33 protein-coding genes and 1 pseudogene (1 of these 34 cut by a window edge) are annotated in these 41,997 nt (G+C 42.6%); 19 read left to right on the plus strand and 15 right to left on the minus strand.

Going from position 1 to position 41,997, the window contains the following annotated elements:
- A protein-coding gene (sppA, locus tag E0E16_RS05615) for a signal peptide peptidase SppA (protein ID WP_130829493.1) crosses the window boundary here: on the minus strand, positions 1-1,016 show its 5' portion. It extends 754 nt beyond the left edge of the window; 1,016 of the gene's 1,770 nt are visible here — the first part of the coding sequence; it begins with the start codon at positions 1,014-1,016; its stop codon lies beyond the left edge, outside the window.
- Between the two features lie 675 nt (positions 1,017-1,691).
- Between sppA and E0E16_RS05620 the strand changes: the two genes are divergently transcribed.
- The 7 genes from E0E16_RS05620 to guaA all read left to right on the plus strand — a co-directional run bounded on the left by E0E16_RS05620 (position 1,692) and on the right by guaA (position 9,642).
- Entirely contained in the window at positions 1,692-2,765 is a 1,074-nt protein-coding gene (locus E0E16_RS05620; RefSeq protein ID WP_130829494.1) for a glycerate kinase family protein, read from the plus strand.
- 350 nt (positions 2,766-3,115) lie between these two features.
- A complete protein-coding gene (locus tag E0E16_RS05625; RefSeq protein WP_130829495.1) occupies positions 3,116-3,385 on the plus strand; it encodes a co-chaperone GroES in 270 nt (89 codons plus the stop codon).
- An 84-nt stretch (positions 3,386-3,469) separates the two neighbouring features.
- Positions 3,470-5,095, plus strand: a complete 1,626-nt coding sequence (groL, locus tag E0E16_RS05630; RefSeq protein WP_130829496.1) for a chaperonin GroEL — start codon at positions 3,470-3,472, stop codon at positions 5,093-5,095.
- A gap of 183 nt (positions 5,096-5,278) precedes the next feature.
- Positions 5,279-5,500, plus strand: a complete 222-nt coding sequence (locus E0E16_RS05635; RefSeq protein WP_130829497.1) for a hypothetical protein — start codon at positions 5,279-5,281, stop codon at positions 5,498-5,500.
- A gap of 12 nt (positions 5,501-5,512) precedes the next feature.
- On the plus strand, positions 5,513-7,063 hold the full coding sequence (locus E0E16_RS05640; protein WP_130829498.1) for a RapZ C-terminal domain-containing protein: 1,551 nt from the start codon (positions 5,513-5,515) through the stop codon (positions 7,061-7,063).
- Positions 7,064-7,210: 147 nt separating this feature from the next.
- A complete protein-coding gene (locus tag E0E16_RS05645; protein WP_130829499.1) occupies positions 7,211-8,023 on the plus strand; it encodes a sugar phosphate nucleotidyltransferase in 813 nt (270 codons plus the stop codon).
- Positions 8,024-8,100: 77 nt separating this feature from the next.
- Complete coding sequence (guaA, locus tag E0E16_RS05650) at positions 8,101-9,642, plus strand: glutamine-hydrolyzing GMP synthase (RefSeq protein WP_130829500.1); 1,542 nt, start codon at positions 8,101-8,103, stop codon at positions 9,640-9,642.
- An 867-nt stretch (positions 9,643-10,509) separates the two neighbouring features.
- On the opposite strand, the gene E0E16_RS05655 is transcribed toward guaA, so the two are convergent.
- A complete protein-coding gene (locus E0E16_RS05655) occupies positions 10,510-11,697 on the minus strand; it encodes an IS256 family transposase (protein ID WP_130829501.1) in 1,188 nt (395 codons plus the stop codon).
- 72 nt (positions 11,698-11,769) lie between these two features.
- On the opposite strand from E0E16_RS05655, the pseudogene E0E16_RS05660 reads away from it, so the two are divergent.
- A pseudogene (locus E0E16_RS05660) lies at positions 11,770-12,915 on the plus strand (IS4 family transposase); the annotation flags it as partial.
- Positions 12,916-13,143: 228 nt separating this feature from the next.
- Here E0E16_RS05660 and mscL read toward each other — a convergent pair.
- Entirely contained in the window at positions 13,144-13,524 is a 381-nt protein-coding gene (gene mscL, locus E0E16_RS05665) for a large-conductance mechanosensitive channel protein MscL (protein WP_130829503.1), read from the minus strand.
- 236 nt (positions 13,525-13,760) lie between these two features.
- Between mscL and gap the strand changes: the two genes are divergently transcribed.
- From gap to E0E16_RS05695, 6 genes are all read left to right on the plus strand, one after another.
- On the plus strand, positions 13,761-14,780 hold the full coding sequence (gap, locus tag E0E16_RS05670; RefSeq protein WP_130829504.1) for a type I glyceraldehyde-3-phosphate dehydrogenase: 1,020 nt from the start codon (positions 13,761-13,763) through the stop codon (positions 14,778-14,780).
- Positions 14,781-14,860: 80 nt separating this feature from the next.
- Complete coding sequence (miaA, locus tag E0E16_RS05675; protein WP_130829505.1) at positions 14,861-15,787, plus strand: tRNA (adenosine(37)-N6)-dimethylallyltransferase MiaA; 927 nt, start codon at positions 14,861-14,863, stop codon at positions 15,785-15,787.
- Positions 15,788-15,856: 69 nt separating this feature from the next.
- Complete coding sequence (locus E0E16_RS05680) at positions 15,857-16,795, plus strand: diacylglycerol/lipid kinase family protein (RefSeq protein WP_130829506.1); 939 nt, start codon at positions 15,857-15,859, stop codon at positions 16,793-16,795.
- 375 nt (positions 16,796-17,170) lie between these two features.
- Complete coding sequence (locus E0E16_RS05685) at positions 17,171-19,114, plus strand: amylo-alpha-1,6-glucosidase (RefSeq protein ID WP_130829507.1); 1,944 nt, start codon at positions 17,171-17,173, stop codon at positions 19,112-19,114.
- Positions 19,115-19,131: 17 nt separating this feature from the next.
- A complete protein-coding gene (locus tag E0E16_RS05690) occupies positions 19,132-20,400 on the plus strand; it encodes a glycosyltransferase family 4 protein (protein WP_130829508.1) in 1,269 nt (422 codons plus the stop codon).
- Positions 20,401-20,439: 39 nt separating this feature from the next.
- Positions 20,440-21,783 (plus strand): glycoside hydrolase family 57 protein, encoded by a 1,344-nt coding sequence (locus tag E0E16_RS05695; RefSeq protein ID WP_130829509.1) that lies wholly within the window; start codon positions 20,440-20,442, stop codon positions 21,781-21,783.
- Positions 21,784-21,877: 94 nt separating this feature from the next.
- Here E0E16_RS05695 and E0E16_RS05700 read toward each other — a convergent pair whose 3' ends face one another.
- The 7 genes from E0E16_RS05700 to E0E16_RS05730 form a co-directional block, all read right to left on the minus strand.
- Positions 21,878-22,510, minus strand: coding sequence for a hypothetical protein (locus E0E16_RS05700; protein WP_130829510.1), 633 nt, complete (start codon positions 22,508-22,510; stop codon positions 21,878-21,880).
- Positions 22,511-23,221: 711 nt separating this feature from the next.
- The gene (gene nadC / locus E0E16_RS05705) at positions 23,222-24,097 is read right to left on the minus strand and encodes a carboxylating nicotinate-nucleotide diphosphorylase (protein WP_130829511.1); all 876 of its coding nucleotides are present in this window, start codon (positions 24,095-24,097) and stop codon (positions 23,222-23,224) included.
- A gap of 2 nt (positions 24,098-24,099) precedes the next feature.
- On the minus strand, positions 24,100-25,092 hold the full coding sequence (nadA, locus tag E0E16_RS05710) for a quinolinate synthase NadA (RefSeq protein ID WP_130829512.1): 993 nt from the start codon (positions 25,090-25,092) through the stop codon (positions 24,100-24,102).
- Between the two features lie 3 nt (positions 25,093-25,095).
- Positions 25,096-26,733, minus strand: coding sequence for an L-aspartate oxidase (nadB, locus tag E0E16_RS05715; RefSeq protein ID WP_130829513.1), 1,638 nt, complete (start codon positions 26,731-26,733; stop codon positions 25,096-25,098).
- Between the two features lie 277 nt (positions 26,734-27,010).
- Positions 27,011-27,370 carry a DUF2023 family protein gene (locus E0E16_RS05720; protein ID WP_181951330.1) on the minus strand — a complete coding sequence of 120 codons (360 nt, stop codon included), beginning with the start codon at positions 27,368-27,370 and terminating at the stop codon, positions 27,011-27,013.
- A 39-nt stretch (positions 27,371-27,409) separates the two neighbouring features.
- Positions 27,410-27,898, minus strand: coding sequence for a flavodoxin FldA (fldA, locus tag E0E16_RS05725; RefSeq protein ID WP_130829514.1), 489 nt, complete (start codon positions 27,896-27,898; stop codon positions 27,410-27,412).
- A gap of 210 nt (positions 27,899-28,108) precedes the next feature.
- Positions 28,109-28,558 (minus strand): type I restriction enzyme HsdR N-terminal domain-containing protein, encoded by a 450-nt coding sequence (locus tag E0E16_RS05730; RefSeq protein ID WP_130829515.1) that lies wholly within the window; start codon positions 28,556-28,558, stop codon positions 28,109-28,111.
- A gap of 180 nt (positions 28,559-28,738) precedes the next feature.
- On the opposite strand from E0E16_RS05730, the gene holA reads away from it, so the two are divergent.
- The 4 genes from holA (at position 28,739) to E0E16_RS05750 (ending at position 33,498) form a co-directional block, all read left to right on the plus strand.
- Positions 28,739-29,764, plus strand: coding sequence for a DNA polymerase III subunit delta (gene holA / locus E0E16_RS05735; RefSeq protein WP_130829754.1), 1,026 nt, complete (start codon positions 28,739-28,741; stop codon positions 29,762-29,764).
- 816 nt (positions 29,765-30,580) lie between these two features.
- Complete coding sequence (locus tag E0E16_RS05740; RefSeq protein ID WP_130829516.1) at positions 30,581-31,042, plus strand: helix-turn-helix domain-containing protein; 462 nt, start codon at positions 30,581-30,583, stop codon at positions 31,040-31,042.
- 709 nt (positions 31,043-31,751) lie between these two features.
- The gene (locus E0E16_RS05745; RefSeq protein WP_130829517.1) at positions 31,752-32,522 is read left to right on the plus strand and encodes a dihydroorotate dehydrogenase electron transfer subunit; all 771 of its coding nucleotides are present in this window, start codon (positions 31,752-31,754) and stop codon (positions 32,520-32,522) included.
- A 67-nt stretch (positions 32,523-32,589) separates the two neighbouring features.
- Positions 32,590-33,498, plus strand: a complete 909-nt coding sequence (locus tag E0E16_RS05750) for a dihydroorotate dehydrogenase (RefSeq protein ID WP_130829518.1) — start codon at positions 32,590-32,592, stop codon at positions 33,496-33,498.
- Positions 33,499-33,686: 188 nt separating this feature from the next.
- On the opposite strand, the gene aroC is transcribed toward E0E16_RS05750, so the two are convergent.
- Both aroC and E0E16_RS05760 read right to left on the minus strand, forming a co-directional pair.
- Positions 33,687-34,784: a chorismate synthase gene (gene aroC, locus E0E16_RS05755; protein WP_130829519.1), complete on the minus strand. Its 1,098-nt coding sequence runs from the start codon at positions 34,782-34,784 to the stop codon at positions 33,687-33,689.
- A gap of 12 nt (positions 34,785-34,796) precedes the next feature.
- Entirely contained in the window at positions 34,797-35,399 is a 603-nt protein-coding gene (locus E0E16_RS05760) for an FKBP-type peptidyl-prolyl cis-trans isomerase (protein ID WP_130829520.1), read from the minus strand.
- Positions 35,400-35,578: 179 nt separating this feature from the next.
- Between E0E16_RS05760 and E0E16_RS05765 the strand changes: the two genes are divergently transcribed.
- Positions 35,579-37,678, plus strand: a complete 2,100-nt coding sequence (locus E0E16_RS05765; protein WP_130829521.1) for a S8 family serine peptidase — start codon at positions 35,579-35,581, stop codon at positions 37,676-37,678.
- A gap of 816 nt (positions 37,679-38,494) precedes the next feature.
- Here E0E16_RS05765 and E0E16_RS05770 read toward each other — a convergent pair.
- From E0E16_RS05770 to E0E16_RS05780, 3 genes are all read right to left on the minus strand, one after another.
- Positions 38,495-39,106, minus strand: a complete 612-nt coding sequence (locus E0E16_RS05770; protein ID WP_165444198.1) for an RNA-directed DNA polymerase — start codon at positions 39,104-39,106, stop codon at positions 38,495-38,497.
- A 499-nt stretch (positions 39,107-39,605) separates the two neighbouring features.
- Positions 39,606-41,279, minus strand: a complete 1,674-nt coding sequence (locus E0E16_RS05775) for a hypothetical protein (RefSeq protein ID WP_130829523.1) — start codon at positions 41,277-41,279, stop codon at positions 39,606-39,608.
- Between the two features lie 169 nt (positions 41,280-41,448).
- Positions 41,449-41,997: ISAon1 family transposase (locus E0E16_RS05780; protein ID WP_130829755.1), on the minus strand; the 549-nt coding region annotated here is incomplete at its 5' end.

The raw sequence follows: 41,997 nt of genomic DNA on the forward strand, positions 1-41,997 counted from the left end.
AAGTTCTCAATATCTTTACAAACCACTTGAGCATCTATCAAATGACCTTCTGTTGTGAGTCCTCCCGCAGCTCCATCAACGATATTTCCAAACGCATAATAAACTGCTATTTCCTCTCCATCAGTATCATCATCGACTGCTTTCAAATCTGCCAACGAAACCTGTTTGATGCGTTTTTCATCCTTAATCTTCAACAACTTTTTCACTTCCTTCTTTACTTGATCTGTATAGAGCAGATCATCAACCATCTTCATGGTTTTATATTTTTCCGGAGAAGCGAAAGTCACTAAGCTGTCGGCATAGCGATTTAAGTTGGCAACAGAAATCTTTCTGCTTGCCCCCACTTCCTTAGTTATGTTGCGCCAAATAGTATTTAGATATGCCGTTGTTTGAGCACGATCCGCATCGCTCATTTTATCTCCCGTAAACTGTTCGGTCGCGCTCTTGTATGTCCCCACTTTCGCAACCTGAATCTTTACTCCTACCTTTGCCAATAAATCTTTAAGATATACGGGCTGGGCAGCAAGTCCGTGCCAGTCGATTTGTCCTTGCGGATTTAAATAAACCTTATCCGCTACCGATGCCAAATAATAAGCCCCCTGTGTGTAAATATCTCCATAAGCCACTATCCACTTGCCACTCTTCTTAAAATCAAGCAAGGCATTGCGAGCAGCTTGCAAAGAAGCATAAGAGTCGGTTGAAAAGGCACCTGTTTCAAGATAAACACCTTTTATCTTATCATTTTCTTTGGCTTTTTTCACCCCCGAGACAAAATCCTCAAGACTGATGTCATTGGCAACCTGACCTGTTATTTTCGAAATGATGCCGTCTTCCGAACGTTCTGTCATTTTTCCGGAAAGATTTATCGAAAGCACGGAATTATCCTTTATATCCGCAGCGGTTTCACTTGAAACTATCATTCCAACCAGACTGATAACTCCGAAAATAACAAATATGACGCCGACAAGGAAAACCCCTACCATCGTCGCAAATACATTCTTAAAAAAATCTTTCATATAGGTTGTTTTTACGGTTTGTTATTTTAAGGGAGATAATGGCATTCCACAGCAGACAACACACGCTTACTATCTTTTACACCTTATCTATATAGTTGCAAAGATAAGCATAAAACGATAAATCTCAAAACTTTTTGAGATTTCTTTAGAAAACACCTGACAAAAAGTCGCTGACGTAACTTCGTCAACAGCTCGAAACACTGCAAAGGAAATGTGGTTTGGCAATACTCATAAAGCTATGTTTTCTTGTTAAAACTTATAAGTCAATATTCGGTTAATTCCAATGTAATCGTTTAAAAATGAGAGAGAAAGAATTAACTATATGCAACTAATAAAAATTGATTAAATATCTGATTATCAGTGAATTTATATTTTTCCATTCTGCAAAACCCACATGAGGCATGAAGCCGATGTGTTTATTGAGGTTCAAAACCAACCCGGCCTCGAACCAACGTTGCACTCTTTCAACGAATAGTCGGTGTTCTTTGAGTTGTAGTGAATAGTTCATCTGCCAATAATATTTTTTGTTAAAATGTTGAAATCAATTAAAACTTTTACCGACAGTATGGGCTTTTTTGCGTGGTTTCCCTACCCTTCCTCTCAAATCTCGTGGAAAACCACTATATTTGCATACAAATTATTTATTTAAGTCTCTTAATGTAACGAGTAGTAGAAATGAAAATAATACTCGCCTTCGACAGCTTCAAAGGTTGTTTGTCCTCTATGAAAGCGGCTTCTATTGCCGAAACAGCTATTCGCTCCCTTCCTTACCCCATTGACGTGGTTAAAATTCCCGTTACTGATGGTGGAGATGGGATGCTGTCGGTGTATAATGCCCTTTTCAACTGTAAATCTGTTGCTGCCGAGTGCCACGACGCGCTAATGCGACCTATCAAAACAACTTTCTTGGTAAGAGAAGATGGTGTCTGTGTAATTGAAACAGCAGCAGCTTGCGGTATTAATTTATTGAAAAAGGAAGAGCTTAACCCACTGCGAGCCACCACTTATGGAGTTGGTGAACTGATGATAGCCGCCATCAAGCAGGGCTGTAAAGAGTTCATCATTGGTTTGGGTGGCTCTGCCACAAGCGACTGCGGATTAGGAATGCTCTTGGCATTAAAGGAAGAATATGGGGAAGATTGGTTTCAGCATCGACAACTCTCCGCGCTGAAAATCCGGTTGGCATCAGACGTAAATATCCCTCTGTACGGTTCCATGGGGGCTGCCAATGTGTTTGGTCCGCAAAAAGGAGCGACTGACAAAGACATCGTGTTATTGGATCGGAGAGCGAAAACTTTCGCGACAATGTCGGCAAGAAAAACCGGAAGAGACCATGCACAACAACCCGGAGCGGGAGCTGCCGGCGGTTTGGGCTACGCATTTCTTCAGTTCTTTAATGCCACCATGATTTCGGGAGCGGACTTGTTGCTTTCCGAAGTACAATTTGAGAAAAAGATAAGTGGTGCAGACTTCATTATTACCGGTGAAGGAAGTGCAGACAAGCAAACCTTAATGGGAAAAATTCCTTTTAAACTATTGCAGTATGGGCAAAACGCCAACATTCCCGTTCATCTCTTGGCGGGAAGAATAGCCGACAAAGAGCAATTGCTTTCTGCCGGTTTCGCCTCCGCGCGGTTCATAACGCCTCCCAACACTCCCTTGGAAGAAGCCGTTCAGCCGGCATACGCCAAAAAAAACCTGACCGAAGAAGTAACTCGACTTGTGAATTATCTTTACAACGACAAATAAAAATAAGCATTTACAAACTGCTTATAATCAAGACCTTACAAATCCATTTCAAAAGCATAGCTTTTGATGTGCAAAAGCTATGCTTTTGTGAGCCATTTCCTTAGCTTTTGGAACGCAAAAGCTAAGGAAATGAAAAACGAACATTGAAAAAACAGGACAATAGAGCTTTCCCACAGCATAATTAATGAGCTGAAATCCGAAACATAAAACAACTGACAACAATGTCAGAATTGTCATGCCAGCCGTGTCAGTGTAAAAAGTTGGCACGGTTTTCGTAATAGTATTGGCGAAGACACTAAAAGCAGTTCTTCACCGCAATTGAAAGATTTAAACTAAAAACATATAGAATTATGACAATTAAACCATTAGCAGACAGAGTGCTTGTTCTACCCATCGAGGCAGAACAGAAAGTAGGTGGAATCATTATTCCGGACACAGCCAAAGAAAAGCCACAGCGTGGCAAAGTAATAGCAGTAGGCAACGGTACCAAAGATGAAGATATGATCTTAAAGCCCGGCGATGAAGTTTTCTATGGAAAATACGCCGGAACGGAAATTGAGAACGAGGGCGAGAAATATCTCATGATGCGCCAGAGCGACGTGCTCGCCGTGGTGGAGTAATTTCCGAAAATGAAAATACAATAACGTTCATAATTTCACAACTAACAATCGTTTGAACGATTGAAACAAAATACAAACAATAAAATGGCAAAAGATATTAAATTCGATAAAGAAGCACGCGAGTTGCTTAAGAGTGGTGTAGATCAGTTGGCTGACGCCGTAAAGGTAACGTTAGGACCTAAGGGTCGCAATGTGGTCATCGGTAAAAAGTTTGGTGCGCCTCAGATTACGAAAGACGGTGTTACCGTGGCAAAGGAAATAGAGTTAGAGGATAATTTTGAGAACGCAGGCGCACAACTCGTAAAGAGCGTGGCAAGCAAGACCGGAGACGATGCAGGTGATGGTACGACAACTGCCACCATCCTTACTCAGGCGATTGTTACCGAAGGCTTGAAAAACGTTGCCGCTGGCGCGAACCCAATGGATTTGAAGCGCGGTATTGACAAAGCAGTAAACAAGATTGTGGACTACATAAAGGACAATGCCGAGATCGTTGGCGACAACTATGATAAAATCGAGCAAGTTGCAACAGTAAGCGCAAATAATGACCCTGAAATCGGTAAGTTGCTTGCCGATGCCATGCGCAAAGTGTCAAAAGATGGCGTGATCACAATCGAAGAAAGCAAGACCCGCGACACCACGATTGATGTTGTGGAAGGCATGCAATTCGATCGAGGCTATCTGTCAAGCTACTTCGTTACCGATACCGACAAGATGGAAGCCTTAATGGAAAATCCGTACATCCTCATCTACGACAAGAAAATCTCCAACGTTAAAGACTTCTTGCCCATCCTTCAACCGGCAGCAGAAAGCGGTCGCCCGTTGCTGGTTATCGCAGAAGATGTTGACTCGGAAGCTTTGACAACATTAGTAGTAAACCGTCTCCGTGGCGGACTGAAGATTTGCGCCGTGAAAGCACCGGGCTTTGGCGACCGTCGCAAAGCCATGCTCGAAGACATCGCCGTACTGACAGGTGGCGTAGTGATTAGCGAAGATAAAGGTCTGACACTCGACAAGGCCACTCTTGAAATGCTTGGCTCTGCCAAGAAAGTTACTGTTTCCAAAGATTTCACCACTATCGTTGATGGTGCGGGATCGAAACAGAACATCGCCGACCGCGTAAATCTTATTAAGAGCGAAATTGCCAACACAAAAAGTACATATGACAAGGAAAAACTTCAAGAGCGACTTGCCAAACTTTCCGGTGGTGTTGCCGTACTCTACGTCGGAGCAAACTCTGAAGTGGAAATGAAAGAGAAGAAAGACCGTGTTGATGACGCACTCTGTGCTACACGCGCGGCAACGGAAGAAGGTGTTGTAGTTGGTGGTGGCACCACTTACATCCGCGCTCAAGAGGCTTTGAAAGATTTGAAGGGCGAAAACGCAGATGAGCAGACAGGTATCAACATTATTTGCCGTGCCATTGAAGAGCCCTTGCGCCAGATTGTTGCCAACGCAGGTGATGAAGGTGCTGTGGTAGTAAATAAAGTTCGCGAGGGTAAAGGCGATTTCGGTTACAACGCTCGGAACGACCGCTATGAAGACTTGCGCACAGCAGGTGTGATCGACCCTGCAAAAGTAGCACGTGTGGCACTCGAGAATGCAGCTTCCATCGCTGGAATGTTCCTCACAACTGAATGTCTCATCGTAGATCAACCAGAGGAGACACCGGCAATGCCCGCTAACCCAGCAATGGGTGGAATGATGTAACAACCAATTATCAAGCATAAAAAAGGGGAGTCTGTACGACTCCCCTTTTTGTGCTCCTCCACTCAATATAAGACGAAACAACTGCCCCGGTAAGGACTGTCCTCAAACAATTATTTAAGCTCAAGGAAAGAGGTTTCCGTGTTTTTATTTTCCTCATCTAATCGTTTTTTGTATCTTTGCCAAATGAAGGCTAAGTTAAATTGGAAAATGTTCCTATTGTTCTTCATCGTTATTGGAGGACTCTATTACATTACGCGAAACATCTTGATAACGGCAGGTATCATGATGCTTCTTCTTTTAGTTGATGGGTTGCTACGCCAATACGAATTAAAAAAGAAAGGGGAACGGCAATCAAAAGAGATATTAAAACATCTGAAAGAAAATAATGAGGAAGAGCAACCTTGATAATCGAAAGGAATGGAAAAACTTTTAGAACTATATAAGAATTGGGCAGGTGCAAATCCAAAGAACATCGAGAAGATTCCCGGAGCAGGTAGCAACAGAGAGTACTATCGGTTTTTTAATGATGTCGGAGATACTGTCATCGGAGTAATCGGCACGAGCAGAGATGAGAACCATGCTTTCATCTATCTTGCCAATCATTTCACAAAACGCCGACTGCCCGTTCCACGAATTATAGCAATTTCGGATGATGAGACACGATACCTACAATCCGACTTGGGTAATCGCTCGTTGTTCAATGCCATTGCGGGAGGTCGCGAGGCAGGCGGAAGATATAATCTCGCAGAACAAAACCTATTGCGCAAAACCATTCGACAGCTACCCAATATTCAGCTGAGAGGTGCTCGGGAACTCGACTTTAATCAGTGCTATCCACAGCCGGAATTCAACGAAGAAGGGGTGTTGTTCGATTTGAACTACTTTAAGTATTGCTTCCTGAAAGCAACCGAATTGGACTTTCACGAGCTGAAGCTCCAAGCCGACTTCCATATAATGGCAAAAGACTTGACATCGGAGCCAATGAATTCTTTTCTTTATCGGGACTTTCAGGCACGCAACATCATGCTGGACGCGCAGAACAATCCCTATTTCATTGATTTCCAAGGTGGGAGGAAAGGACCTTTTTATTACGACCTCGCGTCATTCCTATGGCAGGCAAGTGCACAATACTCATTCAAATTGCGAAGAGAGCTTGTCTTCGAGTATTATCAGAGCTTAAAAAACTATACCGAAGTGCCCTCCAAACGCCATTTCGTGAACCGCCTTTCACTATTCGTATTGTTTCGGTTGCTTCAGGTTTTGGGTGCATACGGTTTTCGGGGCTATTTCGAACGAAAAAAACATTTCTTAGATTCGATACCACCTGCCATCCAAAACATCAGAGACCTTTTAACTTTAGACGAAAGTCTATTCCCCTATCCATATCTGATGGAAATTCTCAAGCAGCTGACGCAACTTCCGAGATTTGCTCGAATAGAACAACCTGCCGCCAATCGTACTGATGGATATAAGACGGCGGAAAAAGATATCTATCAAGCCAACCCTCTTGATGGTCCGGCAACTTTCTCGAAATATGATGGAAAAGGTCCATTGATAGTGCGTATCTATAGCTTCTCGTTCAAGAAAGGCATTCCGGAAGATACGTCCGGAAATGGCGGAGGATATGTCTTTGATTGCAGGAGCACACACAATCCGGGACGTTACGAGCCTTACAAGAAGATAAATGGTCTTGATGATTCTGTCATTAGGTTTCTTGAAGACGACGGAGAAATTCTCGACTTCTTAAAACCCATTTACAAGTTGGCAGACCATCATGTGGAACGGTACATCCAACGCGGATTTACCGACTTAATGTTCTGTTTCGGATGCACGGGCGGACAACATCGTTCCGTATATTGCGCTCAACACTTGGGGGAACACTTAAATCAGAAATACGGCATTGAGGTGCATATCGTTCATAGGGAACAAGATATCAGTCAGGTTTTGGCTTCAACCAAGAAACAATGATAGCGAAAAACGCAGATTGTATTTCTTGAAAAAATATTCCATTCAATGAGTATGCCGAACGGATTGAGCAGAAAAAGGCTTTTAGCTTGTTTTCTTTCGGTATCTGAAATATAATTAGTAAATTTGCACGCGTTAAAACAGTAGCTGATGCAGTCGATGATTTTTGCAGCCGGTCTCGGCACTCGCCTTAAACCGCTTACGGACAGAATGCCGAAAGCGTTGGTAAAGGTAGGGGGTAAGCCACTTATTGAACATACGATAGAAACCTTAAAGGCAGCAGGCAGCGAAACCATTGTTGTAAACGTACACCATTTCTCCAACCAGATTATTGATTATCTGCAATCAAAAGATTTCAGTATTGACATTCGCATTTCCGATGAGACAATGCAACTTCTTGACACCGGTGGAGGAATTAAAAAGGCTGCTTCATTTTTTAATCCCTTTCTGCCCATTCTTATTCACAATGTAGATATTCTCAGCAACGCGGATTTACGATCGTTGTATCATCACGCAATCAGACTGAACAAGAAAAGTGGAGTTGACGCTTTGTTGTTGGTGAGCCAGAGAGACACCAAGCGATACCTGATTTTCAACGAAGCCATGAGATTGATGGGGTGGACTAATGTAGAAACGGGAGAGGTGAAGTCGCCTTTTGAGGATATTGTTCATTTGAAATTCGAGCCACCATACAAAGATAAGCAACCAAACACACAACACGGCTACAGGTTGCTCGCATTTTCAGGCATCCATACCGTGAGCCCCACTATATTTCAAGCTATGAGAAACTATCCGGAGAAGTTTCCGATTATGGATTTTTACCTGAAGAATGCTAAGAAAATGAACTTCATGGGGTACATCAAAGAAGACTTGAAGCTTATGGATGTGGGGAAACTTGATAAGCTTTGCGAAGCAGAGGACTTTATAAGAAATGGGTATAATCTTCCATCCTCAAACCCATAAGCAAGGAAGATTCCAAAAGCATACAACGAATAATAAATTAAGATTAATTCCCAAACACATATAAACAACATTAGAATATGCAAAAGATAATCATCCTGGATTTCGGATCTCAAACAACCCAACTCATCGGAAGACGTGTACGCGAGTTGGATACATTTTGTGAGATTCTTCCCTACAACAAATTTCCCAACAATGATCCATCCGTGATTGGTGTCATCCTGTCCGGGTCGCCCTATTCCGTTCATGACAAAGAGGCCTTTCAGGTGGACCTGAAACAGTTTGTGGGTAAAATTCCGGTACTGGGAATATGCTATGGCGCACAATATATCTCACACAAGAACGGAGGAAAGGTGGAACAAACGGGAACGCGAGAATATGGGCGTGCCAACCTTTCCACAATTGATCTCAACAATTCGCTATTCAAGGGATTTCATGAGAACTCGCAAGTATGGATGAGCCACGGAGATACCATAACCGCCATACCCGGGAATTGCAAAACGATAGCTTCCACATCCGACGTGAAATATGCCGCTTACGCCTCAGAAGAGAATAGGTTGTGGGCAGTGCAATTCCATCCGGAAGTATATCATTCTCTGGAAGGCAAAACCTTGCTGAAGAACTTTGTTGTTGATATTTGTGGCAGCAAGCAGGAATGGAGCGCAGCCTCATACGTTGAAACCACCGTTCGGCAATTGCGCGAACGAATAGGTAACGACAGGGTTATTCTCGGACTTTCGGGGGGTGTAGATTCTTCGGTTTGTGCCACGTTGTTGAACAAAGCCATCGGAAAGAATCTGACTTGTATCTTTGTAGATCACGGCATGCTCAGAAAAAACGAATTTTCCAAAGTCATGAAGGCATACGAAGGGTTAGGGTTGAACGTTATCGGTGTAGATGCATCCGAAAAATTCTTCCAAGACTTAAAAGGTGTTACCGACCCGGAAAAGAAACGGAAGATTATCGGTCGCGACTTCGTGGAAGTGTTCAACGCCGAGGCAAAGAAGATTACCGATGCCAAATGGTTGGCACAAGGCACCATCTATCCCGATCGCATTGAGAGTTTGAGCATTACAGGCATGGTAATAAAGAGCCACCACAATGTGGGAGGATTGCCCAAGGATATGCCCCTTCAGTTGTGCGAACCATTAAAATGGCTGTTCAAGGACGAAGTTCGACGCGTGGGCTATGAATTGGGTATGCCGGAGCGTCTCATCAAGCGACATCCGTTCCCGGGTCCCGGACTGGCAGTTCGCATCTTGGGAGACATCACTCGCGAAAAAGTACGTATCCTTCAAGAAGCCGATGACATATATATTGAGAATATGCACAACTATGTTTGTGAAGACGGCAAAGTGCTTTATGATAAAGTGTGGCAAGCGGGAACCGTTCTCCTTTCCACGATACGCAGCGTTGGAGTGATGGGCGATGAACGCACCTATGAACATCCCGTGGCACTTCGCGCCGTTACAAGCACTGATGCCATGACAGCAGATTGGGCACATCTCCCCTATGATTTCTTGGCAAAGGTTTCAAATGAAATTATCAATAAGGTAAAAGGTGTAAATCGAGTTTGTTACGACATATCTTCCAAGCCACCATCGACTATTGAGTGGGAATAGTATGGCTATGTTTTCATCCCTCTTCACACTTCAACAGAACGATAATCATGAGAATAGGAAAGAAGCGAACAAAGATTTTATCTTTTCTTAAGACAAACAGAATGGCGCGACAATTATGCCGCGCCATTTCGTTTGAATCCCTATCGCCCATTAGAAACATTCAATTATATATGTTTGTTATTCAGCAATTTAGTAACCAAAAGCCATACGCTATAAACTCATTTCAACACCTGCGCCTGTCCGGGCAAGACAAAAACAAACATATTCTTTATTTAGATGGGGTGTTGAAAACGAGAAAATCCTTACCTCCGATATGGGAAAAGTTCAATAATGTCCTAAATATTCTTCACTCATCTATCCAAAGCTTAGCTTTCACTTTCCAAAAGCTTAGCTTTTGCAATGCAAAAGGTCATGAATTGGAATGCAAAAGCTAAGCTTTTAAATCGCAATTAATATCACTCTGATTATCAATAGATTACAAAACGTTCCTCAGATATGGTTTTTGTAATATAATTTCATGGTGCCGGTCGGGTCGAATCTTCGCTATCAAGCATCTGTTTGCCATCACCTGAATACGAATTGGGGACATGAGTGGATATGTGCTATTCAGCATTGGAACAAAACACGTCAAGTATTATTATTTAATTATTACTGTCCGCTAAACATCCCACATTTTTTATGAATTAGGGCTGACACTTCTCACGAGGTATCAGCCCTTTTTGTTATCTTTGCTTTTGTTTCCAAACTCAGATAACATGGGCAAAAGTACACATTTCTTCGGACAGCCGGTATATGGTCAGCTGATAAAATCTCTCGACCATGATAAAATAGTTGAAATAAGCGGTAGTGTCCTTAAAAGTGTGTAATTCATCTTTCCTTTCTCTGTACTTCCACTGTTATTTTATTCTTTTCTTTCCAGTTCTTGAATTGATATATTCTCCTTTCATATGTCGTCTTTGTTTCCTCCATCGCCACGGCCGCCAGGAGGAAGATGACGGACTTCTCTGATGGCATGGATGTTCTCATTTGGATGGTTCTCCTGTACTTCCTGTTGAGCCTTTCAATCCAGTTGGTCGTATATATGCACCTCTGCACTTGGGCCGGGAAGTCCATATACGTGAAGTAGGCACAGTTGCGTTCGGTCTTGTACTTTCTTAGTGCAGGATATTTCCTTTCCCATTTCTCGACAAAGGTAATGAATTGTTCGTATCCCTGCAAGGAATTCATCTCGTTGTTCTCCAATTGGAACACCTCACTGAGCTGCTGCGCCATTACTGGTTTGTCTTTATGTGATGCGCCGCTGAGTATCTGTCGCTTGACGTGTGCCACGCAGAACTGGTGTGCGGCACCTGGAAAGGCTGCACAGACGGCATTCTCTATTCCTTGCAATGCATCGGAAACGACTAAGTCTATCTGTTCGACGCCTCTTTGCTTCAAGGCCTCAAGCTCGTCTTTCCAGCACAGAGCCCCTTCTGTGGGATGATTGACAACCGTGAGCACCTCCCTGCTGCCGTCTTCCAATACCCCCAGAATGGTATAGTAGGCCTCCTTGGACACCTGTCTGTCCCTACGGGTGGAAATAAAGGTGGCGTCGATATAGACGGCTAAATAGTGGGAGGAAAGGCTACGGCAAAGCCACCGTTCGACGTCCTCACGGCAGCTACCGGCAAGATGCGATACCTGCTGCTTGCTGTAGGAACGACCATAGACGCAATTGGAAATCTCGCCTATCTGCTCCGTGGTAAGACCTTTGGTGTAGAGGAGGTTGAACAATTTGGCACGTTCCTCGCTTTCGCTGCGTATCAACCCTAAGAGAATGGGATAGAAGTTCCCGCTGCGACTGCGCGGAATACGGAGCGAGAACTCAAAGCCGTGACTGTACCAACGGCGAGAACGGAAGCCATTGCATTGCTCATGGGCATTTTCGCTGACGAACAACTCTCGTTCATGATACATCAGGGAGTTCATGATTAATGACTGAAGGGTAACAAAACCCTCGCTGCTGCTTGTGTAATTCGAAAGAATTTCCGAAATTTGCGAATGTGTAAGTTTCATTTTTTTCTTTTTTAAAGTTATCAAATACAAAGATAAGAAAAAAGAAGCTTACACACTTTTATAGGACAGTACCAAATAAGCCGTCGGAACGGCGGTGAGCGGTATGTGAAGACCTTTGATGGCTTCACCCATCTTCTTACGATGCTGTATGCAGTCATCATGCGCTTCGACTCCCTGCGCGAGATAGAGGCGGCAATGACGGCTGAGGTGCGCAAGCTTCACCACATAGGCATTGACAGGGTTCCTAAGCGCAGTACCCTGTCAGATGCGAACGCCAGACGCTCGGAGAAGTTCTTTGAGGACGTGTATCACGACCTTTACGAGTCCAATAAGGACAAACTTTCTTCGGACAGCCGACGCAATGGTACGGAGGAATGGATAAAACGTCTGAGAATCATCGATTCCACCACGATAACCCTGTTCTCTAACGTCATCTTCAAGGGTGTGGGACGTCATCCTAAGACGGGAAAGAAGAAGGGTGGCATAAAAGTGCATTCCGTCATTCATGCAAACGAGGGAGTTCACTGTGACGTGAAGTTCACCTCTGCCGCTACCAACGATTCCTTCATGCTCGCCCCCAGCCATTTCAAGCATGATGAAATCGTTGCCCTGGATCGTGCATATATCAACTATGAAAAGTTTGAGGAACTGACCGAGAGGAACGTTGTCTATGTCACCAAGATGAAGAAAAATCTCAAATACGAGGTGTTGGTAGACTGCATGGATATGAACGAGGATGGGCTGATGGAATATCGTGAGCAGGTGGTGGTGTTCAGGAAGGGCGGTATCAACCATATAGCGCGTATCATCACCTATGTGGATATCAAGAAAGGAAAGATGCCAAAGTTGGTGTCCTTGCTTACCAACGACTTTGACATGTCCATGGAGACTATCGTAGCCATCTACCGCAGGAGGTGGCAGATAGAGACTCTTTTCAAGCAGATAAAACAGAACTTCCCGCTTAGATACTTCTATGGGGAGAGTGCCAACGCCATCAAGATACAGATTTGGGTTACACTCATTGCCAATCTATTACTGTCACTGCTGCAAAGCTCATTGCAGAGGCGGTGGAGTTTCTCAGGGCTGGCTACTATGGTGCGCATTGTACTTATGGAATACCTCAACATGAATAATTTCTTCAACATGCCGGATGCCGACATGAAACTCATGCTTGAAGCAGCGGCTGAATCGCCACCCGAGGTAACAGAAAATGAATAAGGGGGCTTGTCACTAACATGCTGTCATCCGAACTATTGTGTCTCAATGAGTTGGAATGAGGATTTCTATGTTTAGCGGACAGTAATATTATTTAATGCAACCTTGCATGAGAAAGAGGGCACAAAACCATTTAGAATCCCATTGGGAAAAGATAAAGGATTTCTCACTGCCATACAACACTGAGAAATCCCAATACCCGATTTGGGCTGAATAGAAAGAAAATATCTGTTATCTGTTTTTCAACAAATCGCGTATTTCGGTAAGTAGCTTTTCTTCGATTCCGGGCTCTGCCGGAGCTGCCGGTTCCTCTTTTTGTTTCTTCGCGATACTGTTCATTGCCCTAATCATGGAGAAGATACAGAGCGCGATGATAAAGAAGTCAATAACATTCTGCAAGAACATTCCATATTTCACTTCCGCATCACCTATCATGCAACTCAACCTTGAGAAGTCCACTCCTCCGGTGGCTATCCCAATGAGAGGCATGAGAATATCATCCACAAGGGAAGAAACTATCTTACCAAAAGCACCACCTATGATTACACCGACTGCCATGTCCATTACATTGCCACGGATGGCAAACTCTTTAAATTCTTTAAGAAAACTCATAACCACTAAATTTAAAATTATATGTTCATAAATTGCCAAAAATCTTGTCCTCTGCTCGCAACCGTGAGCTGAACGGAGGATATATTAAACTCTATTCTATTTAATAATGTTTAATACTATTTGCAATTGCAAATATAAGAATAATTTTGTATCTTTGCAGATGAAAGTATGAAAAAGTTTCATTCTTTCTTAAAGATTTTGGTTATCACATTATTCACTTTATAATAAAAAGTCAAATGATTAAAATTGGTATTAACGGATTTGGCCGCATCGGTCGTTTCGTGTTCCGCGCAAGCCTTGAAGAAGCAAACGCAAAAGACGTTGTTGTAGTAGGTATTAACGACCTCTGCCCAGTAGATTACCTCGCTTATATGTTGAAGTATGATACCATGCACGGTCAGTTCAATGGTACAATTGAAGCCAATGTAGAAAAATCTCAACTGATTGTCAATGGTAACGTTATCCGCGTAACCTCAGAACGCAATCCTGCCGATTTGAAATGGGATGAGATAGGCGCAGAATACGTTGTTGAATCAACCGGTCTGTTCCTAACTAAGGAAAAGTCACAAGCTCACATCGACGCCGGCGCCAAATACGTTGTCATGTCAGCTCCCTCAAAAGATGACACTCCAATGTTCGTATGCGGAGTAAATCATGACAAATATGAAAAGGGTACGAAATTCGTTTCTAACGCCTCTTGTACCACCAACTGTCTTGCTCCCATCGCTAAAGTGCTGAACGACAAATTCGGTATTGCCGATGGTTTGATGACCACCGTACACTCAACCACCGCAACACAAAAGACCGTTGACGGTCCATCCATGAAGGATTGGCGTGGCGGTCGCGCTGCTTCCGGGAATATCATTCCATCGTCCACAGGTGCAGCCAAAGCAGTGGGCAAAGTGATTCCCGAACTGAATGGAAAGCTCACAGGTATGTCCATGCGTGTTCCCACATTGGACGTATCAGTTGTTGACTTGACAGTGAACTTGAAGAAACCGGCTAAATACGAGGAAATCTGCGCAGCAATGAAAGCAGCTTCCGAAGGTGAACTGAAAGGTATCCTCGGATATACGGAAGAAGCAGTCGTTTCATCTGACTTCTTAGGCGATGCACGCACTTCTATCTTCGATGCGAAGGCCGGTATTGCACTCACCGACACATTCGTAAAGGTGGTATCTTGGTACGATAACGAAATCGGTTACTCTCACAAAGTGATTGACCTCATCAAGCACATGGCGAAAGTAAACGGCTGATTAAGTTAAGAATAAAACCTTATTAAAAAGTCATTCGGATGTTTGCCGAATGGCTTTTTTTTATTATATTTGTGCGGTAAATGGATAAGATATTAACCATAATAGGACCAACGGCAAGCGGTAAGACCTCATTTGCAGCGGCATTTGCAGCGGAAACAAACGCAGAAATTATTAGTGCCGACAGCCGACAAGTCTATAGAAGAATGGACATCGGAACAGGGAAGGATCTCAACGATTACATTGTGGATGGAAAGCAAATTCCTTATCACCTAATTGATATCGCGGAACCGGGAACAAAGTATAATCTGTTTCAATATCAACAGGACTTCCATGACGTCTATACCAAACTAATGAACGAAAATCGCCGAGCGATACTCTGTGGTGGAACAGGTTTGTATGTGGAAGCGATATTAAAAGGGTACGCCTTATCTCCCGTTCCTCAAAACCCCACCTTGAGAACGGAACTTGACAAAAAGCCCTTGGAAGAATTAGAACAAATCCTAAGAGAGTTAAAACGCAAGAACCACTCCACCATGCACAACCGCACGGATGTTGATACCACAAAAAGAGCCATCCGGGCAATAGAAATAGAAACTTACATGTTGGAACATCCCGTTGCCAATCGACAAGTCCCGGGAGTGAACAGCACCATCATAGGATTACAAATCAACCGCGACGAGCGACGAAGAAAGATAACCGAAAGATTAAAACAGCGACTGAACAATGGCATGATAGAAGAAATCAACGCCTTATTGAACTCCGGCATCCCAGCGGAAAATCTGATTTATTACGGTTTAGAATATAAATACGTAACTCGATATATCTTGGGAGAAATGAGTTACAACGATATGTTCTCTTCGCTGGAAACAGCCATCCATCAGTTTGCCAAACGACAAATGACATGGTTTCGGGGAATGGAACGACGAGGATTTACCATTCATTGGCTGGATGCTCTCTTGCCGATGCATGAGAAAATAAAAATCGCAAGGATGTTGCTAAACGATTAACACTTATACACCGCCTGTGCCTACAAGCGAAGTGCCTTTGGCAACATTCTTCCATAAATATAAAAGAAAATGGTAGATGAAAAGAAATGGGGCATCGTTTATTGTCCCAAAAACGGATTCTTCGGAGAATATCGCAAACGCAGGGAACATGTGGAGCGATGTCTCAAAGCCCACGAAATAGATTACGATATGGTGCAAAGCGAAAACACCCGGAGCGTGGACCGTCTCATCGGTATGTTCATTAATAATGGTTATAAGACTATTATCATTTTCGGGGGCGACTCGGCATTGAACGATGCCGTGAATTGTTTGATGCAACAAGATGTAACAATTCGTGAGAACATTGTCTTCGGACTTATTCCCAATGGCGTGATGAACGACTTTGCTCATTTCTGGGGATTTCGTGAGGATGACATTGATCAAACCATTGAATGGCTACAAAAAAGAAGGATTAGAAAGATTGATTTGGGGCACATCCGCTATAAAAATAGAAAAGGCGAACGATGCCATCGATATTTTCTTAATTGCATTAATATCGGACTGATAGCCACCATCATGAACCTTCGCCGACGCACTCGGCACATCCTCGGCTCGCGAAGCCTATCGTTTATTTTCTCTTTCATATTGCTGATTTTCCAACGCATGGACTATCGGATGCACATAAAAATCAACACAGATACAATTAAGCGAAAAATAACCACCGTTTGTATAGGCAACGCTTTGGGCTACGGACAGACGCCCAACGCTGTTCCCTACAACGGATTGCTTGACGTGTCAGTGGTTTATCACCCGGAGATGACTCAACTCTTTGAGGGGATTTACCTCTTCCTTAAAGGTAAGTTCTTAAATTACAAGAGTGTACATCCTTATAGAACTCAAGAAATGGAAATCCATGTTGAGCCACACACGATGGTAGGAATCGATGGCAGACTGATGGCAAATACTCCTGTAGGTCCTTTCATAATAACGGTGGAAAAAGAGGTGCTGAATTTCATCATACCGGATTAAACCGAGATAGAAAAAAATAAAAATAACATTAATATCGGAAAGCATCCTTTCTCTTTCATACTTATCAAACTATGCACAGAGACGAAAAGCATGGAAGAGAAATTGCTTAACCAATAAAAACTCTTCTCGCCACAAAAAATATAAGGAATCACCTATCAGTCTGCTTTGTTTTGCCAAAACATTGCGTTTCCAAAAGAATTAAAGCATACTTCTCATGCAATATGTATGACATACATGTTAAAAAAATATCAAGTGGACTATTTTCGGATAATTTTTCGTAACTTTGGAGTGTTGATGTAGATGATTAATATCTTGGTTTTAGCTCGCATAACTCTCCTGTTAGCATTCTAAGAATAATTAAACCTTAAAAGTAATATGGGGTACCTTAAATTTAACAAACCTCTGATGACCAATTTGCAGGACTCTCTTCCTCGCGAACTACTGAGAACCAACCGTTCAGGTGCTTATTCCTGTTCCACGATTGTTGATTGCAATACACGTAAGTATCATGGCTTGCTTGTTGTTCCCATTCCGGAACTTGACAATGAGAACCACGTATTGCTCAGCTCACTCGACCCAACTGTTATCCAACATGGAGCAGCTTTCAACCTCGGGCTACACCAATATCAAGGTGGTGGTTTCAGTCCCAAGGGACACAAATATATCCGGGAATTCAACTGCGACACCGTTCCCACCACTATCTATCGTGTAGGTGGGGTTTTGCTGAAAAAAGAAGTAGTATTTCAACACTATGAGGATCGCATCTTGATACGTTACACGCTCGAAGACTCGCACTCCCCCACTACTCTGCAATTCCGACCTTTTCTTGCGTTCAGAAGTGTAAGGGAATTCACCCATGAGAACGAAGTGGCAAATCGCGACTATCAGAACATAGACAATGGCATAGCAACTTGTATGTATGCAGGTTATCCATCACTCTACTTGCAATTTTCCAAAAAGAACGATTTTCATTTCGATCCCTATTGGTATCGCGGATTGAAATATTATAAAGAAGAGGAAAGAGGATATGCGTCAAACGAGGATTTATATATTCCCGGATATTTTGAAATGAGCATCCGAAAGGGAGAAAGCATCGTTTTTTCAGCTTCCACATCAAAGATAAAACCACTTACACTCAAAAGACTTTTCGACACAGAAGTGAAGTCGCGCAATCCGCGCGATAATTTCTTTCATTGTCTCGTAAATGCCGCTCACCAGTTCCATAACAGGAAAAAGAACGATGACCGCTACATTCTCGCAGGATACCCATGGTTTAAGTGCAGAGCACGCGATCAGTTCATCGCTCTTCCGGGGCTGACCTTGAGCATTGACGAGAGAAAATATTTTGAATTGGTCATGAAGCCGGCAGAACGCGGCCTACGAGAGTTTATGGAGGGAAAGTCCATATCTGTCTGCATCAGTGAAATTGAAAAGCCCGATGTACCGCTTTGGTGTATTTGGGCTATACAACAATATGCGAAAGAAGTTGGGAAAGAACGCTGCTTGAAACTCTATTTCAACCTCTTGAAAGATATTATAAAATTTATAGAAGAGGGGAAACATCCCAACTTGCGCCTCGATGAAAACGGATTGCTTTATGCCGATGGAAAAACGGAAGCCATAACATGGATGAACTCCACCGTAGAGGGTCGCCCGGTAACACCACGCTCAGGCTATATCGTGGAGTTTAACGCTTTATGGTATAACGACTTGATGTTTCTTTCCGCCATGGCGGATGAAAACAATAATCCGGAATTAGCTACACATTACAAAGAGCTTGCGATGAAGTCCGGACAGTCATTCGTACAAATCTTTCTAAATGACTATGGCTATCTTTATGATTATGTAGATGGGAATATGATGGATTGGAGTGTTCGTCCGAACATGATTTTAGCAGTAGCATTGGACTATTCTCCATTGGAACGAGAACAAAAAAAGAGCGTCTTGGACATATGCACACGCGAGTTGCTTACGCCAAAAGGATTGCGGACACTTTCCCCCAAAAGCGTAGGCTACAATCCCATGTACACCGGCACACAAACACAACGAGATTACGCTTATCATCAAGGCACTGTTTGGCCGTGGTTGGGAGGTTTTTATCTGGAGGCTTGTTTAAAGCTGCACAAACGCACACGCCTCAGCTTTGTGGAACGACAAATGGTAGGTTATGAGGACGAGGTGTTCCATCATTGTTTGGGTACGTTGCCCGAGCTGTTCGATGGCAACCCACCCTACCGTGGGCGTGGTGCCGTATCGTTTGCAGTGAATGTGGCAGAAGTACTGCGCACATTGGAGCTTCTTGAGAAGTACAAATATTAAAAGTAGGAGAAATCTGCATGAAAGTATTAATGTTCGGTTGGGAATATCCACCACATGTATATGGAGGGCTTGCTACCGCTAACTTCGGAATTTCACAAGGACTTCATGCGCAAGGTGACATTGAGACCATTCTCTGCCTGCCTCATCCCTTTGGTGATGAAGAACGAGACTATGCCAACATTGTCGCGATGAATTGTGTACCAATAGCCTATCGAGACTTACCCTACGATTATGTTCGAGAACGTGTGGGTAACATCATGCCTCCCGAACTCTATTATAAGCTGCGGGATAGCATCTATGACGATTTCAACTACATGAATGTCAACGATCTCGGAGCACTGGAATTTGCCGGTGGCTATCCGACTAATCTCCATGAGGAAATCAACAACTACTCAATTATCTCGGGAGTTGTGGCACGAGCCTTTGATTTCGACATTATTCACGCACACGACTGGCTGACTTACCCCGCGGGAATCCACGCAAAAAAAATATCCGGAAAGCCATTGTGTATCCACGTACACGCAACCGACTTCGATCGCTCACGCGGCAAGGTGAACCCCACCGTCTATGGGATAGAGAAGGATGGTATGGACAATGCCGATTGTATCATGTGTGTATCGGAATTGACACGTCAAACTGTCATCCACCAATATCATCAAGATCCAAGGAAAGTATTTACAGTGCACAATGCCGTCTATCCCCTACGGAGAGAAGTGGCAGAAATACCACGTCCATCCCACAAGGAGAGAGAAAAAGTTATAACCTTCCTTGGCAGACTGACCATGCAGAAAGGTCCGGAATATTTCGTTGAAGCTGCCAATTTGGTTTTGCATCGCACCGGCAACGTCCGTTTCTGCATGGCCGGATCCGGCGACATGATGGACCAAATGATTTATCTTGCTGCCGAGCGTGGCATTGCCGATCGTTTACATTTTCCCGGATTCATGCGTGGCAATCAGGTATATGAATGTTTAAAAGCCTCTGATGTTTACGTCATGCCATCGGTGAGCGAACCTTTCGGCATCTCTCCGCTCGAAGCCATGCAGTGTGGCACGCCAACGATCATCTCAAAACAAAGTGGTTGTGCCGAAATACTTCACAACTGCATCAAGGTGGATTATTGGGATGTCCACGCCATGGCAGATGCCATGTATTCCATCTGCCACAACGAGAGTCTCTTCAACTACCTCTCTGAGAAAGGAAAAGAGGAAGTGGATCAAATCACATGGGAGAAAGTGGGCGCATGGATTAGGAAATTATATCTGCGGACATTGGGCTGGCAATAATTTGAAAGTCGAAATTTCGTCAAACTAAAATAAAGAGCAATGAAAACAATTTGTCTATACTTCGAAATACATCAAATCATTCACCTTCGACGCTATCGTTTTTTTGATATCGGAACTGATCATTATTATTATGATGACTATGAAAATGAACGAGGAATCTCAGAAATAGCGGAACGAAGCTATATGCCCGCTCTTGAAACTCTGCATGAAATGATTAAAGAACATGGAAAGTTTTTTAAGGTGGCCTTTTCCTTGTCAGGGGTAGGCATAGAGAGCTTGGAACAATATGCGCCACAAGTACTCGAAAAACTCCAAGAGATGGCAGAAACCGGGTGCGTAGAATTCCTCGCAGAGCCTTATTCACATGGTCTTTCCGCTCTTGGAAATGAAGAAAGTTTCAAATTGGAAGTGGAGCGACAAAGCAAGAAAATGCAGGAGTATTTCAACCAAAAGCCGAAAGTACTACGCAATTCTTCGCTTATCTATAGCGATGAAATTGGTCTTTTGGCATCGCAAATGGGGTTCAAAGCCATGCTGACAGAGGGCGCAAAGCACGTCCTTGGATGGAAAAGTCCACATTTCCTATACCATTGCGCACTGGCTCCAAAGCTCAAACTATTGCTGCGCGATGTAACGTTCAGCGACGATATCTCGCTCCGATTCAACAACTCAGAATGGGAAGGGTATCCACTGTTTGCCGATACCTATATTGACCGGATTGCAGCATTACCCGATGATCAGCAGATAGTAGGTATATTCATGAACCTCTCCGCATTGGGGATGGAACAACCACTTTCCAGCAATATTCTTGAATTTATCAAAGCACTTCCAGGCTGCGCAAAAAGGAAAAACATAGGTTTCTCCACCCCAACTGAAATCTGCATGAAGATGAAGAGCATCAGCGCATTAGACGTACCGGAAACGCTCAGCTGGATGGATGAGGAACGCGATGTAAGCACGTGGTTGGGAAATCCCATGCAGCGCGAGGCTTTCAACAAACTCTACAGCATTGCCGACAGAGTAAGGATTGTAAACGACCCACGTATCAATCAGGATTGGGATTATCTACAGGCAAGCAATAACTTCAGGGCAATGTCCACAAAACCAACTTTGGTGGGTATCAACAGAGGTATTTACAGTAGTCCTTTCGATGCTTTTACGAATTATATGAATATTCTTGGCGACTTCATCAACCGAGTAAAAAGCCTATACCCGGAAGAAGTGGATAATGAAGAACTCAACGGATTACTCACGACCATTCGGAATCAAGGCGAGGAATTGGAGATGAAGGAAAAAGAAATGAACCGATTGCAAAGCAAGGTAGAACGCCTTGAACAAGAAGCCACAGAGTTGCGTGAGCAATTATCCAAGCAAAAGAAATAGTATTCGACACACAAAAAATACAGATACGAAAAAGCACCTCCAAAGAAGGTGCTTTTTGCTTACAGATTGGTTAAAAACCATGTCCCGGTGGGATTTACGAGTTTACAAATTTCTTTCCGTTCCTAATGACAACGCCTTTATAATCCTTATTAACACGTTGCCCTGAAAGATTATACATCGGTGCATTGTCGTTGTTTGCACCAACTGTCAAAGTTTCAATACCGTCATCAATGCCCTTGTATGTCACAACGATTGAACGAAGTTGTGTATTGGCAGCCACATTGAGAGTTACTTCTTCCGCTTCTCCTTCCCAATTCTTAAAGTTATAAGTACCCTTCTGCTTATCAGTTACCGTGCCCTCCGGGCTAAAAGTGTTTCCCTTATTCCAATTAGAGTAATTAATGGCATAGAGAGCATTTACTATCTTTTTGCCTTCTGCCTTCAGCGTCAAGCTGCCACCATAAAGCCTTATCGAGGATTTCCAAAATCGATTGGCAGTCTTTGCTCCACTTGGAGTAACGGTGATGGTTACACCATCAATCGTCGCACTTTTTGTTTCAATGATATCACCATCATGACTGGTTCCCGTAGATTGTCCGGCTAAGTCAAATAATTTGTAGTTATCAGCCGGAACAAAGTTAAAAGTAACTTCCCCTGTCTGTGCAAATGCAAATGAACCAACTACTGCAAAAGCAGCGAGAAATGCGTAACGTAAAAGTTTATTCATACCTAACTTGTTTTAATTAATAAATAAATTCTTGTAATATATCATCACAAAGATAAGCATAATGTTTGAAAAACACAATAAGATTATAAAAATAATTCATGAAAAATTGCATCTTACTATAGTTTTTACGCCATTAAGTACATGATAAATGTTAAAATTAGTTTTTATCTTACGAAAAGTTTGGTGATATGATAATAACAATGTATATTTGTTACGTGTTTTTCATGAATTTGGCAATTTCCAAATTCTTTCTCGAGGTTGGTAGCTTCCTGCACCAACCTCTTTCTTTGCAATACGGATGATTGTTTCATACGTAAAATAGAGAATACAAATAGGCACTATCGAAATTTAACAAACCCAAATCGGTCATTGGGATTTCTCGGTGTTATATGGCAGTGAGAAATCCTTTATCTTTTCCCAATGGTGTCCTGAATGATGGTAAACAGACGTTTGACAGCGAACATTCGCCCCGACCAATACCACGAAATTATATTACAAAAACCGTATTGGGGACATACTTTGTAATCTGTTGATAATCAAGGTTCTATCAATTGCGATTTAAAAGCTTAGCTTTTGCACTCCAATTCATGACCTTTTGCATTGCAAAAGCTAAGCTTTTGGAAAGTGAAAGCTAAGCTTTGGATAAATGAATGAAGAATAATTAGGACATTATTGAACTTTTCCCATATAGCCGGGAAGGATTTACATTCATTATTTTATCAGCAGTTTATCGCTTCCGGCAGCCTTAAAGCTCATGTCCAATCCTTTCACGCTATGGGTTAGTGCACCGAAGGAGATAAAGTCCACCCCTGCTTTCGCATAAGGTATCATCGTTTCGAAGGTTATTCCACCGCTCGACTCCGTTTCGCAACGTCCGGCAACGATTTCCACCGCCTTGCGAGTGTCCTCAGGCGAGAAGTTGTCGAACATGATGCGGTCGCATCCTTCCTTCAAAGCCTCGTTCAGTTCTTTGAAGTTGCGCACCTCGCATTCTATCTTTAGTTCCTTCCCTTTCTCCTTACAATATTGTTTTGCGCGTGATATGGCATTATGCACACCACCACAAAAGTCGATATGATTGTCCTTGAGAAGAATCATGTCGAATAACCCTATGCGATGGTTCATGCCACCTCCTATCTTCACTGCTTCTTTTTCCAACATGCGCATTCCGGGCGTGGTCTTTCGAGTATCCAACACCCGGGTTTTGGTACCGGCATCGATAAGTGCCTGCTGGTACTTGTGCGTCATGGTGGCTATTCCGCTCATGCGCTGCAAGATATTCAGCATCAGTCGCTCGGTTTGCAACAGACTTTGCTCGCGTCCTTTCACGCTCATGACGATATCGCCCGGCTTTACGCACGCGCCGTCCTCAATATGAGTTGTTACTTTCAGGGTGGGATCAAACCGGTGAAATACTTTTTTCGCTATTTCCACTCCGGCAAAAATGCCTTCTTGCTTAATGAGCAGTTTGCTTTCGCCCACGGCATCGGCAGGAATACAACACAACGTGGTGTGGTCGCCATCGCCAATATCCTCACTGAAAGCGAGGTCGATGAGTTTGTCGTTCAGTTTTTCTATCGATAACATGATTACAGTCCTAATTGTTTAGAGATTTCAAGCATTTTATTGATGGGTCTTATAGCTTTCTCTGCTATTTCCGAATCAACCTCAATCGTTGGCCATTCATATTTCAGGCAGTTATACAATTTATGCAATGTAATGAGTTTCATAAAGTTACACTCATTACAAGCACAGGTGCTGTCGTCAGGTGGAGCAGGAATGAATGTTTTGTGAGGAGCCGACTTCTGCATCTCGTGCAGTATGCCGCTCTCGGTTGCCACGATAAACTCTGTCGCCGGATCGTTGATACTGAATTTCAGAAGAGCCGCCGTACTTCCCACCTTGTCTGCCATCTTTGCCAAAGGACCTTTGCATTCCGGATGAACCAATATCTTGGCATGGGGATGCTCGCTCTTCAGCTTCGCGATTTTTTCCACCGAGAATTTCTCGTGCACATGACATGCGCCGTTCCATAACAGCATATCACGTCCCGTCAGACTGTTGATATAACCGCCAAGGTTCTTGTCGGGACCAAAGATAATCGGAGTGTCCTTGGGGAACGACTCCACAATCTCACGCGCGTTTCCGCTGGTTACAACCACATCGGTCAGTGCCTTAATGGCGGCAGTTGTATTCACGTAACTGATAACGGTGTGGTTCGGATGTTCCTTTACGAAATGTTCAAACTCTTTAGCCGGACAACTTTCTGCCAATGAACATGAAGCATTCAGGTCGGGAACGAGCACTGTCTTATCAGGACACAATATTTTATTGGTTTCACCCATGAAGTGCACTCCGCACATCACGATGATGTCCGCATCGGTTGTTGCAGCCTTTTGCGCCAAAGCCAAACTGTCGCCAACAAAGTCAGCTAAGTCCTGCACCTCTCCTTCCGTGTAATAATGAGCCATGATTACGGCATTTTTCTCTTTACACATCCGGCGGATTTCAGCTTTTATGTCAATATTTTCCGGTATGGGTTCATCAACAAAACCCTTGTCAAGCCATTTCTTTTCTATCATATTTCATTTCTTGTTTTTGATGGATATGTTTCCTATGGATGATTTTTCTACGTCAGTTATTTGTTCCGCGTGAAAAGGATAATCAATGTTATAATGCAGACCGCGACTTTCCTTTCGTTCTATTGCCTGTCGGGTAATCAGGTAGCCTACGTTAATCATATTCCTCAGCTCACAGATATCCTTGGTGGCCTTCACCTGCTTAAAGAGTCGTTCGGTTTCCTCATACAAAAGGTCTAACCTGTCCCATGCCCGCTTAAGTCGCAGGTTACTGCGCACTATTCCCACGTAATTGCTCATAATCTCTCCTACCTCTCTCACACTCTGCGTAATGAGAACACGCTCCTCATTGGTCATCGTGCCATTATCGTCCCACTCCGGAACGGACGTATTGAAGTTGTATTCATCGATATGCCGCAGAGAATATTCCGCCGCCGACTTGGCATAGACCACTGCTTCTATCAGCGAATTACTTGCCAATCGATTTCCGCCATGCAAACCCGTGCAAGAGCATTCTCCAACCGCATAGAGTCGATGGATGGAGCTTTCTCCGTGCAAATCCACCTTAATGCCTCCGCACATATAATGCGCACTCGGGCAAACGGGGATATAATCTTTGGTCATGTCGATGCCAATGCTCAAGCACTTGGCGTAGATATGCGGAAAATGGTGTTTGGTTTCTTCGGCATCTTTATGGGTTACGTCCAAACAAACGTGATCCAACCCATGAATTTTCATTTCGCGGTCAATGGCACGTGCCACAATATCGCGTGGTGCCAACGAGAGCCGTTTATCATATTTCTGCATGAACTCCTCACCGTTAGGCAGTCGCAGCACACCACCATAGCCTCGCATCGCCTCGGTGATGAGGAATGCCGGACGTGTCTCTACCGGATTATAGAGTACGGTGGGATGAAACTGTACGAACTCCATTCCCTCCACCGTTCCTTTGGCGCGATAGACCATGGCTATGCCGTCTCCGGTGGCTATGTTGGGATTAGAGGTTGTGGCATACACCGCGCCCGTGCCTCCCGTTGCCATCAGCGTTACGCGACTCAAGAAAGTATCGATTTTCTGCGTGGCGGGATTCAAGATATATGCACCATAACATTCAATGTCGGGCGTTCGGCGCGTTACCTCAATGCCCAAATGATGCTGGGTAATGATTTCCACGGCATAATGATTTTCCAACACGGTGATGTTTTTATTCTTACGAACCGCCTCCATCAATCCGCGTTGTATTTCAAATCCCGTGTCGTCGGCATGATGAAGTATTCGGAACTCGCTGTGTCCGCCTTCCCGATGAAGGTCGTAATTGCCATCAGTGCGCTTATCAAGCTGCACCCCCCATTCCACCAAGTCCTTAATGGCAGCGGGCGCATTGCGCACAACGTGCTCAACGGCTTTGATATCCGAGATGTAATCACCGGCTACCATGGTGTCTTCTATATGTTTTTCAAAGTTATCTACTTTCAGGTTCGTAACGGAGGCTATTCCTCCTTGAGCCTTAGAGGTGTTGGTCTCGTCCAATGTGGTTTTACAGACGATAACCACTTTTCCCTTGCCACTGTTGGCAACCTTCAAGGCGTAAGTCATACCTGCCACACCTCCACCGATGATAAGGAAATCCGATTGGTGTATCATGATAATTATCAGTTTTTCGATATGATTGCAAAAGTAATAAAGTTTTCCGACAAACTCACACCAATTCACCTTTATTTATCTTTTGCTCAAAATAGCGAATGTCTTTATATGTTGTTGGAACGAAAAGATGGAAGAACAAAAAGAAAAGGGTTATCTCCCGACAACCCTCATTCCCATACAAAAACATTATGAAATAATTTTGTTTCTCGAACAAGATTCATTTAATAAATTCACATGATCGCCATCATGTTTTACAAAGTATCTTATGTTCACCTTACTATGCTTGCGACTTCTTGCATAAATGGCATTTGCGTTCGCAATAACGTTCGCACTGCACACCGATGTCATAGCCTAACATAGCACCCAATATAAAATCTTCCTCCGGAGAGAGTTGATTTAAGGGTTTGGTGACGAACAACCGGATTGCATCCAGACAGGCTTTACGCCCAAAGAACAAGTTTAATCGATCGTTTCCTACAGGACGAATGATATAAGGGATGTTTTGATGTTGAAGACGTTCCGTTACAAAAGGCTCATACTTCTTGTTGAACGTGTAAAGAACCATTTGCCGAATACCTTTCTTAAACTCGTAGATATGATTCATCAGCACCTTCATGTCAGCAGCCATCTCTCGCATACTCATTCCTGTGGATCTCCGTGTTAGTAATTTTTATATTTACAGCAATGGGCGTATCACTTCCAACCAAGCATCGATACGTTCATCGGTCTTGTCGTCCTCATTCACATCGTCCAAGGCAAGTCCAACGAACTGACCATCAATCACGGCATCGCTATCATCGAAAGTATAGCCGGCTGTCGATACTCCCGGCAGGATGGACGCGCCGGCTGCCGCATCATAAATTTCTTTCATGCCACTACAAAACGTGTCTGAATAGGATTCACTATCTCCACAACCGAAAATCGCCACGGTCTTGCCCGCAAGCTCGGCGGTTTTTAACACTTCTATACCGTCATACCAATCGTCCTGCAACTCCCCGGCTCCCCATGTGGAAGTACCGAGAATGAGATTATCATGATCGGCTACTGTTTCGGCAGTAAAATCGCTGACGTTGATCACCTCCGCTCCCAACTTCTCGCCGATTTTGTTGGCAATGTTCTCGCACATACCGGTGGAAGAACCATAAACAATAATTGTCTTTTTCATCTTCACTATCGCTTTAATTAGATTTTGTTTATTTTACGGTTGCAAAGGTAATTACTTTCCAAACGTACCACAATACCTAAAAATGATGGTTTTTATCATTCTCCCCCAAAACGATAAGAATCTTTCTATTCTTCAACTCTCAATTTACGTTTATATAATATAAGATATCAATGTTTACTAATTCTAACATCACCACATAGGATTCTTTTGTTAAATATTTTGATAATCCGGAACGGATTCTAAAAACTGATAGGAAAGCTGTTCATAGTCCATTTTGCAGATGTAGGTTTCTATTCCGTTGGAGACGATAAGGAAATCAACATGTAGTTTTAGGTTGTAGGTAGCAATCTGATGAAATGTCTTCTGTGTGATGGGGATATGAGGAGCTTTATATTCTATTATCATTTTAGGTTGGAGAAATTGATTGTACAAAATACTATCTGCCCTAATGTTTTTTCCACCAATTCGCAAAGTAACTTCGTTGGCAAGTAAGGCAGAGGGATAATTTTTGTGTTCGATAAGATAATGGATAAAATGCTGCCTTACCCATTCTTCAGGGGTTAATGCAACATATCGTCTGCGGAGAACATCAAAAATCTGCGTATGTCCTTGGCTGACTCGTGTCTTTATTTGATAAGGTGGAAGGTTTAGTGTATCCATAAAAATCTTTTTTATAAAATATAGTGTTTGGTGGTTTACCCAATTTAAAATCAAATGAAAATTTTGATATCTACCTTAATTCCATTATCTTTGCATGAGATAAAAACCCACTTGAGAATTTGTAAAAACCTACAAGTGAAAAGGATATTTATCGTATTTGCAAAGTTAATAAAAAAGTCCATGCCTGCCAAACAAGGAATGACATTTCAGACAATCATGAACGATCTGAAAGCTCGGAAGTTCTCACCTATTTATATTCTCATGGGTGATGAATCTTATTATATCGATCGCATTTCTACCTATATTGCAGAGAATGTCTTGAATGAATCCGAGAAAGATTTTAACTTAACTGTTTGTTTCGGGGCTGATATAAATGCTGCCCAAGTAACCGATATGGCACGTCGTTTTCCGATGATGGCAAAATATCAAGTCATCATCGTAAAGGAGGCGCAAAATGTTCGTTCCTTGGATGCTTTAGAAAAATACCTCAGAAAGCCTGTTGATTCCACAATTTTGGTTTGGTGTCATAAGAATGGAACAATTAACGTTCGAAAAAAAATTATTTCATTGGCGCAGGGTGTCGGAGTGGTTTTTGAAAGTAAAAAACTACGCGATTATCAATTAGCAGATTTTATACAAAAATATGTTAATAATAAAAATATCTCTATTGATGCTAAATCCTGTGGAATGATAGCTGATTCTGTGGGAGCAGATTTGAATCGGTTGACGTCTGAACTTGATAAGGTTATCATATCCTTACCGGAAATTGATAAACGAATAACACCTGAAAGAGTGGAACGAGAAGTTGGCGTGAGTAAAGAATTCAATAGCTTTGAGTTGAGGAATGCCTTGATAAGGAAAGATGTTTTTAAAGCTAATCAGATTATGAACTATTTTGACAAAAATCCTAAAGCAGGCTCTTTGTTTTCTTTTCTTCCATTGTTATTTTCTTTCTTCCAAAATCTGATGATAGTACATTATTTACCACAAATTAAATCAGAGAACAATATTGCAAATGCATTGAAATTGCGTTCAGCTTGGTCGGCAAAAGACTATATTATCGGACTAAGAAATTATACACCACGCAAAACAATGGAAATTATTTCTAAGTTTCGTGAGATAGATGCAAAGAGTAAAGGCATCGGAAATCCTAATATTAGCACTGGAGATTTGATGAAAGAGCTCATTTTTTTCATTTTGCATTAAGAAAATCTACGATTTTTCGCGTTTTATAGTAGAAAAATAGCCCTAAACTTGCAAGATTTTACTTATTTTGAACTGGTTTGACAGATTTTGAAATGTTAAATTTTAAGGCTAAATGACTAAGAATAGGGCTGTTATACTGTTTTTATCATCCTGACAATCGCTTATTTTGGCGCATCCTTTACATTCATTCTAATTACTAAAGTTTTAGAGATTTAAGGGCTTCATTCAATTGATAAATTTAGCATTAACATTTATTATCTTTTATATTTGTATAACGTTTAAACATGAATATCAATAAATAAATCACAAATTCATATTTACAACGTAAAGTACACAATCGCAAATTAAAAACGCCTCACCTATATTTACTTTCACAAATATAAAGTTTCATATCTCTATAGGCGAATGAATATATATGCAGAAGGCGGTTAGTGCATATATATATATGATAATCAGTGGTTTATAATTATTTAATGACGTAAGTGCGACAAAAAGAGGAAAAATTCATCCATTTTACAAGTATTATAGTATTCCTGGGGGGATTGGTCTATGTAATAGACTCTTTATACCCAATCATATATACTTTATAGCTAATCTTTTGATTAACCATCCTTTTTATATCTATTATTTATGTATGTAAATGTAAATGTTAAGCATCTACTCTTGAATGAGACATTCAACATACGTAAATATGTAAAGATGAATTTTAAAACCTATATTTATGTTTAGTTTACTTGTTGGGGTAAAAAAAAACATTTACCTTTGTAAAACTAAATAAAAACGAGTTTTTACTCGTCTAACAGCTATAATACAATAATGAAAGATAGAATTAAACAGTTAATGGAGAGTCAGCACATGACCCAGCAAACCTTTGCCGACTTCATCGGCATCTCATCGGCATCATTGAGCAGTATTTTTACAGGGAGGACCAAACCAACATTAAACACCGTTGAAGCCATCCGGAGTAAATTTTCTACCATCAGTCTTGATTGGTTATTATATGGTACCGGGAATATGTTTAACGATGTATCGGAGTTAGCCTCAGGCAGTGTGGCTGCAGCTTCGCCACAAGTTAGTAACGATCTCTTCAGTAATGATACCGTTCCCACCCTACCGTTTCAAGAAGCTAACACTGTACCATCTCCTACATTGCAGACACCTATTCAAAATCACCCTATTGTGAGTACGAAAATAATTAACAAAAAAGAAAGAAATATTACCGAGATTAGAATTTTTTTTGATGACCAAACTTGGGAAACCTTTGTACCTAAAAAATAGGAAAAATGTTTTTGTATATTTAGTGTTCCCCTTGTTTCTCCTTTCTTTATGATTTATTTTCATTGGTGCGAATTTCTATTTTCCAAATAGCGAAATTGTTATTTGTAGTATTTTGTTGTTGCTTTTATCGTCTGTATTTTCATTTTTAGCGGTGCGAAATCTCTATATACTTAAAATAATAAAAGTTAAAATAAACTCGCATATATGTTAATAAATATTTTGTTATTTCATCTTTATTTTTATGCTTATCACGCTACTTTCCCTTTTATGGGATTATTTTTTTATGTTCGTCCAATAGTGTCCTAAATAATTTTGTACCCCACGCAAAGCTTCATCAAATCATGAGACTTGATGTGTTTTGTTTCAATGTTGAATAACACATACCTCCTCATGACTTCAAATCGTATTCAGATAATGGTAAACAGGCTCTTGATAGCGAACATTCGAACCGAACATAACTACGAAATTATATTACAAAAACCGCACCTAGGATGTGCTTCATAATCCATTGATAATCAGAATAATATGAATTGTGATTTAAAAGCTTAGCTTTTGCACTCCGATTCATGACCTTTTGCATTGCAAAAGCTAAGCTTTTGAAACGCGAAAGCTAAGCTTTGGATAAACGAATGAAGAATATTTAGGACACTATTGATGTTCGTCTGATATTTTATGTACCTTTGTAAGCAAATTCCAAATTCATTAATTCATGAAAAAGTATATTTTGGATCTTCAAGTAAAATCAGTTGAGCAATTAAACGCAAAGAATGTTTTGATAAAACTCACAGATGATAAACCTTTACCCGAAATGTTACCCGGACAGTTTGTCCAAATTCGAGTTGATGGCTCCTACTCCACATACCTTCGTCGCCCTATTTCCGTAAATTTTTATGATAGTGCGACCAATGAATTGTGGTTATTGGTTGCCATGGTTGGTGATGGAACTCGAAAGATTGGCACGGTACGCCCGGGAGATTATCTAAATTGTATTTTTCCTCTTGGCAACAATTTCACTATGCCGCAGCAACGAGATGATAAGTTTTTGTTGATAGGTGGCGGAGTCGGTATTGCTCCCCTTCTCTATTTTGGTAAACTAATCAAGGATTTTGGTGCCACACCCATATTCCTTTTGGGTGCTCGTAGCCGGAATGATTTACTTGAACTGAATGAATTTGAGAAATACGGAAAGGTTTTTGTTACCACGGAGGACGGCTCTATGGGTGTGAAAGGCTACGTAACAAATCATCCCATTTTACAGGCAGAACATTATACCCGAATTTCCACTTGTGGCCCCAAGCCTATGATGGTTGCCGTAGCCAAATATGCTCGAACCGCCGGTATTTCATGTGAAGTTTCTTTAGAGAATCTGATGGCTTGCGGACTTGGGGCATGTTTATGCTGTGTGGAAAAAACCACTGAAGGAAATCTGTGCGCTTGTACCTCCGGACCAGTCTTTAACATCGATAAGCTCTTGTGGTAATGTTCTTCCGGTATGAGTTCAATTGTTCAGTTTGTATAGAAATATGTGTAAAATAAAATGATAAACAATGGCTGACCTGACTGTAAAGATAAATGATTTAAAGTTAAAGAATCCGGTAATGACCGCGAGTGGTACTTTCGGCTATGGTTTGGAGTTTGCCGATTTCGTGCCATTGGATGAGATTGGCGGTATTATCGTCAAAGGAACAACGCTCAATCCCCGAGAGGGTAACGATTATCCTCGTATGGTGGAAACCCCTCATGGGATGTTGAATTGCGTGGGGTTGCAGAATAAAGGCGTAGATTATTTCATCCACCATATTTATCCTGAGGTTTGTAAAATAAACACCAATATCATCGTGAATGTTAGTGGAAGTTCTCCGGAGACCTATGCCGAGGCAGCAGCTCGTATCACTGAGTTGGATGCCATTCCAGCCATAGAGCTCAATATTTCGTGTCCCAATGTAAAAGAAGGTGGAATGGCTTTCGGTGTGTCTTGCTCAGGAGCATCGTCTATTGTGAAAGCCGTTCGTCGTCGCTACAATAAGACGCTGATAGTGAAGCTTTCTCCTAATGTTACGGATATAGCCAGTATAGCCCGTGCATGTGAAGATGAGGGAGCTGACTCCGTTTCGCTTATCAACACCCTCATGGGAATGTCGATTGACATCGAACATCGTCGTCCGCGATTAAGTATTCGTACGGGTGGTCTGAGCGGTCCCGCCGTTAAACCTGTTGCCTTGAGGATGGTTTATGATGTTGCCAAAGCCGTGAAGATACCTGTTATAGGTCTTGGGGGGATTTCTACGGCTGAAGATGCTTTGGAGTTTATGATGGCAGGTGCCACCGCTATCCAGATAGGTACGGCAAACTTTGTGGATCCGCAGGTAACTATAAAAGTTCGCGATGGAATCAACAAATGGCTGGATGAGCATGGCTGTCGTTCCATAACCGAAGTGATAGGCTGCTTGGGCTGATCTCCTTTTATAAAATTTGAGAGCGATCATATCAGATCGCTCTCAACCAACACAAAAACTAAACTAGACTTAACTAAACATTTCCGAACGATTTATCACAAACAGTCTTGAAATGTTTTGCAAAGGTACTATAAATTATCCTAATCGTGTCTTTTTTTGATGTTTTTTTCTTTGAAAGTATAAAAAAACTACATTTTTTCAGAATTAAACATTAGCAACGCATCCAAAATGGTCATTGCCGCCATGGATTCTACGATTGGAACTGCACGTGGCAATACGCATGGATCGTGTCTTCCGCGAACTTCAAGTTTAGCTTCCTTACCGTCAATATCCACTGTTTTTTGTTCCATCAATAGTGTTGCTACCGGTTTGAAAGCCACTCGGAAGTATATATCCTCACCGTTGCTCAATCCTCCTTGAATACCCCCACTGTGATTGGTATGTGTGGAGATGGTCTTTTCGCCGGTTCCATCTTCTTTGGGCGATGCTATGAAGTGATCGTTTTGCTCACTTCCTCGCCATGCCGTGCCGGCAAATCCTTCTCCGTATTCAAATCCTTTCACGGCATTGATGGTAAGCATTGCAGCTCCTAACTGTGCGTGTAGTTTTCCAAATTCAGGTTCTCCGAGCCCTACAGGGCAGCCTTGTATGACGCATGTTATGACACCGCCAATCGTGTCGCCCTCTTTCTTCATTTGTTCAATCAAAGCTTTCATTTCCTGAGCTTTCAATGGGTCCGGACATCTCACTTCGTTTTCCTCAATCTTCTTAAGGTCATATTTTTTATAATCCCTATCCAAGCATATCGTACCTACTTGTGAGGTATAAGCTCTGATTATGATTCCATACTTTTTCAATACCAACTTTGCCAAAGCTCCGGCTACCACGCGGGCCAGCGTGATGCGTGCCGAGCTTCGTCCGCCCCCTCTGTAATCTCTGATGCCATATTTTTTATAATACGTGTAGTCAGCATGTGAGGGGCGGAACAAGTTGCGTATCTTCTCGTAATCTTTCGAACGTTGATTTTTGTTTTGCACAATAAATCCGATGGGTGCACCCGTTGATTTCCCTTGAAAAATACCACTGAGCAATTCCACCTTGTCTTTTTCCTTTCTGGCAGTGGTAATCTTGCTTTGTCCGGGTCGTCTTCTGTTTAGCTCGCTTTGTATGAAGTCCGTGTCAATGTCTATACCTGGCGGCATTCCGTCTATGATGCCACCTATTGCCACTCCGTGGCTTTCTCCAAAGGTTGTTAGTGTGAAAAGTGTTCCGAACGTATTGTGCATTTTATTTCTGACTTATGATTGGCATCCGCAGCAATTCTTTCCTTCATTGTTGCCGCATCCGCAGGTTCCTTCTTTGCTTTCGCCACAACATCCTCCCTGACAACCACCTCCGCAGTGATGCGATTGCAAGCGTTCAACGAAGTCGTTCACCTCTTCTTCACTTGCCGGTCTGTTCATCATTACATGTCCTCTGAATTTTAGTTCTTTGCCTGCCAACGGATGATTGAGATCTACTTTCACCTTTGTTTCCGACACTTCCTGCACGCAACCGATAAACCTGTCGCCGTCTTCGTTTTGCAGCGGAATCATGGCTCCCACGTATATATTCTTTTCATTAAATATGCCATCCGACACGAAGAGAGCCTTGTCTAAACTCAGAACTTTCTCCGCTTCATGTTCTCCGTATGCTTGTTCCTTAGTAAGCTTAAATTCAAAGTCGGTATCTGTCGGTAGGTTTGCCACAGCCTTTTCAAACTCAGGGATGGTCATGTCGCAGTCCGTATAGAAGCTCAAGGGTTGCTGTTCTTCGGTTTTCTCTACGAAGACTTCTTTGCCATTCTCCACACTATATAATTCGTAATTTATGACTATCAGTTTGTGGTTCTTTTCTTCCATAATTCACTTTATATGATTTATATGAGTATGGATGCAAAGTTAATTAAAAAACATTACAAGGTCAAAATGAATTTCGCTTTTTTACTTTTCCAGAAAGATTTTTCCTATCTTTGCAACTAACATTTAGGGCTATGTGGACCGAGTCTTCTTCCCAATATGATGTCATCATGATGAATGCGATGAAAAAATTCAGTATCTTTCTATTTCTCTTTCACCTCGCGCTGATTGTCTTCGCGCAACGTCCGGATTATCTTAAGATGTCGGGCTTGGTAAGGCAGGCTGCCATGGAGAATGTTCTGCATCAGCGACAGTTGCGCTCTCCATCCTCTCCTCCCATTCGAAGGTCAATCCTTACCGCCTTTGTACGGATTAAGGGCGATGCGGCGAAAATTCTTAGGGCGAACGGTTGTCGGAAACTTTCGCAGCTGGGCGACATCTACATCGTTTCCATTCCGTTGAACCGGCTTACTTCTCTTTCGCTTCATCCCGACGTGCTACGTATAGAGGCGGGAAACAGGGCTTGCGCGCAAATGGATACCACCGCAACTTTCGTTAATGCCCTGCCGGTGTATGTCGGGAAAGAACTTCCACAGGGCTACACCGGAAAAGGAGTCATTGTGGGTGTGCAGGATATAGGTTTCGACCTTACGCATCCTAATTTCTATTCAGCCGATATGAGCCGTTATCGCATCAAAGCGATGTGGGATCAACTCTCGAAGGACACCATAGGGTCGGAACTTCCCGTTGGACGCGATTATCAAGGCGAGGAAGCATTGCTTGCCATCGGGCATCCGCTCGATGGATTTACCCAGACTCATGGCACACATACGGCAGGCATTGCCGCAGGCAGTGGAGCGGAAGGCAACGGACGTGTGAGCCCTTATCGTGGCATTGCTTACGATGCCGACCTTGTCATGGTGGCGAATGCCGCAGGCGACAATGTCGCACTGATCGACTCTGCCGACTATTACAAATACACTTATGCCACCGATGCTCTTGGTTTTAAGTATATTTTCGATTATGCAGATAGGCAAGGAAAGCCCTGTGTTATTAATTTCAGTGAGGGCAGCCACCAAGATTTACGAGGAGATGACCGTCTTTATTACGAATATCTCCGGTTGCTCACCGGACCGGGGCATATCCTTGTGGCGTCCGCAGGCAATGACGCAGACTGGATTAACCACATTCGAAAGCCGGTTGGAAAAGCCAAAGCGGGTTCTTTCGTATTGGGCAATCTCGACAAGGCTTATTTTACAGTGAAGAGCGACAAACCTTTCACTTTCCGGATAAAAGTGTATGCCGACAGGCAATATCCTCAAATTGCGGACATCTCAACCGAGACCATTCTCGCGGCTCCCGATTCTTTGTTTGCCGATACGGTGATTATTGATGGGAAAACTTATCTGTGGCGCGTTGTGGGTTATCCGTCCGACTTCAATTCTTCCGAAACGGTATATGATATTTCCCTTTCGTGTCTGCCTCGACTCGGACACGACGTTCCCGTTTCTTTGGAACTTGTGGGCAATGAGTCTGCCATCGACTTGTACCGGATTGGAGGTTACCTCCTGCCCAATCCGCTTGACCCCTCTCTCAAGGATGGCGACAACACGTATAGCATTCATTCGCCTTCAAGTGCGCCTTGCGTAATATCGGTGGGAGCGACCGCTTATCGGCGCGGTTTCCTGAATTATCTCGGCGAGTGGAAAGACTACAATCAGGGCACCGGTGGGGTGCGCACTTCTTTTTCCGGCGTTGGTCCCACCCTCGATGGCAGGACGAAACCCGACGTAATGGCTCCGGGACAGAATATCATATCGTCTTATAGCAGTTTCTTCATCAATAATCCTGATAACGTGGGAAAACCGCTTTCGAGCGATGTGCGTCATTTCGACTACAACGGCACTACCTATGCTTGGAACTCCAATGGAGGCACGTCCATGTCTTCGCCCATTGTCGCCGGTGCCATAGCCCTTTGGCTGCAGGCCTATCCCCGGCTGACGCCCGAAGACTGTCTTGACGTTTTCAGCAAGACTTGTACGCACTATGATTCGTCGCTTGTCTATCCGAACAACCTCTACGGTTATGGGCAAATAGATGTCTATGAGGGTTTGAAAGAAGTGATGAGAAAGGCGGCTGCCGGCATCGAAGAGTCTCCGCGTGAATTGAAGACATCCGACAATCGCATTTATCATCTTGACGGTCGTTATGCCGGGACATCTGTGGCAGAACTGCCACGAGGTATTTACATTCGCAATCATAAAAAATATGTAAAGCCGTAGCAGAAACTTGTTTTTCCACAACCATTTGCTCTGTGTGGTCAATAGTGTCCTAAATGTTTTTTTCAAAAAACGCACGAAACATCGCATAAATCATAAGACTTGATGTGCTTTCTCTCTAATCATATATGGCGTGTACCTCCAATTTGTATTCAGGTGGTGGTAAGCAGACGCTTGACAGCGAACATTCGACCTGCCCGGAATCATGAAATTATATTACAAAAAATACACCCGGGACGTTCCTCATAATCCATTGATAATCAGGATGATATTAATTGCGATTTAAAAGCTTAGCTTTTGCACTTCAATTCATGACCTTTTGCATTGCAAAAGCTTATCTTTTACGGAGCAAAAGCTAAGCTTTAAAGAGATGAATGAAGAAAATTTAGGACATTATCGAACTTTTCCCATATCGCGGGGAAGATTTTTCGCATTTTCAACAACCCGGCTAAACAAAGAGAATATACCTCAGTTCGGGATAAGAAAACACGAAAAAGTAAATAAAAAAGCAAGATAGCTTCATAAATATTTTGTACCTTTACAGCTAACAATCAAACAGTTACAAATATACTTACAACGACTACCGATTACAAAATTACTGAATTATTCTGTGTCATAGATGATTTTTGCAAATATTTTGAAGCTAAAAATGCTGGAAAACTGCTTTTGGGTGACGATACCCACGAAGCGCAGAAAGCGCAAGTCTCCTTGTTCGACGACAAACACCCATCAGCTTTCTTAAACTTTGGGTATCACTTTATAATCATATAAAAAACAAAGACACCTATATGCTTTCAAAAACGAATACCACAAAGCTTATTAATGCTTTAATATTGGTAATTCCAAGACCAACACATTCATAGGAAATATATCTACCTTGGAGAGGGATTTATCTATCAATAAACAAGGAACTGACATATTATAAAGCATATAACCGGCCTTTTTTCGTAAACCAAAGCCACTGCAATGAGCCAATTGTCCAAGGTAAGAGTTAAGACAAGAGCGATAAAAACAAACCTCACCATAAGAACAAATGCCTTTCGATAAATTATAATATGCCGAAAGCGTTCGATAAAAACTACGCTTAAGCCGTTCCCCGGGCAGCAAGACATTACCATACAGACGCATTCCGAGAAAGTCTATGCCATAGGTCGCTGGCTGTAATACCCACTTCTTAGGATGCATATATAAGCCATAATCAGTAGAAAGGATATATGCCATTCTATCCTTCAGTTCCGATAAATACTTACGAATACGATGCACAATGATCATATCATCTACATACCTACCGTAATACTTCAAGCCTTCTTTACGTTTCATTAAGTTGTCAAACGAGGATAGATAGACATTGCTAAAGAGTTGGGAGGTTAGATTACCAATAGGTAGTCCGCAACCCTCAGCACTATAAAACAAACTTTTATTGCGTGGCAAACCGTTCCATTTATCTTTTCTTCCTCTGAAGATACAGTTTAAAGTAGGGTTATTTAGTTATTATCTTTCGTAACAAGTCTTGTGCCAAGGCATAATCTATGTGTTCTTCCCAAGTCAGACCGGCATATCCACAATAGAGTAAGGTTTGCGCTTACGAGGAATAGTTTTTTCTCTTTTTTGTTACTTTGCTCCGTAGCATCAAAGAGAGAAGACGGTTGTACCCAACGACTTCACTTTACGACACTTTACCTTATAATCCATTTTGGACTTTTGAAGAAACAAATAAGCACTGCGCTCATAAGCTTTCCAAAATATACCTTCATGATGAAGATAAATACACACTGCATCAGACGTTTCTAATGACAAGACAGAAGAAAGCAACATTTTCTTATAACTTTACCAAAAGTGTAATTTTCAAAAATAAAAATCGACCGCCAAAGGCGGTATTTATGAGCGGACCTTTTAAAGAGTCCGCTCAAAATAAAACTATCGGGGAAGACTACTGAAACGGCTGCGCCACGAACCCGTAGCTGCGGTAGCTTCTGAGCAGGTACACGCCACCACTGCTGAAGTTCAGGCTGTACGCGCTATGACTATCGGTGGAATAAACACTGAACGACCAATAGCCACCGCCGGAACCAAGGCCGTAAAGCTTACCATGGTCGTAATAGCCCAACGCAGGGAGGAAGAAGTAATTTCCAATCACATTATCAGCAGGCTTGCCGTTCGCAGGAGAAATGCTGTAGACGTCGAAATTATTTTGAAGCAAATTTTTTCCATTGGGATCTGCCTGCTTTAAGTCGGCAAGCTCTTTATTGTTTTCTTTAGCGATGACGCTGAGCTTCTTCAACCATATACCACCAGTATAAACCTTTCCGAAAACCTTCCACTTGGTGCTATTATCCCAATGGGCATCACCCTTCAATACGTACCAACCAAGTTCGTTGGCATTGGGAAGCTGCTTGAAGAGAGCATTGGAAGCCTCGAAAGAACCACTACCTTCATGATACCAACGAGAAGCATCGGCTGCCTTAGACTTAGGATAATTTGAGCTTGTTGCACCATCAATTGTTGGCTGCCAAGGATCAGTAGTAGCGTCCCACTCGTGACCGGACCAATAGTTCTCACGAGCATCCCACATGCAATAATTGTGACCGCTGTAAGTAAAAGCAACATAGTCCTCTGCTAATCCATCGGAACCATCGGTGTTCTCATGACCACCGTTAAGATCGGCAGAACCAAGACTTACCGGAATATCACAAATCCGATTGACAGCAAAGTCATGGGATTGGTAGTATTTGGTCAGTGTTAATTCCTTATTTTCCTTAACGCTAAAGACAGTATATTTAACGCTCAACTTACGGGTGCCGGGGGCTATAACGACGTAAAGCGAGTTCTTTATACTTTTCGTTGCTGTAGTTTGATCGGCAAGCGCAAGACCATTTCCATCAGTACCGACATTTAGCGTAATTGTCTTTGAATTACCCGTACCGGAAAGACCGGTTTGGTCAAGATCATAAGTACCGGAAATATTGTTGGCGTTTGAGGTGATCTCTATGCGTTTGATCCTAAGGTTTGCGCGATCCTGCTGAGATGGTATATAGGGAAGGAAGCAAAGATAGGATGCCTTGTGCTGCAAATCGAAACGATAACCGCTCTTGCCTGCAGCGGTAGTCTTCGTTGCCTTGGCCACACCGCAATCGCCAACGGCACCAAAATGCTTGGTGTTGTTAAATTCGGATTGGGTCTGATTGTCGGCGATGACTACTTTCTTTGCACCGGCACCGGTGTTAGTACCATAATAGTACACATCGTATTGACCATTGGTGGTGTAAGAACCATCTACCAAGAATGTTGTGCGGGGGGCTGACTTGGTGATTTCATTCTGGCTCTTACATAACTTGTCTTTATCGTCCACTACATAGATCACGTCGTTAGGCTCCCAAAGGAAGACACCTTCACCACCGATTTTGTCACGATCCATGGAAGTACGAGTGGTAATACCGGGAGTACCAATCTGTACACGCTCCATGGGAACCTCGGTAACAATACCACCGGTAAAGGCAGTAAGCTGATCATTGGTAGTAGCCGTGCTCTCTTCGTTGGAACAGCTACTCATCAGCACTGATGCGGCTGCGAAAGCCGCAAATGAGATAAATAATTTTGTTTTCATTTGTATAAATCGCTTATAAAATTAATTCATTAAAAAAAGGTTATTACGAATAAAGTATTTAAGAGTTGCCCTCTTGCCACTTAAGGCTGGTTATCTTCCTCTTCCCCAAGTACCTCGGGAACTGAATCAGTTGTCCCGGCGCCACCACCAATTGGGGCTCAGTAGAAAATCAGTGGGGATATGCGTATAGATTTGCAATTCTGAATAGGAAGAACTTCTTGTCTGCCACTCCTCTTAGATTAGCTCGGAAAAGTTTAATTTTGGCATTGAACGATTCTGCCATGGCATTCGAAGCCCTGTTGTTATAGAAGTTCAATATCTCATCATAATGCTCGTAGAATGTGGCAGCAATGACATTGAATGAATGAAAGCCTGCCTCTTCAACTTTATTGTACCACCGTGCCATGGAAAGTCTGGCTGCATCCTTGATGGTGTTCTTTGCAAAGATCATGCGCAGAGAATGGCACAATCCGTATGCCTTTTGGATGTCCGGATATTGTTCAAAAAGAATTTTAGCTCGCAGTTTCTGACGCTCGGTCCATTTGTCAGCGGACTTGAAGAGCAGATATCTTGACCTGGCGAGAAGCTCTTTTCTTGTATCTCCATTAGCGTATCGGTATGGGCTGTATGGTTCATCGCAGAGTTTTGCCTCCTCCATCTCGTCGTTTGCCTGCTGTATTGCATCCCAGCGGTGCTTGATACGCAATTCCTGTACGGC

It is taken from the genome of Prevotella rectalis, assembly GCF_900607215.1.
Lineage (GTDB): Bacteria > Bacteroidota > Bacteroidia > Bacteroidales > Bacteroidaceae > Prevotella > Prevotella brunnea.

What these genes read in the sequence shown, in the direction of transcription:
- holA (WP_130829754.1), top strand. Translation starts at nt 28,739, where the DNA reads ATGCCTGCCAAACAAGGAATGACATTTCAGACAATCATGAACGATCTG.
- E0E16_RS05690 (WP_130829508.1), top strand. Translation starts at nt 19,132, where the DNA reads ATGAAAGTATTAATGTTCGGTTGGGAATATCCACCACATGTATATGGA.
- nadA (WP_130829512.1), bottom strand. Translation starts at nt 25,092, where the DNA reads ATGATAGAAAAGAAATGGCTTGACAAGGGTTTTGTTGATGAACCCATA.
- fldA (WP_130829514.1), bottom strand. Translation starts at nt 27,898, where the DNA reads ATGAAAAAGACAATTATTGTTTATGGTTCTTCCACCGGTATGTGCGAG.
- E0E16_RS05655 (WP_130829501.1), bottom strand. Translation starts at nt 11,697, where the DNA reads ATGAAACTTACACATTCGCAAATTTCGGAAATTCTTTCGAATTACACA.
- E0E16_RS05625 (WP_130829495.1), top strand. Translation starts at nt 3,116, where the DNA reads ATGACAATTAAACCATTAGCAGACAGAGTGCTTGTTCTACCCATCGAG.
- E0E16_RS05765 (WP_130829521.1), top strand. Translation starts at nt 35,579, where the DNA reads ATGAAAAAATTCAGTATCTTTCTATTTCTCTTTCACCTCGCGCTGATT.
- E0E16_RS05645 (WP_130829499.1), top strand. Translation starts at nt 7,211, where the DNA reads ATGCAGTCGATGATTTTTGCAGCCGGTCTCGGCACTCGCCTTAAACCG.
- guaA (WP_130829500.1), top strand. Translation starts at nt 8,101, where the DNA reads ATGCAAAAGATAATCATCCTGGATTTCGGATCTCAAACAACCCAACTC.
- mscL (WP_130829503.1), bottom strand. Translation starts at nt 13,524, where the DNA reads ATGAGTTTTCTTAAAGAATTTAAAGAGTTTGCCATCCGTGGCAATGTA.
- E0E16_RS05640 (WP_130829498.1), top strand. Translation starts at nt 5,513, where the DNA reads ATGGAAAAACTTTTAGAACTATATAAGAATTGGGCAGGTGCAAATCCA.
- aroC (WP_130829519.1), bottom strand. Translation starts at nt 34,784, where the DNA reads ATGCACAATACGTTCGGAACACTTTTCACACTAACAACCTTTGGAGAA.
- E0E16_RS05730 (WP_130829515.1), bottom strand. Translation starts at nt 28,558, where the DNA reads ATGGATACACTAAACCTTCCACCTTATCAAATAAAGACACGAGTCAGC.
- E0E16_RS05700 (WP_130829510.1), bottom strand. Translation starts at nt 22,510, where the DNA reads ATGAATAAACTTTTACGTTACGCATTTCTCGCTGCTTTTGCAGTAGTT.
- E0E16_RS05695 (WP_130829509.1), top strand. Translation starts at nt 20,440, where the DNA reads ATGAAAACAATTTGTCTATACTTCGAAATACATCAAATCATTCACCTT.
- E0E16_RS05720 (WP_181951330.1), bottom strand. Translation starts at nt 27,370, where the DNA reads ATGCGAGAGATGGCTGCTGACATGAAGGTGCTGATGAATCATATCTAC.
- E0E16_RS05680 (WP_130829506.1), top strand. Translation starts at nt 15,857, where the DNA reads ATGGTAGATGAAAAGAAATGGGGCATCGTTTATTGTCCCAAAAACGGA.
- groL (WP_130829496.1), top strand. Translation starts at nt 3,470, where the DNA reads ATGGCAAAAGATATTAAATTCGATAAAGAAGCACGCGAGTTGCTTAAG.
- E0E16_RS05760 (WP_130829520.1), bottom strand. Translation starts at nt 35,399, where the DNA reads ATGGAAGAAAAGAACCACAAACTGATAGTCATAAATTACGAATTATAT.
- nadB (WP_130829513.1), bottom strand. Translation starts at nt 26,733, where the DNA reads ATGATACACCAATCGGATTTCCTTATCATCGGTGGAGGTGTGGCAGGT.
- miaA (WP_130829505.1), top strand. Translation starts at nt 14,861, where the DNA reads ATGGATAAGATATTAACCATAATAGGACCAACGGCAAGCGGTAAGACC.
- E0E16_RS05740 (WP_130829516.1), top strand. Translation starts at nt 30,581, where the DNA reads ATGAAAGATAGAATTAAACAGTTAATGGAGAGTCAGCACATGACCCAG.
- E0E16_RS05620 (WP_130829494.1), top strand. Translation starts at nt 1,692, where the DNA reads ATGAAAATAATACTCGCCTTCGACAGCTTCAAAGGTTGTTTGTCCTCT.
- E0E16_RS05685 (WP_130829507.1), top strand. Translation starts at nt 17,171, where the DNA reads ATGGGGTACCTTAAATTTAACAAACCTCTGATGACCAATTTGCAGGAC.
- E0E16_RS05750 (WP_130829518.1), top strand. Translation starts at nt 32,590, where the DNA reads ATGGCTGACCTGACTGTAAAGATAAATGATTTAAAGTTAAAGAATCCG.
- E0E16_RS05745 (WP_130829517.1), top strand. Translation starts at nt 31,752, where the DNA reads ATGAAAAAGTATATTTTGGATCTTCAAGTAAAATCAGTTGAGCAATTA.
- E0E16_RS05775 (WP_130829523.1), bottom strand. Translation starts at nt 41,279, where the DNA reads ATGAAAACAAAATTATTTATCTCATTTGCGGCTTTCGCAGCCGCATCA.
- nadC (WP_130829511.1), bottom strand. Translation starts at nt 24,097, where the DNA reads ATGTTATCGATAGAAAAACTGAACGACAAACTCATCGACCTCGCTTTC.
- E0E16_RS05635 (WP_130829497.1), top strand. Translation starts at nt 5,279, where the DNA reads ATGAAGGCTAAGTTAAATTGGAAAATGTTCCTATTGTTCTTCATCGTT.
- gap (WP_130829504.1), top strand. Translation starts at nt 13,761, where the DNA reads ATGATTAAAATTGGTATTAACGGATTTGGCCGCATCGGTCGTTTCGTG.